General features: G+C 62.5%; 45 protein-coding genes, 1 tRNA gene and 1 rRNA gene (1 of these 47 cut by a window edge). 30 read left to right on the top strand and 17 right to left on the bottom strand.

The annotated features are described in order from the left end of the window. Window positions 1-305: 305 nt before the first annotated feature. From AArcSt11_RS14490 to AArcSt11_RS14480, 3 genes are all read right to left on the bottom strand, one after another. Window positions 306-377, bottom strand: a tRNA-Ala gene (locus AArcSt11_RS14490). A gap of 145 nt (window positions 378-522) precedes the next feature. After that, window positions 523-1993, bottom strand: a 16S ribosomal RNA gene (locus tag AArcSt11_RS14485). Window positions 1994-2845: 852 nt separating this feature from the next. Further along, window positions 2846-3154: a non-histone chromosomal MC1 family protein gene (locus tag AArcSt11_RS14480; RefSeq protein WP_250598126.1), complete on the bottom strand. Its 309-nt coding sequence runs from the start codon at window positions 3152-3154 to the stop codon at window positions 2846-2848. A 246-nt stretch (window positions 3155-3400) separates the two neighbouring features. Here AArcSt11_RS14480 and AArcSt11_RS14475 point away from each other — a divergent pair, with 246 nt between their 5' ends. Further along, on the top strand, window positions 3401-3598 hold the full coding sequence (locus AArcSt11_RS14475; protein WP_238478567.1) for a hypothetical protein: 198 nt from the start codon (window positions 3401-3403) through the stop codon (window positions 3596-3598). Between the two features lie 65 nt (window positions 3599-3663). Continuing rightward, window positions 3664-4719 carry a quinone-dependent dihydroorotate dehydrogenase gene (locus tag AArcSt11_RS14470; protein WP_250598124.1) on the top strand — a complete coding sequence of 352 codons (1056 nt, stop codon included), beginning with the start codon at window positions 3664-3666 and terminating at the stop codon, window positions 4717-4719. Between the two features lie 125 nt (window positions 4720-4844). Here the strand turns inward: AArcSt11_RS14470 and pheT are convergent, their stop codons facing one another. Next, the gene (pheT, locus tag AArcSt11_RS14465) at window positions 4845-6572 is read right to left on the bottom strand and encodes a phenylalanine--tRNA ligase subunit beta (RefSeq protein ID WP_250598122.1); all 1728 of its coding nucleotides are present in this window, start codon (window positions 6570-6572) and stop codon (window positions 4845-4847) included. Continuing rightward, window positions 6572-8083 (bottom strand): phenylalanine--tRNA ligase subunit alpha, encoded by a 1512-nt coding sequence (gene pheS / locus AArcSt11_RS14460; protein WP_250598120.1) that lies wholly within the window; start codon window positions 8081-8083, stop codon window positions 6572-6574. Before pheS ends, pheT begins: the two co-directional genes overlap by 1 nt. 346 nt (window positions 8084-8429) lie before the next feature. Between pheS and AArcSt11_RS14455 the strand changes: the two genes are divergently transcribed. After that, complete coding sequence (locus AArcSt11_RS14455; RefSeq protein WP_250598118.1) at window positions 8430-9515, top strand: Mrp/NBP35 family ATP-binding protein; 1086 nt, start codon at window positions 8430-8432, stop codon at window positions 9513-9515. Between the two features lie 53 nt (window positions 9516-9568). Here the strand turns inward: AArcSt11_RS14455 and AArcSt11_RS14450 are convergent, their stop codons facing one another. From AArcSt11_RS14450 to AArcSt11_RS14435, 4 genes are all read right to left on the bottom strand, one after another. Beyond that, entirely contained in the window at window positions 9569-10552 is a 984-nt protein-coding gene (locus tag AArcSt11_RS14450; protein ID WP_250598116.1) for a DUF8054 domain-containing protein, read from the bottom strand. A 70-nt stretch (window positions 10553-10622) separates the two neighbouring features. Further along, window positions 10623-12269, bottom strand: coding sequence for a tryptophan--tRNA ligase (locus tag AArcSt11_RS14445; protein ID WP_250598114.1), 1647 nt, complete (start codon window positions 12267-12269; stop codon window positions 10623-10625). 75 nt (window positions 12270-12344) lie between these two features. After that, window positions 12345-13394 (bottom strand): tRNA-intron lyase, encoded by a 1050-nt coding sequence (gene endA / locus AArcSt11_RS14440; protein WP_250598112.1) that lies wholly within the window; start codon window positions 13392-13394, stop codon window positions 12345-12347. A gap of 82 nt (window positions 13395-13476) precedes the next feature. Continuing rightward, entirely contained in the window at window positions 13477-14250 is a 774-nt protein-coding gene (locus AArcSt11_RS14435; protein ID WP_250598110.1) for a topoisomerase DNA-binding C4 zinc finger domain-containing protein, read from the bottom strand. A gap of 96 nt (window positions 14251-14346) precedes the next feature. Here AArcSt11_RS14435 and AArcSt11_RS14430 point away from each other — a divergent pair, with 96 nt between their 5' ends. Next, window positions 14347-15012 carry an HAD family hydrolase gene (locus AArcSt11_RS14430; protein ID WP_250598109.1) on the top strand — a complete coding sequence of 222 codons (666 nt, stop codon included), beginning with the start codon at window positions 14347-14349 and terminating at the stop codon, window positions 15010-15012. Here AArcSt11_RS14430 and AArcSt11_RS14425 read toward each other — a convergent pair. Further along, entirely contained in the window at window positions 15009-17372 is a 2364-nt protein-coding gene (locus tag AArcSt11_RS14425; protein ID WP_250598108.1) for a DEAD/DEAH box helicase, read from the bottom strand. The genes AArcSt11_RS14430 and AArcSt11_RS14425 overlap by 4 nt on opposite strands. A gap of 697 nt (window positions 17373-18069) precedes the next feature. Here AArcSt11_RS14425 and AArcSt11_RS14420 point away from each other — a divergent pair. From AArcSt11_RS14420 to yciH, 9 genes are all read left to right on the top strand, one after another. After that, window positions 18070-18633: a DoxX family protein gene (locus AArcSt11_RS14420; RefSeq protein ID WP_250598107.1), complete on the top strand. Its 564-nt coding sequence runs from the start codon at window positions 18070-18072 to the stop codon at window positions 18631-18633. 157 nt (window positions 18634-18790) lie between these two features. Beyond that, window positions 18791-19102, top strand: a complete 312-nt coding sequence (locus AArcSt11_RS14415) for an EMC6-like membrane protein (protein ID WP_250598106.1) — start codon at window positions 18791-18793, stop codon at window positions 19100-19102. 1 nt (window position 19103) lies between these two features. Beyond that, window positions 19104-20918, top strand: coding sequence for a ribosome biogenesis/translation initiation ATPase RLI (locus AArcSt11_RS14410; RefSeq protein WP_250598105.1), 1815 nt, complete (start codon window positions 19104-19106; stop codon window positions 20916-20918). Window positions 20919-21280: 362 nt separating this feature from the next. After that, window positions 21281-22471: a hypothetical protein gene (locus AArcSt11_RS14405; RefSeq protein ID WP_250598103.1), complete on the top strand. Its 1191-nt coding sequence runs from the start codon at window positions 21281-21283 to the stop codon at window positions 22469-22471. A 43-nt stretch (window positions 22472-22514) separates the two neighbouring features. Further along, entirely contained in the window at window positions 22515-22694 is a 180-nt protein-coding gene (locus AArcSt11_RS14400) for a hypothetical protein (RefSeq protein WP_250598100.1), read from the top strand. 111 nt (window positions 22695-22805) lie between these two features. Next, complete coding sequence (locus AArcSt11_RS14395; RefSeq protein ID WP_250598098.1) at window positions 22806-23789, top strand: AAA family ATPase; 984 nt, start codon at window positions 22806-22808, stop codon at window positions 23787-23789. 13 nt (window positions 23790-23802) lie between these two features. Continuing rightward, a complete protein-coding gene (locus AArcSt11_RS14390) occupies window positions 23803-24864 on the top strand; it encodes a DUF58 domain-containing protein (RefSeq protein WP_250598096.1) in 1062 nt (353 codons plus the stop codon). Continuing rightward, window positions 24861-27080 carry a transglutaminase TgpA family protein gene (locus AArcSt11_RS17120; protein ID WP_250598094.1) on the top strand — a complete coding sequence of 740 codons (2220 nt, stop codon included), beginning with the start codon at window positions 24861-24863 and terminating at the stop codon, window positions 27078-27080. The genes AArcSt11_RS14390 and AArcSt11_RS17120 overlap by 4 nt, the downstream gene beginning before the upstream one ends. An 80-nt stretch (window positions 27081-27160) precedes the next feature. Beyond that, complete coding sequence (yciH, locus tag AArcSt11_RS14380) at window positions 27161-27454, top strand: stress response translation initiation inhibitor YciH (RefSeq protein ID WP_238477765.1); 294 nt, start codon at window positions 27161-27163, stop codon at window positions 27452-27454. 67 nt (window positions 27455-27521) lie between these two features. Here yciH and AArcSt11_RS14375 read toward each other — a convergent pair whose 3' ends face one another. Together AArcSt11_RS14375 and AArcSt11_RS14370 are read right to left on the bottom strand one after the other, a co-directional pair. Beyond that, complete coding sequence (locus AArcSt11_RS14375; RefSeq protein WP_250598092.1) at window positions 27522-28439, bottom strand: acyltransferase; 918 nt, start codon at window positions 28437-28439, stop codon at window positions 27522-27524. A gap of 95 nt (window positions 28440-28534) precedes the next feature. After that, the gene (locus AArcSt11_RS14370; RefSeq protein ID WP_250598090.1) at window positions 28535-28777 is read right to left on the bottom strand and encodes a hypothetical protein; all 243 of its coding nucleotides are present in this window, start codon (window positions 28775-28777) and stop codon (window positions 28535-28537) included. Window positions 28778-28928: 151 nt separating this feature from the next. On the opposite strand from AArcSt11_RS14370, the gene AArcSt11_RS14365 reads away from it, so the two are divergent. Beyond that, window positions 28929-29984 (top strand): aldo/keto reductase, encoded by a 1056-nt coding sequence (locus AArcSt11_RS14365; protein ID WP_250598088.1) that lies wholly within the window; start codon window positions 28929-28931, stop codon window positions 29982-29984. Window positions 29985-30084: 100 nt separating this feature from the next. Here AArcSt11_RS14365 and AArcSt11_RS14360 read toward each other — a convergent pair whose 3' ends face one another. Beyond that, window positions 30085-30363 (bottom strand): DUF7091 family protein, encoded by a 279-nt coding sequence (locus AArcSt11_RS14360; RefSeq protein ID WP_250598086.1) that lies wholly within the window; start codon window positions 30361-30363, stop codon window positions 30085-30087. 226 nt (window positions 30364-30589) lie between these two features. Between AArcSt11_RS14360 and AArcSt11_RS14355 the strand changes: the two genes are divergently transcribed. From AArcSt11_RS14355 to cofG, 3 genes are all read left to right on the top strand, one after another. Then, window positions 30590-31525, top strand: a complete 936-nt coding sequence (locus tag AArcSt11_RS14355; protein WP_250598084.1) for a replication factor A — start codon at window positions 30590-30592, stop codon at window positions 31523-31525. Window position 31526: 1 nt separating this feature from the next. Beyond that, window positions 31527-32114 (top strand): RPA family protein, encoded by a 588-nt coding sequence (locus AArcSt11_RS14350; protein ID WP_250598082.1) that lies wholly within the window; start codon window positions 31527-31529, stop codon window positions 32112-32114. Between the two features lie 124 nt (window positions 32115-32238). Continuing rightward, window positions 32239-33372, top strand: a complete 1134-nt coding sequence (gene cofG, locus AArcSt11_RS14345) for a 7,8-didemethyl-8-hydroxy-5-deazariboflavin synthase subunit CofG (protein WP_250598080.1) — start codon at window positions 32239-32241, stop codon at window positions 33370-33372. Here the strand turns inward: cofG and cofH are convergent. Then, window positions 33369-34754: a 7,8-didemethyl-8-hydroxy-5-deazariboflavin synthase subunit CofH gene (cofH, locus tag AArcSt11_RS14340; RefSeq protein ID WP_250598078.1), complete on the bottom strand. Its 1386-nt coding sequence runs from the start codon at window positions 34752-34754 to the stop codon at window positions 33369-33371. The two genes, cofG and cofH, sit on opposite strands and share 4 nt — an antisense overlap. 179 nt (window positions 34755-34933) lie before the next feature. On the opposite strand from cofH, the gene AArcSt11_RS14335 reads away from it, so the two are divergent. The 6 genes from AArcSt11_RS14335 to AArcSt11_RS14310 all read left to right on the top strand — a co-directional run bounded on the left by AArcSt11_RS14335 (window position 34934) and on the right by AArcSt11_RS14310 (window position 40288). Beyond that, window positions 34934-35953, top strand: coding sequence for a phosphoribosylaminoimidazolesuccinocarboxamide synthase (locus AArcSt11_RS14335; protein WP_250598076.1), 1020 nt, complete (start codon window positions 34934-34936; stop codon window positions 35951-35953). Between the two features lie 49 nt (window positions 35954-36002). Then, window positions 36003-36191, top strand: a complete 189-nt coding sequence (locus AArcSt11_RS14330; protein ID WP_250598074.1) for a DUF7576 family protein — start codon at window positions 36003-36005, stop codon at window positions 36189-36191. 93 nt (window positions 36192-36284) lie between these two features. After that, window positions 36285-37241: a succinylglutamate desuccinylase/aspartoacylase family protein gene (locus AArcSt11_RS14325; protein ID WP_250598073.1), complete on the top strand. Its 957-nt coding sequence runs from the start codon at window positions 36285-36287 to the stop codon at window positions 37239-37241. Between the two features lie 94 nt (window positions 37242-37335). Next, on the top strand, window positions 37336-38529 hold the full coding sequence (locus AArcSt11_RS14320; RefSeq protein ID WP_250598072.1) for a pyridoxal-phosphate dependent enzyme: 1194 nt from the start codon (window positions 37336-37338) through the stop codon (window positions 38527-38529). 53 nt (window positions 38530-38582) lie between these two features. Beyond that, window positions 38583-39305: a phosphatase PAP2 family protein gene (locus AArcSt11_RS14315; RefSeq protein ID WP_250598071.1), complete on the top strand. Its 723-nt coding sequence runs from the start codon at window positions 38583-38585 to the stop codon at window positions 39303-39305. 149 nt (window positions 39306-39454) lie between these two features. Continuing rightward, window positions 39455-40288 (top strand): phosphatase PAP2 family protein, encoded by an 834-nt coding sequence (locus tag AArcSt11_RS14310; protein WP_250598070.1) that lies wholly within the window; start codon window positions 39455-39457, stop codon window positions 40286-40288. 12 nt (window positions 40289-40300) lie between these two features. Here AArcSt11_RS14310 and AArcSt11_RS14305 read toward each other — a convergent pair whose 3' ends face one another. Further along, the gene (locus tag AArcSt11_RS14305) at window positions 40301-41569 is read right to left on the bottom strand and encodes a tRNA(Ile)(2)-agmatinylcytidine synthase (RefSeq protein ID WP_250598069.1); all 1269 of its coding nucleotides are present in this window, start codon (window positions 41567-41569) and stop codon (window positions 40301-40303) included. Between the two features lie 92 nt (window positions 41570-41661). On the opposite strand from AArcSt11_RS14305, the gene AArcSt11_RS14300 reads away from it, so the two are divergent. Beyond that, entirely contained in the window at window positions 41662-41826 is a 165-nt protein-coding gene (locus AArcSt11_RS14300; RefSeq protein ID WP_250598068.1) for a hypothetical protein, read from the top strand. Window positions 41827-41856: 30 nt separating this feature from the next. Here the strand turns inward: AArcSt11_RS14300 and AArcSt11_RS14295 are convergent, their stop codons facing one another. Then, window positions 41857-43554: a protein kinase family protein gene (locus tag AArcSt11_RS14295; RefSeq protein WP_250598066.1), complete on the bottom strand. Its 1698-nt coding sequence runs from the start codon at window positions 43552-43554 to the stop codon at window positions 41857-41859. Between the two features lie 89 nt (window positions 43555-43643). Beyond that, window positions 43644-44243 (bottom strand): dTMP kinase, encoded by a 600-nt coding sequence (gene tmk, locus AArcSt11_RS14290; protein ID WP_250598064.1) that lies wholly within the window; start codon window positions 44241-44243, stop codon window positions 43644-43646. Window positions 44244-44332: 89 nt separating this feature from the next. Here tmk and AArcSt11_RS14285 point away from each other — a divergent pair, with 89 nt between their 5' ends. The 6 genes from AArcSt11_RS14285 to AArcSt11_RS14260 all read left to right on the top strand — a co-directional run. Further along, window positions 44333-44722 (top strand): hypothetical protein, encoded by a 390-nt coding sequence (locus AArcSt11_RS14285; protein WP_250598062.1) that lies wholly within the window; start codon window positions 44333-44335, stop codon window positions 44720-44722. A 58-nt stretch (window positions 44723-44780) separates the two neighbouring features. Then, a complete protein-coding gene (locus AArcSt11_RS14280) occupies window positions 44781-45668 on the top strand; it encodes a complex I NDUFA9 subunit family protein (protein ID WP_250598061.1) in 888 nt (295 codons plus the stop codon). A 217-nt stretch (window positions 45669-45885) separates the two neighbouring features. Further along, window positions 45886-47064 carry a tubulin/FtsZ family protein gene (locus tag AArcSt11_RS14275; RefSeq protein ID WP_250598130.1) on the top strand — a complete coding sequence of 393 codons (1179 nt, stop codon included), beginning with the start codon at window positions 45886-45888 and terminating at the stop codon, window positions 47062-47064. Continuing rightward, the gene (locus AArcSt11_RS14270; RefSeq protein WP_250598060.1) at window positions 47042-47845 is read left to right on the top strand and encodes a hypothetical protein; all 804 of its coding nucleotides are present in this window, start codon (window positions 47042-47044) and stop codon (window positions 47843-47845) included. The genes AArcSt11_RS14275 and AArcSt11_RS14270 overlap by 23 nt, the downstream gene beginning before the upstream one ends. Before the next feature lie 45 nt (window positions 47846-47890). Continuing rightward, window positions 47891-48541, top strand: coding sequence for a 2-phospho-L-lactate guanylyltransferase (gene cofC, locus AArcSt11_RS14265; RefSeq protein ID WP_250598059.1), 651 nt, complete (start codon window positions 47891-47893; stop codon window positions 48539-48541). A 21-nt stretch (window positions 48542-48562) separates the two neighbouring features. Beyond that, window positions 48563-49193, top strand: partial view of a DEAD/DEAH box helicase gene (locus tag AArcSt11_RS14260; protein ID WP_250598058.1) — the 5' portion only. It continues 1421 nt past the right edge of the window; only the first 631 of its 2052 coding nucleotides appear in the window; the start codon lies at window positions 48563-48565; the stop codon falls past the right edge of the window.

The following is a 49193-nucleotide window of genomic DNA, read 5'->3' as shown; positions in this document are numbered from 1 at the left end:
GCAGCTTGGCACGTCCGTCGTCGGCTCTCGAGCCGAGCTATTCACCAGTCAGCGTTGTAGCCACGCAAATAATTCGTGTGTCGTCTGTGTTGGACCACGTTAGAGCAGACTCGCTGTCTGCGGAACTGGTCCAGTGGACGTCTGGATCGCACGTACACATGGTTTCCTCACACCCGGGGTGGTCTAGCCGAGTGTTCAACCCTTCCCATCCGCGCTTGCACGGGATGGTGCATCAGTTTCGCTTCGTACCCAACCGAGTGCCCGTTCCCGTATAAGGGCAACGGTTCTCGATTCGGTACGAGCCATGGACCCACAGGGATTCGAACCCTGGGCATCCTCCTTGCAAAGGAGGCACTCTACCACTGAGCTATGGGCCCACTCCTTCGAGCTGTACTCGAAGGAGCGGTGTGTGCAGGTGTTAGCTTTGATAGTTCGTTAGCGCCCGGACGCTCGTGGTGGCGTCGCCGGCATGCGGACTATGAGTATGTAGGTGGGTCGGGGCGTCGCCCCGATCCCGGTCAGTGGAGGTGATCCAGCCGCAGATTCCCCTACGGCTACCTTGTTACGACTTAAGCCCCCTTGCGGAGCCCAGATTCGACCTGGGAACCAGGCCTCATCCGGACCCCACTCGGGTGCTTTGACGGGCGGTGTGTGCAAGGAGCAGGGACGTATTCACCGCCGCCTTCTGAGCGGCGATTACTACCGAATCCAGCTTCATGAGGGCGAGTTTCAGCCCTCAATCCGAACTACGATCGAGTTTCGGAGATTAGCGCCCCCTTTCGGGGTTGCATCCCACTGTCTCGACCATTGTAGCCCGCGTGTAGCCCAGCACATTCGGGGCATACTGACCTACCGTTGCCCGTTCCTTCCTCCGTGTTAGCCACGGCAGTCTCCCTAATGTACCCACCTGGCGCAAGCCAGTGCTGGCAATTAAGGATGCGGGTCTCGCTCGTTGCCTGACTTAACAGGACGCCTCACGGTACGAGCTGACGGCGGCCATGCACCTCCTCTCAACAGGTCTGATAAGCTCATCACACTGATCGTCACTCCTGTTGTCGATGCTGGTGAGATGTCCGGCGTTGAGTCCAATTAAACCGCAGGCTCCTCCGGTTGTAGTGCTCCCCCGCCAATTCCTTTAAGTTTCATCCTTGCGGACGTACTTCCCAGGCGGCCCGTTTATCGTCTTCACTGCGGCACAGCACAGGCTCGTAGCCTGTGCCACACCTAACGGGCATCGTTTACGGCCAAGACTACCCGGGTATCTAATCCGGTTCGTGACCTTGGCTTTCGTCCCTCACCGTCGGATCTGTCTTCTCGAGGCGCTTTCGCCACCGGTGGTCCGACCAGGATTATAGGATTTCACTCCTACCCCGGTCGTACCCCTCGAGCCATCCAGTCCCAAGCCAGGCAGGTTTCACCGGCCGCCTACATGTTGAGCATGTAGATTTCCCGATAAACTTACCTGGCAGGCTACGGACGCTTTAGGCCCAATAATCGCGGCCATCACTTGAGCTGCCGGTATTACCGCGGCGGCTGGCACCGGTCTTGCCCAGCTCTTGTTCCACCACCTCCCTACGGTGGTGAAAAGCGAGGACTATATGCCCTCGCACTGGGGATCCCCTTATCGCACTGTCGTGCAGTGTAAAGGTTTCGCGCCTGCTGCGCCCCGTAGGGCCCGGTATCTTGTCTCAGATACCGTCTCCGGGCTCTTGCTCTCACAACCCGTACCGATTACTGGCACGGTGGGCCGTTACCCCACCGTCTACCTAATCGGCCGCAGCCACAGCCTCTGGCGCCGGAGCGTTTGCGGTTCCGTGCAGTTCCAGCAGCGGAACGGTATCGAGTATTAGCCTCAGTTTCCCGAGAGTATGCTCGTCCAGAGGGTAGTTTGGCCACGTGTTACTGAGCTTTCCGCCACGAGTCTGAACTCGTGCGACTAGCATGGCTAAATCGGATCCCCATAGCAATGGCCTCCGGCAGGATCAACCGGAATGTGCCCCCTGGTGGGGGCGGTTAGGCGGGATGCCTTCCCAGAGGGAAGGCGTCACCATTCGTTCCCGAACTGGGAACGAGATCGCGTTTGTAACATTGCATGAGTCCGTAATCCGGCGACGACCAGGCACGAGCGCCCGGATGTCGCCGAACTACCAAAGCTAACATCAGATTCCATCGTGTACGGCGGACCGCAGGGGTGGAATCCTCATCTCTTCCGGACCAAATCGTACTCCGAGAAAGCCCTTAAGGCCTTCGAAGCGTCTTCGTCTGGTCCAAGCGACTGAGACCCGAGTTGAACGGGCCGTCGGTCGCGTCGTGTCGTTCGCATTCAATCCGAGTGCCCTTAACCACTTAAGGGCATCGGATTGTTGTTCCGTCGAACGAACCGACGGAACCGTTGTGCGCAGTGAATCGATACGTCGCTTTCACACTTAAGGGCGTCGTTTCGCCATGGCGTGTGAGTTGCGAGACGTACCTGTCTCCGAATCAGGGACGGCCGGAGCCACCGAGCGTTGCGATGGATCCGGACTGCGTCACGTCGATTGCATACTGTCGGAAGCCGGTGGTAAACTTAAGACCGTCGAACGAATCCGTCATCGAAAACGAGTACCATGGGAACATAGTGACTCACTCGAAAGTACAACAACGAAACGACGCGGAAGGAGCGCATAGACGACGCTAGCTCGTGAGAATATTGCGCGGCTGGAGGTCGGCCACTCATTCCGCGCATCGTGCGTGTGGTCGGGCCGAGAGATGGCCGCGCAGAAGATCAATCGGGACAGGAGCAAAAAGTCGTTACGAACCGTATTACTTCACCAGGCACCGGGCCAAAATGCTGCCTCTGAGGGGCTTACTCGTCGATGTGATCAATCCCTTCTTTCGAGACGTTCGCCTCAGTGATCTCCTCGGGCATCCAGTCGGGTTTGTCATCGGGAGCCTCCTCGTTCCACGCCCAGCCCTCATAGATGTGAACCTTGTCGGTCCCTTTCTCTCTGAGCCGGAGCTCGGTCGTGTCAGCATCCTCTTCTGAGGGGGCCGGATTGAGCCGTCGTGCTGCCTTCAGTGCAGCCTGTCGGGGAGTGTTTCCGGAAAACACGCTCGGCTCTTCGCCTTCTTCCTCGCGCAGTGCAAAGTTTCGTTTACCGTCTTCTCGTACCATGATTTGTCGCCTCCATGCGAACCGAACGCATGGTTCAATATAAATATATCCCCGACGGGAAGCCCGTTCAGTTTATCATATATAATACTAACTTTTTTAATCACGTATTCTGCCGTGAAAACGGACGACACAGACAAGACTGGGCCAATATGTAGGGCAAAAGGATACGTGCGCACGGATGCGTTCCTGCGGTCGTAGAAAACACTTAAGTATATCGTGTATCGAATCTCGTCATAGAACTCCCTGATGGTACGGAAAAAGAAGCTCAGTCCCAGCGGTGCGAAAGGTGAAGACGGCGAGTACCACAACGTCCACATTAACCTGCACGAAGACGAACTGGCGGTCGCCGGGATGGATATCGGCGACGAAGTGTTTGTTCGCGTGCGCGAGGACAAGATTATCATTCAAAAAGCCGACCAAGACGAAGTAGAACACGACTTCTGAATCGCCGTACCGACAGTATAGATCCTTCGGGAGATTTATAATCGAACGCTCGACGACAACATACGATGGACGTGTACAGTATTGCAAAGCCGCTTTTTTTTAGACTCCCAGCAGAGACAGCCCACAATATCGTCCACACGGGGCTGACGGTTACACAGGGTACGTCGGTCGAGCAGTGGGTAGAGCGCCGATACGCGGTCGACGACGCTCGGCTCTGCGTGGACCTGTGGGATCTCGAATTTCCCACACCGGTCGGTGTCGCTGCGGGGTTCGACAAGAACGCAGAGGCACCGTCGATGCTCAGTGCACTCGGCTTTGGCCACGTCGAAATCGGCGGCGTTACTGCCGAAAAACAGCCCGGAAATCCTCGACCTCGAATGTTCCGATTACCCGAGGATAAGGCGCTAATCAACCGAATGGGATTCAACAACGACGGTGCAGACGAGATCGGGGCACGGATGCAACGTCTCGATCTCCCGGACGTCCCTATCGGTGTGAACATCGGGAAGTCAAAGTCGACGCCCCTGGAGGAGGCTGCGGATGATTACGCGTACACGTACGAGCGCGTAGCCGAACACGGCGACTACTTTGTCGTGAACGTCTCCAGTCCGAACACGCCAGGCCTCAGAGAGTTGCAGAACCGCGAGCACCTGGAACGGATTCTCGGGCGGCTCACGGAACTGGGTGCGGATCCACTGCTGGTGAAGCTCTCACCGGATCTCCCGGAGGGATCGATCGAAGACGCTCTCGCAGTGGTCAACGACCTTGATCTCGACGGCGTTATCGCCATCAATACGACAACCGAGCGTGGCGACTCGCTACGGAACCCGAACGCCGCCGAAGAGGGTGGGCTCTCCGGAAAACCGATCGAAAACAGAGGAACGGAGACAGTGAAGTTCGTCTCGGAGCGGACCGATGTCCCGGTAATCGGTGTCGGTGGCATCTCTGACGCCGAAGGAGCCTACAAAAAGATCCGTGCTGGCGCAAGCGTCGTCCAGCTCTATACTGGACTGGTCTACGAAGGCCCTGGACTTGCACGCGAAATCAACGAGGGGCTGTTAGAACTGCTGGAGCGGGACGGGTTCGACTCGGTCGAGGAGGCCGTTGGCGTGGACCTGTAACCGGACGGGGAGAACAGCTTTTTGTACGAATACGAAGCCAGAGCCGTGCGTGTACTGACCGGCGCCGTAGCGTGGGGCGCAGAGCGCACCACGACTCGCTACGGATACGGAGTGGTGCCTGTTCGCTACTGCAGCGCGTCGAGCCGTAGCTCGAACGCCGAGACGGGAAGTTCGAGTTCGTGTTCGACCAGTACCTCGGGATGTATTTCACCGACGACACCCACAGCCGTCCCATCGATCACGATGTCCGCAGTCCGTCCATCGATGAAGCTCGGGTGCGTCGTCAGTGGCGTCTCCAGTTCGACGCCGAAGTTCCGGGCCAGCGTCTGAAGCCGTCCCTTCGCATCCTCGTAGGTCGCGTCGTGCCGGGCAAGAACGCCAGCAACAGCCCGGTGTTCCGCGACGTTCGTGTTCTCGGACCCGTCGACCTGCGCGGCGAGACCGATTTCGGCGAGATCCTGCGGGTAACTCCGGTGGGTGTTCCCTTCGAGCACCATCAGCAGGGAGGGCAGCACCCACGTCCGGAGCATGGTGTAGTCCTCGCTGTAGGGGTTCTTGATCGTGGTCGGCGTCGCCGCGCCGAGGGCGTCGTCTTCCGGGGAGATCCCCATCCGATCGAAGTTCTCGGCCTCGTTGATCATGTAGAAGTTGAGCATGTCCTCGAAACCGAGACCGACCAGCTGGGTTCGCACGGCGTCTTCGAGGCGCGAACGCTCGTGTCGACCACCCACGGTGCTCACCTCGGGATACCGCGGTTCGAGATCGTTGAATCCGTACGCCCGACCGATGTCGTCGACGAGATCCAGCGGGTGAAGCACATCGACCCGGTACGGTGGGATCGTCACGTCGTACACGAGATTGCCGTCGTCGTCTTCGGTAGTCTCGGCGTCGAGACCGGACCGCTCGAAGAGGTCGATCACTTCCTCGGGGTCGAAGTCCACTCCGAGCAGTGTCTCGATCCGATCGTGTGAGACCTCTTTTTCGGACACCTCAAAATCCGGCCTGTGGAGTTCGCGATTGGGATACTCCACGACGACGTCCTCGATCGTTGCGCCACGGGCGTCGAGGGCATAACAGATGATCGCACACATCCGGTCGATCGTCCACTGGTCGGTCCCGGTCAACTCGACGAACAGATCCCGGGAGTCAGTCGACACCTCGGTCCGTCGACCGTTGATCACGGGTGGGAACGAGAACAGCCCGATGTCGTCGTAGATAGCGGGATACCGCTCGTACTCGCTCACGAGGTCGGCGTACGTCTGGCCTGTCGGATGTTCTTCGAGTACATCTGCGGGCGTGAGCTCCCGGTCAGAATCAAGGGCCACGAACCGGTCACCCTCGGGGTCAACGCTCGTGTACCGGATGCTGTTGGTCGTTCGCTCCTCGCCCGCAGTGGGGTCGAGTGACGTGCCCTTCAGCATCGTGAGATCGTGAATACCGATCGCACCTTTCGCGCGCTTGCGACCCATCGTGGCGTGAAGCTTCTCCTGGAGCTGGATCAGCGAGTCCAGCGCGTCCTCGCTCAGGTTGACGCCCCGGATCACCGCACCAGTGACGTAGGGACGGCCCTCGGGTGCGTCCTCGACCTCGATGACCCAGTCGGCATCGTTCGTGTTCGGGACGTGGACGCCGCGGTCGTCGCCGTACTGGTACCGCAGCGAGCGGGCGATCCCCTCGACTGAAAGCCGGTCCAGCCGGTCGGGAGCGAACTCCAGTTCGAACTCGCCGTCCTCGGTCGAGCCCTCGTACTCGAGGCCAAGCGAGAACAGGTCGTCTTTGAGCTGTTCGTCGGATTTCTCCTCGTGGTCGGTCAACTCGCGCAGTTCGTCGGGGTCGACATCGACTGTTGGCATCAGTACATCACCTCGGTTTCTCGCAGCAGTTCGAGATCACACAGCGTGCCGTGGACGTCGCGGATGTCCTCGAAGCCGTAGATCAGCATGAGCAGGCGTTCCAGCGCGAGCCCCCAGGCCATTACGTCACACTCGACGCCCAGCGGTTCGAGCATCTCCTCGCGGAAGATGCCGCTGTTGCCGATCTCGATCAGTTCGCCCGTCTCGGGATGGGTGCCAAAGAGCTCGAAGCTCGGCTCTGTGTAGGGGTTGTAGTGCGGTTTGAACTCGATGTCGGTGATCCCGAACTGGGCGTAAAACTCCTCGAAGGTGCCCATCAGATCACGTACGGAGAGATCTTTGGCCATCACCCAGCCCTCGATCTGGAAGAACTCCAGGAGGTGGGTCGGATCGAGCGTGTCGTTCCGGTAGACCTTCTCGACGCTGAAATATCGCTGGGGCGGTTCAAGCTCGCCGACCTGCTCGCCGGAGAGATACCGGGTGGAGAGGCTGGTGGTATGGCCACGGAGCGCCAGCGCACGCGCGAAGTCCTCGTCCCACGGCGAGTGATAGCCGTCGCCGTGCTCGCCGACGCCCTCGCGATGGGCGCGTTCGACGCGCTCGACCAGATCCGGGGGGAGCTCGTCGATCTCCCGGGGCTCATCCATGGCAAAGCGGTCCCAGTGGGTCCTGGCGGGATGGTCCTGGGGCATGAACAGACAGTCGTTGATCCAGAAGTCCGCGTCGACGTGTGGGCCTTCCATCTCCTGGAAGCCCATGCCGACGAGGACGTCCTTGACGCGGTTTGCGGTCTGGCGGAGGATGTGTTCTTTCCCGCCGCCGTACTCGGGGGCGTCGGCCTCGACGTTGTACTCGGTGAACTCCACGGATTCCCACTCGCCGCTGGTGAGCAGCTCGGGAGTGAGCCGGTCGACGGTTTCGGCCGCCTCGACGCCCTCCATCAGCGCGGTGACGCCATCGTCAGTGAGTTGCACCGAGCGAACAGTCCGCTCGCTACGGTCGACGAGTCCACGGTGGTCGAGCTGGTCGAGCGTCTCGGCGTCGACCGAATCCGGATCATCGGTCTCAATAGAAGCGAGTGCAGCGGCTTCGGTATCGGCGTTCGGATCGGCAGCCGGATCGGCCGTGATCTCGCCGCTGTCGATCGCGCCGTAGCCTTTCCGGGCGTAGTTCGAGAGCGCGATGTCGACGGCGTTGCCCCCGAGGCCGGACGACCCGATCACCTGCCCCATCGAAACCGAGTCGGCGGCGGCGTCGAGATCGATCGCCGCTTCGTACAGCCGAACTTCGGGGAGACCGTCATCGAGATATTGCTGGCCCTCCTCGGTGAGTTCGACGCTCTCCTCGACGTCCTCCTCGATCGTGACGAGCCCATCGGCTTCGAGGTCGAACGCCGCGCCGGTGACGGTCTCGGGTTTTTCGCCTGTCGCCGACGCTAGCTGGTCGATCGTCTGTGCCTCGTCTGCACTTGCGGCCTCTATGACCGCGACCTGTGATGCTGGAAGTCTCATGGGTTCATATGTCTTAGACTGCGTGGTTGTCAGTTACCGGTTCCGATTTCTCGGTCAGTTTCATCGGGCGTCGGGCGCGAGGCCGTCGGCGCGAATCCACCGATCGATCACGTCGTGGAGAAAAAGCCGAACCCAGTACTGTCGGTCGATGGCTGCGTGGCGACGCTGGCCGGGCACGTGGGTTCGGATGCCATACCCGCATGTACTGCAATGGTAAAATAAAAAGCTTTGCGAGTCTGGAACATAGCTCCCCTGTCGATTGTTCCCACCAGATGAAAACCGACTGGTATCATATACCGCTACTGACCTAACTAGGAACGAAAGACGCGGATCGCACTGACCATCCATGACATCAGAACGTGAACTTCTCGACCGGCTCGGCACAGTAACCGACCCACAGCTAGACGACGATATCGTGTCCCTGGGGCTGATAAACGAAGTGACAGTCGACGACGGAACGGCGTACGTCTCGCTGGCGCTGAACACGCCGTACGCGCCGGGCGAAATGGAGCTTGGCGAGCGGATCCGCGATGCAATCGCGGAACTGGGTCTGGAACCCCAGCTCCAGGCCGACGTCGACGAGTCGGTCGGCTTCGATACTGAAGTGTATCCGGACATCAAGAACGTGATTGCGGTCGCAAGTGGCAAAGGCGGGGTCGGAAAGACCACCGTCGCGACGAATCTCGCTGCAGGGTTGAATGACCTCGGCGCCCGTGTCGGAATCCTGGACGCGGATATTCACGGTCCCAACGTGCCGCGGATCCTCAACGTCGAGGACGAGCCGTCACTGACGGACGACCAGCGTCTCATTCCGCCGAGTTCGGACGGGATCAGCGTCATCAGTATGCGCTTTCTCACGGAAAACGAGGACGACCCAGCAGTGCTCCGTGGCCCGATGGTGAACAACGTCCTCATGCAGTTTGTCGAGGACGTGGAGTGGGGGCGTCTGGATTATCTGATCGTCGATCTGCCGCCGGGGACTGGCGACGCCTCACTAAACCTGCTTCAGAGCGTCCCTGTTACCGGCGCAGTGATCGTCACGACGCCACAGCAGATGGCCGTCGACGATGCCCGCAAGGGGTTAGAGCTGTTCGCACAGCACGATACCGAGGTGCTCGGTGTCGTCGAAAACATGAGCGCGTTCCAGTGTCCGAACTGTGATGATACCCACGAGGTGTTCGGTCGCGATGGCGCGGACGGGATCGTCGAGGACTACGGTGTCGACCTGCTGGGGCGGCTACCCGTCCACCCGGATCTCGGTGCCGAAGGCACTGGACGGCCGGCGGTCACTGACACGGAAAGCGCCGTCGCCGAACCGCTGACCGAACTCGTCGAGACGGTTGCCGATCGAGTCGGCGAAGTCAACCGGGCAACAGTCGGCGATCACCGTGCCGAGCCGGACGACGCCGACTGGCTCGACGACGGAGCGTAATCGTCCTGAGTCACGTTCCCTGGTTGAGCGACCGGCGGCACAGTCGGAGATCGCTACTCCACTGCCCCCTCGATCGTTTTCGCGTCGACTTCCAGATACCGCTGCTCGCAATCGTTACAGGCCACCGCTACGACTTCCCACGAGCGACAACAGGACTCGACCGTCTCCTCGCCCATCTCGATCGACCCCTCACAGAGCGGGCAGGTCGGCAGGAACGATCTGAGCGCCTTCAAAATGGGGAGTCGCTGGTGTGGCGCAAGCGCGGCCCAGCGGTCGTGTTCTGCCAGCAGCAGCTCGTTCGCCGTCGCATCGGCGAGCAACGCGCCCGTCGAGAGCCAGCGCTGGCGGCCGACACCGGTTGCCTCGACGACGACGGACTCCTCGTTGTCGGTAACCTCGATCCGCTCGGCGTCGGCGTCAAAAAGCGGCGCGAGGAGCTCGGGATCGGTGACGTCCTCGCGATGGCGCTCGGTGGCGTCGAGCCACGCCCGCTCGAAGGCCTCGGTGAGACAGAGGTCGTCGACCGACTCGCAGGGCTCGACGACGCCGAGGTCGCCGAGGAGTTGCTCGGGAACGATATCGGGCTCGGGCGCGTCGGCGTCATCGGCGGGGTCAGTCGACGACGCCGTCTCGGGATTCGCTCCGGTCGCCGTCGCATCGGGAGTACCCGGCGTCGCCCCGTGCCCGGCCTCGACTGACGGGCTCTCGGCAGTGCCGTCGTCGCCCCTGTCGTCCATAGCAGCGGCGTCGGCTGCTGGGACGAACTCGTCGGTCGAGTCGGGTGCCTTGTCGAACAGCGCCAGCACCCGGTTGGGGAGATACCGTTTCGTCAGCGTGGGCGTTCCGGGTACCAGATACCCGCGGAGGTAGATCGCCGCCAGCGAGAGGACGAAGACGACGACGCCGGCCAGCGGAAACGCCACGCCGACCGCCACCGCCAGCAGAGCCGCAATACAGACGTTGACCACGGTACAGGGTGTACACCGATTCTCGCCGGTGTACTCGGGGTGTCTGAGGGTGTCGAGACGTGTAGACATAGCTACGGGTACTGCAAGCGGAGTGAAAAATTCCACGGCGGGCGAGCGAAAACGATTCGTCGATCGTGGGCTATCGGCGTGCCCGATCGCTATCGAGCTCGATATCCAGTTCGTCGAGTTTGTCGGCCCACTCGGCGCGTTTCTCCTGATGCTCTTCGAGGAACTCGGCCATCAGCTCTGCCGCCTGTTCCTTGCAGCCGCCACAGAGGCGTTCGCCGCCGACACACTCCTCGTAGACCTCCGTTGCGAACTCGTCGTCATCGTCAGCGAGCAGATAGGCGTACAGCTCGTAGACAGGACACTCGTCGGCTTTCCCACCGAGTTCGCGCTGCTTTTCGGCGGTCTCACGCCCGCCCGTGGTGGCCGATTTGACCTTGTCGTACCCCTCCTCGGGATCGTCCAGCAGCGAGATGTGGCTCGCTGGGATCGAGGATGACATCTTGCCGCCGGTGAGACCGGTCATAAAGCGGTGGTAGATCGACGACGGCGGCAGGAAGCCGTAGCCGCCGTGGTCGAGTTCGACCTGCCGGGCGAGCTCGTCGGCATCCTCACGGGAGACCTCGAACGTGTCGACGTGATTCTCGTAGACGCGTTTCTCGCCCTCGACCGCGTCGATCAGCGCCTCGAAGGCGTCCTCGGTGGCGTTCCGATCAAGCAGCCGGACGCGCGGGCGAACCGGCTCCTTGCCCGCAGCATCGAGTTTCTCGATGGCTGACTGGCGCTCGTCCTCGGGCGCTGGTTCGTGCTCGCGGAGCCAGTCGGCGACGTCCTCGCAGCGAACGGTATCTCGCTCGTCGTCGGTGCGGGCCGCCTCGCCGTCGAGCGCTGCGTACGCCTCGGCGATCAGTTCGCGTTCGTCCTCGGTTGCCTCGAAGCTCGCGTACGCCTCGGTAACGCCGAAGAATCGGGTTCGAGCGGCCAGGTCCCGTGCGAGACGCATATGCGGATCTTGATCGGGACCGACCGGGATCACCGTCGGCTTGGGCTCGTCGGCGACCTGCGGGTAGAGGATGTCGGCCATCTGCGTGACGACGCTTTGCATGTGCGAGACGTCAGTCTCGCCGTCGAAGCCGTAGATCGAGCCGAGTTCCGAGTAGTTCGCCTCGATCCCCAGCTCGAAGGCCAGATCCTGTACCTCTCGGTTTGCCGACTGCCGATAGAGCGTGCCTTTCTCGGGATCGAAGCCGAGCGCGAGCAGCGAGAGGATGTAGCTCTCGGCGTGCTCGTCGATCTCGTCCCAGGTGAGCCCGCGGGCGCTGTGGGCTTCCAGATCGGCGATCAGCCCGTAGGCGTCCCCGCCCTGCTGTTGATGCCAGATGATCTCGTCGAAGACGAGCTTGTGACCGATGTGGGGATCGCCCGTCGGCATAAAGCCCGAAAGGACGGCGAACGGCTCGTTCTCGCGCATCGCCGCGGCGACCGGCTCGTAATCACGGTGCCCGAAGATCACGCCACGGCGCATCAGGTAGTGGGGGTTGGGCACAGAGTCAAGCAGCTCCTCGAATTCGGCGATCCCGAACTTTTCGAACAGTTTGCGGTAGTCCGCGACCGACGAGGAACCCCACGGGTCCAGCGCGACCTCGTCGGCTCCGGCGGCGCTGTCGGCTCCCGCGCCGTCGGTCCGAAGCTCGGCCGACGAACGCCAGTTCTGCCCGTCCGGGGCGTCTCGTTCGGACGGCGATACATTGGCGTCACGGGAGTCTGTATTTCGGGTCATCCGTGCGACTACCGAAATGTGGTGCGGGCGGCCGCATAAACCGTTCGTTTCGGGAGACGCGCCAGCCCAAAAACCTCAGGGCGTGATTCGTTCGACGCCGAGCCAGTCGATATCCTCGCCCTCGGTCAGCGCAAACAGCATCTCCTTGCGGACGCCGTGGGCCAGTCGGATGTCGAGCGACAGATCTCGGGGAGCGAACTCGTGATCGGGCGGCAACACCCTGACGAGGCGTTCGGAGTGGCTCAGCTCCTCGACGGACTCGACGTCGGCGTAGGTCCGAAAGTCCGCGCCGAACTTGAAGCCGGTCTTGGGGACGACACCGCGTTCACGGAGCACGGAGTAGGTGTAGAGCCGCCGGTCGAACCGCTCGCCTTCGACGGCGCGGCCGCGCTCGACGACCGCCTCGTAGCCCCCGTCGATGTCGATCGCGCCCGCGGCGGCGAGCTGTGCGGCCTCGACGAGCGAAAGCTGAAGCCCGTGGATCTCCTCGGCGTTCCGTTCTGCGAGTGGCTGGCCGTAGAAACCGCTCTCGTGGAGTCGTTCGGGCGGCTCCCAGCAGATCGCCCGGTCCGCGAAGAGTACTGCCGGAACGCTCTCTGGCAGGTCGACCGTCGTCGACCCCTCGATCGCGGGACTGTCCGTCGCGAAGTAGGTGATCTCGCTTTCCTCGTCGACGATGGCGAGGGTGCACTCCCCCAGCGAGGACGCCGCGACACCCTGGCGCTCGCCGACGACCCGGATTCGGTACTCGGTGCGCCCGTCCTCGGGTCCCTTACCGCGAGGGTAGACGACGAAATCGATACTCCCGAGGTCGGCCGAACTCGGCGTCCAGCGATCTCGGGCAGGCGAGAGATAGAACCCGCGTGCGCGCAGGTCGGCATAGACCAGAAAGCGCAGGCCAAAGCGCTCGCGTCCCGGCTGGGTGAGAAACTCCCGGAAGCCGAGCCGTCGATCGTCGTCGAGGATCGCCTCCAGATCCCCGCGAAAGAGGAGATGGGCCGCCTCGACCGGGGCAAGGGCGATGTCGTTTCCGCCGGTGGGATAGCCGTATCCGCGGGCATCGTAGAACTGCTGGCGCGCGTTGCCCGAGAGGTGGACGACGCCGTCGCGGAGTGTGCCTTCCATTGGGAGACTCTCGCCCGCCTGCGGGCAAAGGTGCTACGGTCCGGAATGGGGCCGGTCGACCGGAGATGGGACAGCCACCCGGTCACGGCCCGGGCAGTTCGCTGGCCTCACACGTCGCATCGAGGCACCGCCGCCCAGTCGGCGTCTCGAACAGCGGGAGGTCACAGCCACAGGTGCCGACGATCGTCCCCGCGGGGATCGAAAAACCCGTCTCGCAGTCGGGATAGGAGTCACAGCCGGCGATCAGCCCGCCCCGGCGAAGGATCCGAAGATCGTCGCCACACTCCGGACAGTCCCACGCCCGGTCGAACTCCTCGCGGACCGCGGCGTCGAGGGACTCACACTCCCGATCCATGCAGATATCGAAGGGGAGACCGCGTTCGGCCCGAAGCCGGGGGAGGCCACACTCACAGTGTTCCGATCGGATCGACGCACCGGCGGGAAGCCCGTACCGGTTGCCACAGCCCAGACAGGACACTGCGCCGCTCGCACGGACGAGCGAGCGCCCGCAGTCGGGACAGGAGCCGACCGGCACGCCCGCTTCGGTCGCCGGATAGCTGGCGTAGCCGTCCTCACTGTGGCCGACGACCCGGAGCGTCTCCTCGCCAGAGCGGGCTGTCACCGAGAACCCACGGTCGCGGGCACAGGTCACCGAATCGGCGCGGGTGAGCCACGCCACGGGCTGGTAGCCATCGGCGTCGTGGACCAGCACGGTATTGTCGGGCTTGACGACCACGGTGACATGGCCGCGATGCTCCTCGCGGCCGTCGCTGTCGTAGATGGCGGTACACTCGCCCGCGAAGACGCGGATCGAGTGGTCGGTTTCCGGTAGAACTGGATCGGCCGTCTCGGACATGGACCGCTCTGGCCGCGGGTTCGTACTTGAACCTGTGGACCATCCCCCAGTACCGCGGCGGCGGGTATATCCGGCGGGACGGTGTACCAGTTGGATATGCAGGCAGTGCTGTGGGACATGGACGGCGTACTGGTCGACTCCGAGGAGTACTGGGTCGAACTCGAAGAGGAGCGGGTCCTGCCCGAAGCAGTCGGCGAGGGAGTTGTCGAGGACGAGGAGATCACGGGCATGAACTACCGGGAGATCTACGACTACCTCGAAGCCCACTACGGCGATCAGTTGCGGGTGGACCGCGAGACGTTCGAAGCCCACTACGAGGAGGCAGCCGAGGAGCTATACGGCGAGCGCGTCGGCCTGCTGGAGGGCTTCGAGGGGCTTGCCGAAGAGCTCCGGGAGCGCGGCGTGGCACTTGCGGTCGTCTCCTCATCGCCCCACGACTGGATCGACATCGTCCTCGATCGGTTCGGCATCCGGGAGTACTTCGACGCCGTCGTGAGCGGGAACGCCATCGACGGCCGCAGCAAGCCGGAGCCGCTGGTCTACGAGACGGGCGCTGCCGAACTCGACGTCGATCCGGCCGACTGTGTCGCCGTCGAGGACTCCGAGAACGGGGTCGAGGCGGCAAATCGTGCGGGGATGACGAGTATCGCGTATCGAACCGAAATCAACCCCGGTATGGATTTCTCCGACGCGGACATCGTCGCCGAGGGGCCAGGAGAGCTCCGGGAGACGGTGCTGGACGTCGTTGCGGGCGACCGCTAGGGTCGCTCTACGTCGACGCTTCGCGAGTCCCGCACGGGCAACAGCGGCAACTCGGGGAACGACACTTCGACGGCGTACTCCAGCGGCGACTCGTCGCCGCCGAAGACCCCGACCGGGACGGCAAGTTCGTCGCTCAGGTACGTTTCGTCAGCAGTCATCTCGATGTCGTTGACCGTGACGCGCACGCCGACCGCGGCGTTACCCGCCACAGTTCGGACCGTGACCTCGCACATCTCGTTTTGCCCGTGTGGGATCGAGTCGGGAAACGAGCCCCACTCGATCTCGATGGCTGGCAGTTCGCCCGCGGACTCGATGACGCGCTCGGCGACGCCCTCGGAGAGCCCGGCGGCGACGAGGCCGTCCACGCCCACGGCGATGACTTCCCCGGGTGTCGTGATCCCCTCGGCAGCGAGTTTGCTGGCCCGGCCCGACCCGATCCCGTCGACTGCAGTTAGACCCACAGCCCCCTCGCTGACCCCGTGGTCGAGGCGCGCCTCGACGCGCCGGACGAGGTTGGCGGTCTGGGGGTCAGCAAAGCGCCTGCAGAAGGCCCCGAGTGCGGACACCAGCCGGACGGAGTTCTGCCGGATTACCCACGCATCGCTGGTCAGGTCTGCGGGTGTCGAGCCGGTCATCGAGGAGTGCAGGATTGCAAGTACTTTTCGCTGGCCAGCATCCACGTCGTCAGTGTAGGTTTTGCCAGAGAGTACAGCCGAGATGGCGTCACGCTCGGACTGGCGGGCGTTGACGCTGTCGAACTCCTCGGCGGTCGCGACCGCTTCGAGGACGGTGTCGACATCCTGACGCTCTGCCGTCGCGAGGTCGTGAAACCGCTCGGCCGTATCGAGCCGCAGGTAGTACTTCGACGCGAGCCGTCCCAGCGGCGTTGGATCGACGCCCAGTTCGTCGGTCTCGACGAAGCCAGCCTCGACCAGTTCCGAGAGCGTCTCGCGGACGCGCTCGCGGAGGTTCTCGAACCCGTATTTCGAGGGGGCGCTCTGGGCGCGCTGGTAGTAGAACGTCGTTTCGAGCCAGTCCATCACGTCGTCGAGATCGCGGATCGTCCCCATGGCGATCTCGGCGTTGAGGTGGGCGTCGAGATCCTCCGCTAACTGGGATTCGATCTCCTTGCCGTCCCGCAGAAGTTTCCGGTACTTGTCGGCGTCGGCGCGATCACAGACGATCCAGCCGTAGCCCACGTCGTCGTAGCCGGGACGGCCCGCCCGTCCGAGCATCTGGAGCACATCCAGCGGGCTCATGTCGACTTCACCTTCCAGCGGGTCGTGATACTTCGTGTCACGAATCACCACACAGCGAGCGGGAAGGTTGACTCCCCACGCGAGCGTCGACGTCGAAAAGAGGAGCTGGATCTGTCCCTGTCGGAACCACTCCTCTACGAGGTCCTTGTCGTTTTTCGAGAGCCCCGCGTGGTGGAAGCCAACCCCATCGAGCGCGGACTTGCGCAGGGTGTCGTTTTCCAGTTGCTGGGTCTCGGTATGGTAGTCGTACTCGCCGCGTGCGCCCATCTCCAGGTCGCGTTCGGCGATCTCGTCGCGTGCCTTCTTTGCGGCCTGGACGGTGTCCTGGCGCGAGGAGACGAAGACGAGCGCCTGCCCGCCGTCGTCGATGTGGGGTTCGGCCAGATCCATCGCCCGGTAGAGCCGGCGGTACTTGTCGGCAAAGGAGTTCTCCCCGTGTGTGTACGTGCGCACGTCGGCGTGCAGGTCGACCGGCCGATACTCGTCGCCGAATTCGAAGGTGGTTTCGGCGGGAGCGTCGAGCCACGCCGCCACGTCGTCGATGTTCGGCATCGTCGCCGAGAGCGCGACGACGCGGGGTTCACAGAGCCGCCGGAGTCGCGAGATCGTCACTTCGAGGACGCTTCCGCGGCGATCGGAGTCGAGCAGATGGACCTCGTCGATGACGCAGACGTCGATGTCGGTAATGAAGTCGTAGCGGCGGCTGTCGTGTTTGCGGGTCGCCGAGTCGGTCTTTTCGGGCGTCATTACGAGGATGTCGGCCCGACGCGCACGCCGGGGATTCAGGTCCCGCTCGCCGGTGACGACGTACACGGAGTAGCCGAGTTCCTCGAAGCGCTCCCAGTCGGCCTCCTTCTCGTTGGTCAGCGCACGGAGGGGGGCGACAAAAAGCGCGGTTCCGCCGTTGGCAAGCGCCCGACAGATCGCCAGCTCGGCGAGTGCGGTCTTGCCGCTCGCGGTCGGCGCGCTGGCGACGACGTTCTCGTCGCTCCCGAGCAACCCGGGCAGGGCCTCCTGTTGCATCCGGTTGAACGACTCGAACGCGAACGCGTCCGCAAAGTCGGAGAGCTCGAAGTCGGCGAGGTCCTCGGCGAGTGCCATCAACAGATATCCTGGGACGGGCGGGCAAATGCGTTTCCTTCCAGCGCCGGGGGCACTGCACTCGACGGTTGGACAGACGTGAGATCGTCGCGCGAGAACTGGTGGTTCCCAGTTAGTGGGAACCACTTTTACCGTTCAAGAGGGTGGCCGGCCAACTGTTGACATCCTCCTCCGCGTAAACGCGGAGGAATCCTGAGCGTTGGAGATTTCAGGTCTCCAGTCCCACCGAACCCCAGTACGGTGAGAATCCGTGTGGGGTTCACGGACTGTGGCGGGTGGGACTGCTGGGAGTGCCAAGCCCCCGGTACTCCTATCCTCGGCGTTCATCGACCCTCGTGGTTGTTTTTGCCCGGCGAGGGTCGAGTCAGCGTCAACAGACTCGGAGTTACTTTCTCCATGCGTACAGCAGTCAACTCCGCGACCGATTCAGAGAAGAACCGGGCGGTCATCGACTGGTTCCGATTACTGTCTCATTGCTTGGGGCGGACAGGCCGCCATCGTAGGACTGGTGGGAATCACTCTGTTCCCAGCCTGATTCCTACCCATACGTAGGATTGCCTGTCAGTTTAAGCTATGGATTGTCAAATCTCAAAGTGGCTATTGCAGCGTAGATTGACTCAGAGTTGTCGGATTCATCCTGCGCCTAAACGCGCAGGTATTCTCCTTGATTATGTATAATTGCACGAGGTAGATTACGATGTCCACGAAATCACAAAACCGACTCGAAAGCCAGTACGCGGGAATTAACCTCGAAGGCCAGCCACACGCTCTGAGCGCGTGGTTCGTCGTCCTACTCCGGGTCATGATCGGCGGCATGATCCTCTTTGCAGGACTCGGCAAATACGCCATCTTCAGCGGCGAGGCCTTCGACGCCGGCGGCTACCTCGCCAACGTCGACGCAGTCAGCCCCGCCAGCGGCCTGTTCGCACTAATGGCCGAGAGTGGGCTGTTCATGGAATTCGTCAACGTAATCGTCCCACTGACGCAGGTCCTGATCGGCCTCGCACTCATCACCGGCGCGTTCGTTCGCCTCGCCGCCCTCGGCGGTGCCATGCAGATGGCGCTGTTCTACCTCGGCGGCTGGCCCGCAGAGTGGCTCGCCGTCTTCGACTCGACGCTCATCTACGCCGTCGTCTTCCTGGCGGTGGCCGCCTTCGGCGCAGGCCGAATCCTCGGCCTCGACAAACACATCGAACAGATAGAGATCGCCGGTGAACCACTCATCGAAAAGTACCCCGCCGCAAAGTACATCCTCGGCTAAACTGAGGACCCACGTTCGGATCCGTCAGGACAGTTGGATGCAATCGGTGTGGCTCCCGCGACTCCACTCTTTTGGCCCCACTGAGCAAAAGAGCAGTGCAGCCAGACGCCAGTGCTGGAACGAACGCCTTTTTACCGGTGATATCCGACTATGCAGTATGTCGACCGAAACTGCCAGCCCGAAGGCCCAGCACCTCCGGGCGGTAACGATCACGACGATCACCGCACTTGCGGGCGTCGCCGCAGCGTTCGGGTCGCTGTACGTTGGCGGTCCGGGAGCGGAGGCCGCGGGCGACGGTATGGCCCAGCTCGTCGTGGTCGTCGCGATTATCGCACAGATCCCCCTCTACGACCTGCTCGGGTACGACGACTTCGGGGGTGCGAAGGATTACCTCTTTGTTGCGTTCATGACCTTCGCCTTCTGGTTCGTCACGTGGGGCATTATGCTGACGACCGGCTTTTCGCTCTAACATGGCGGACGACAGCATTGCAGTCGTCGATCTCGAACGGTGTCAGCCGGACCGGTGTAACTACGAGTGCAAGAACTACTGCCCGCCGAACCGAACCGGCAAGGAGTGTATCACGCTGCGTGGCGAGGAGACCCGGGAGGGCCAGCCCGATCAGGTCCACATCTCCGAGGAGATCTGTCTGGGTGAAACCTGCGGTATCTGCGTCGAAAAGTGCCCGTTCGACGCCATCGAAATCATCAATCTCCCCCAGGAGCTCGACGACGATCCAGCCCATCGCTACGGGGAAAACGCATTCTCACTGTACGGGCTGCCGATCCCCGAAGAGGGCAAGGTTACCGGTATCCTCGGCCCGAACGGCATCGGGAAGACCACAGCCGTCCGCATCCTCGCGGGCGAGATGGTACCCAATCAGGGTAACCACGAGTCGCCACCGGACTGGGACGACGTTCTGGAACGGTATCGCGGGACGGAGTTACAGGACTACATCGCCGCAGTCCGCGACGGCGACGTCAAGGTCTCCCGAAAGCCCCAGTACGTCGATGAGATCCCCGGCCAGTTCGATGGGAACACGCGGGAACTGCTCGAACACACGGACGAGCGGGGCGAACTCGACTACCTGATCGATCGTATGGAGATCGGCCCCGTAATGGATCAGGACATCGACAGCATCTCCGGCGGGGAGCTCCAGCGGGTCGCCATCGCAGCGTGTCTCGCACGCGAGGCTGACTTCTATTTCCTCGACGAGATCACGCCGTACCTCGACATCGGCCAGCGGATGACCGTCGCCCGGCTGATCCGCGAACTCGCTGACGAGGAAAATAAATCGATGCTGGTCGTCGAGCACGACCTGGCAATTCTCGACCTGCTTGCCGATTCCCTCCATATAGCCTACGGGAGTCCGGGCGCGTACGGTGTCGTTACGCCACCAAAGTCGGTCCGCAACGGTATCAACGAGTATCTCGCGGGCTACCTCGACAACGAGAACATGCGGATCCGGCCGAGCCCGATCGAGTTCGAGGAACACGCCCCCCGGCCCGTTAACCGCGCACAGACGCTCGCGGAGTATCCCGACGTTACAAAGAGCTACGGTGAGGGCGAGTTCAGCCTCGACGTTGAGGGGGGGACGATCCGGAAAAACGAGGTGCTCGGGATCGTCGGCCCGAACGGGATCGGTAAATCGACGTTCGCGAAGATGCTCGCCGGATCCCTGGAGCCCGACGAGGGCGACCTCGACGTCGCGCTCGACATCTCGTACAAGCCCCAGTACATCGACATCGACCAGCCGATGCGCGTCGACGCCTTCCTCTCGTCGATCACCGATCAGTTTGGTTCCTCGTACTGGGACACCGAGATCGCCCAGCCGCTCCAGCTGGAACGGATCATGGAGCAGAACCTCACCGACCTCTCCGGCGGTGAGCGCCAGCGGGTCGCCATCGCGGCCTGTCTGTCGGACTCGGCCGACCTCTACCTGCTCGACGAACCGTCGGCCCACCTCGACGTCGAACAGCGCGTGCAGGCCGCGAGCGCGATCCGGCGGTACGCCGAACAGCAGAGTGCAACCGTGATGGTCATCGACCACGACATCTATATGATGGATCTGCTGGCGGACCGGCTGATGGTGTTCGACGGCGAGCCCGCCGAGCACGGTCGTGCGGGCCAGCCCCAGGCGATGCGGTCGGGGATGAACGAGTTCCTCTCGAACCTGGATATCACGTTCCGCCGCGACGAGCGCGTTGGCCGACCGCGGATCAACAAGCCCGAAAGCCAACTGGACCGCGAACAGAAACGCGAAGGCGAGTACTACTACTCTCTCTGACAAGAACACCGACGATCGGTGTTCTAAGCGGAGCTTACCGGGGTATACGGGATCTCTGAATGCCAGTGTGTCTCCCATCCCAGTCATCAGCGTGGTTCTGTTTGACGCGGTATTACTCCTCAGGTAGCAGTCAATTATCGGACTGCCGGGGTACGGTAAAGATGGAATACTACGAATAAGCGCTTGCTTCGCGCGTCAGCACTCACCACCAGTTCGGACAGGTAGGTTCACTGATCGGGTCGGTTCTCCGTAACTCGGAGGCAGGTATCCGTAACCAATCAGTGGTAAGAACCGTTGGAGTTCGATACAACGCTTGTCAATCCGCGAAAAGCGTTTTTATTATACTCCGATCTTACCCGGACATGGCAGAGGATACTGATACGGACGTACCGTCAATCGAAACCTACAGTCGTCGCTCGTACCTGTCCGGAATCGGCAGTGGTGGTCTCTTGCTCGGTACGTCCGCCCTACTGTTCGGCACAGGGAGTTCGGACGACACGGAGGAGGCAGTTGCACTCGAAGAAACGGGTGGGTTCCAGGCCGATGAACCGGAAGCGGTGCAGGATTCGGACGTAATCGATCTCGGTGAAGAGGGATTGTCGGAGGGTGACGATGTCGGAGCCTGGCTCTCGGACTATATCGAAGACGGTCTAGAGATCATCGTCCCGGCTGGTAGATACGACTACTCGACAAGCGCGTTCACCCGCGGTCTGGGTGATGGCTATGCGGACGTTACAGTCCGGGGAGAAGGCGAGTTTGGCGATGTCGTCTTCGATCACGGCGATGGCTACAATTTCTCCGAGGTGCTCTCCGCAAACGGCGGCGATCTCCTGCTCGATAACATCGTCTGGCGCGGCGTCGCGGGTGGTAACGGGAACATAACCCTCCAGGCGTCCGAGGGCGACGAGGTGAGGCTTCGACGTGTTGCGCGCCCCGACGGAAGCAACGACTACGGAGAAGGAGTGTTCGTCCGACCCGAACACGCAGGTGTCGCCGTACTCGAACACTGCTGGTTCGAGTCGTTCCCCGACAACGGTCTGTACGCTAGTGCGCCGGGCGGGTCCAACGGGAACGACGGCGAAGTCACGGTGATCGGTGGGCTATACAAAAATAACAACATCGCGAACATCCGCATTAGCGGCACGAACTCCACGGTCGAGAGTGCGACCGTCGTGCTAACTACCCAACACGATGACAAGTGGGGGAGCGACCAAAGCGTCAACATGCGTGGCATCTGGGTTCGGGAAGGAACGGAGAGTACGGGCAGAAACATCACGATCCGGGACTGTGACGTCTACAACGAGCTTCCGCACGCTCCGATCGAGATCAACCCACGTGACGGTGGGGGTAGCGGCATCATCACCGACACTCGCGTGTACAACGAAAGCGACGGAGTTCCGGCAATCGGGCATCTCGACGGGGAGTGGGAGACCGATGGAGTCGCCATCACTGGCAACGGAGACACCACTAACGAGATCGATACTGGCAGTTGTAACGGCCCCGAGTGCGAACAGGCATCGCCTATCGCAGTCGAACCAATCGGTGATCGGTGATACCATGGACGGAGCGACGCGACGTGACTGGGAGCGACTTCGTATGGATCCCGACATCGAAACCGATCTGGGCTACGAGCCAGCGGAACTCGATGTCGTGACAGTCGACCGACTGAATCGCGATCAGCGGCTCTTTCTCCCCACTGACGAGGATGCACTGCACGAGGATGCGTTTATCGTCGCCGACGCCGACGCGGTCTGTGATCTCGTAGATCACATCTAGACTGGCTCTAGTCGGTGTATTCCGTCACAAAGACTTTTACTCAGGGAACCGAACAGGACATAGCTCTCCCCGCGCCTGCTGGTCGTGGTTGCGGGAACGCACTCTGAAACAATGACGGATGCTAACTCTCCCGACGTATTCGAGCCCTCACAGCAGTCTACCGATGTGCAAACAATCCCGATAGAGGACATCCAGCCGCTCGCGTCATCGGTCGTCGACAACGTGAAGCGAGTGATCGTCGGTCAGGACGACGTGATCGAACACGTGGTCGTCACGATGCTCGCTCGGGGTCACGTGCTGCTCGAAGACGTCCCCGGCGTCGGCAAGACGATGCTCGCCCGGTCGATCGCCCGGTCCGTCGACTGTCGGTTCAAACGCGTCCAGTTCACGCCCGATCTCCTCCCCTCCGATATTACCGGTGTGAACGTATTCAACAAGCAGCGACGGGAGTTCGAGTTCCAGCCGGGGCCGGTGTTCGCAAACGTCGTTCTGGGCGACGAGATCAACCGCGCTCCGCCAAAGACCCAGAGCGCCTTGCTCGAAGCCATGGAAGAACAGCAAGTGACGGTGGACGGCGAGACACGCCCGTTGCCGCGGCCATACACCGTGATCGCGACACAGAACGCGGTCGAACCCGATCGGACCTACGATCTGCCGCTCGCGGAGATCGACCGCTTTACGAAGAAGCTTCAGCTGGGGTATCCGGAGCCCGAGGACGAGGCCGAGATGCTTGACCGGGTCGTCGGGACGCATCCGATCGAATCGCTCGCCCCGGTCACCGACACGGCGACGCTCGTTGGCGCACGACAGGCAGTCGCAGAGGTAACGATCGAGGCACCCATTCGTGAGTACGCGACGCGACTTGCGACGTACACGCGCGAGCACGCGGAACTCGGGGCCAGCCCCCGCGCGACGGTATCGCTCCTCCGTGCAGCACAGGCACGGGCGGCGTTCTCCGGACGGGAGTATGTCCTCCCCGACGACATCAAGACGGAAGCGCCGGTCGTGTTCTCACACCGGATCCGAACCGGCGACGGGAGCAGATCGGGTACGGATGTCGTCGAGAATGCACTCACATCGGTACCGATCGAATGAGGGGGCGTTGTCGATGAAGCCGACACGTCGCGGCGTCGTCGTAATCGCGCTGATCGTCGGGGGGGTCTATATGGCCGCAGAGTTCGGCCCTCGGGCGCTCAATGCCGTCGTCGGGCCGGCGCTCGTCGCGCTCGTCGTCGCCGCCGTACAGGTCGGGATCGCGGATCCTCCCCGGGTCGATCGCCGACTCCCGGAACCCGGGGCCGTCGGAACGGAACGATCCGTAGAACTGGCCATCGAGACCGACTCACCGACCAGTGCAACAGTGTACGACAGCGTAGGTAAGGGACTACTCGCTACCGGCAACCGTGCCACGACGACGATCGGTAATGGCCCACTTACCTACGACCTCCGTCTGGACGAGCGCGGCGATCACGAGATCGGGCCGCTTGCTGTCGAAATTACGGATGTTCTGGGGCTTTTCACCCGGCAGTTCGAGTTCGAGGAGATCGACCGACTGCTCGTGTATCCGCCAACCTATCAGCTCGATCCTGCAGGCTCCGGTCTGACAGTCTTCTCGGCGGTCGATCAGTCCTACGGTAACGACGAGTTCGAGCATCTCCGGGAGTACCAGCGTGGTGACACGCTTCGGGATGTCGACTGGAAGGCGAGTGCAAAACGCCCGGACGAGGGGCTCGTCGTCGGGGAATTCGACGATAGCAGTCGGCAGGAGACAGTCCGAATAGCGGTTGATACCGACGCCGGTGACCCTGACAACCTCGCGGCAGCCGCCGCAAGCATTGCGTGTTACCTCCTCGACACCGGTTTCGAGGTCGGTCTCGGGACTCCCACGGCGACGGTCGCTCCCGAAAGCGGCGGAGAGCACCGGCGATCGATACTGGCGGCGCTCGCTCGGCTTTCCAGCGGGAGACTGGCCGACGAAACACAGGAGCGTGCTGACCTGATCGTCTCGGCCGAGGGAGAGGATGTTACAGTTCGAGCGGACCGCACAACGGTTGCGTTCGACGATCTCGTTACGGGAGGCAGGACTGACCCAGCCGGGGAGGGTTTCCGGGCCTCTGAAGCTGGTCGGGGCGAATTCGGCAGGACCGCCACCGGGGTGGGAGCGACGTGAGTACGAACACCGCGCGACTCGGGACTCTGCTTCCGGAAGACGTGGCGCTCACCTCCGCATACCGGTATCTCGCACTCGGCTCGATTCTGGTGTTGACGGTGTCCTACACAACGGTGTTACGGGATATCGCCATCGTTGTCGGAGAGTCATCGCAGGTCGTCACGGCAGTGATGCTGACGCTAGTGGTCGCGACGATCCTTGCAAAACTCGTTGCAGAGCGCACTGCGTTGTTGCTCGCCGGGAGTCTACTGATCATCGGCTACGGCTGGTATCTCGCGATGTCGCCCGGGACGACTGCGACAGTAATCGGCTCGTGGGATGTCCTGTTGAACGACGCGCTGTCCCTGCTTACTGGCCTGTCGCTAATCCAGATTACGGACGCAGAAGTGTGGGCGACCGGCACCGCACCGGCACCGGTCTTCCTGTCGTGGTATCTGGCAGTCCGTGGCCGCTATATCGGGAGTACCGTCGTTGGTGGGGGTGCACTGTTGATGCTCGTGCTCACCGGGGACGCCCCGGCAATGACGACGCTAATCGGCGTCCTCGCCGCGACGTGTGCAGTCGGGTTCGGCGAACTCGATCGCAGGGACGGCTCGCTTCGACAGCTCGACGTTCTCATCGTTCTGGTTGCCGTGATGCTCCTGTTCACCGTTTCAGTCACCGTCGTTCCGAGTGGTAGCGGAGCGCCCCTCGGGCTCGACAGTCCCGGCTCTCTGGGCGGACTGGAAGACGGCGAGGACGCGGACACGGTCGAGGGAAGCCTGATGAACTCCCCGGACGAACTGCAGATCCAGGGAAGCGTCGATCTCACCCCCGAAGTTCGCTACACGGTGCAGAGCAACGAGCCAGCACACTGGCGCGTCGGGACATACGATACGTTTACCGGCGACGGCTGGGTTCGCTCCGGCGACACCAGTAGTTACGATGGTCCAATTGAGGGACCGCCCGGTTCGACCGAAACGGTCGTCCAGAGCTACCGGGTCGAAACGCAGACGAACGCGATGCCTGCGGCCAATCAGCCAACGGAAGTCCGCGGCGGGATCACCTCCCAGACCCAGGTGACCGAACACGGCAGCGTTCTGACCGAGCGATCACTTCTCGAGGGCGACGGCTACGGAATTCGTAGTGAACGCCCCGATGCGGAGCCCGACGAACTCCGAACCGCCGGGACGGACTATCCCGAACAGGTCGAGGATCGCTATCTGCAGCTCCCTGAAGACCAACCGGAGCGAGTGGGTCAACTGACAGACGACGTGACGGCCGACGCCGACAACCCCTATGACAGCGCAGTAGCGATCGAGCAGTACCTCGAAGCCGAAAAGGAGTACTCCCTCGATGTCGAGAAGCCCGACGGCAACATCGCCGACGGCTTCCTCTTCGAGATGGATGAGGGGTACTGCACCTACTATGCAACATCGATGACAGCGATGCTTCGCTCGCAGGGGATCCCCGCCCGGATGGCGACGGGCTACTCCACCGGCCAGTCCGTCGGGGACGACGAGTACGTCGTCCGCGGGCTGAACTCCCACGCCTGGGTCGAGGTGTACTTCCCCGATCAGGGGTGGGTAACCTTCGATCCGACCCCGTCGGGACCGCGTGACGACACCCGTGCTGACCGGATCGAAGAAGAGCGTGCGCTCGGGAACCCCGACGTCGACACCGACGACAGTGAGGACGAACCCGTCGAAGACGAATCGGAAAGCGACGAGGACGAAAGCGAAGAGGAGACCGACGAGTCCGAAGCGGACGAACAGGAGCACGACGAAGAGTCACCGGATGTCGACGAGTACGACGACCCCGACGAAGGATTCACGATCCCGTTACCATCCCGGGAGACGATCGCGATGAGTCTCGTACTGTTCTTCGGGCTGGCCGCCGGTGCCCACCGCGCTGGCTACGTGGACCGCGCGCACCGAACCGCTCAACTGCACTGGCAGAGTGCGGGCGAGAACCCGGAGAGGGATATCGAGCGTGCGTTCTTCCGCCTCGAACTGTTGCTCGGCGACGAGCACCGGGACCGAGAGCCGACCGAAACGTATCGCGAGTATCTCGCTACCGTGGAGGACGTCGACGAGCGGATCGAGCGGGTCGCACGGATCCACGAGCGAGCGCGATACGGCGGAGAGATCTCCGCAGAGGATGCCGACGATGCGGTTCGGCTCGTCGACGAGCTGGTCGCCGAACGGAGTCGAGTTCGGGGACTGCTTCGTCGTTGATCACGAGAACGGAGACGGCGGGTTCTGTGCCGCCCGGTCCCGACAACGTTTAATACGATAGTGGCATACATCGAACTGTAATGTCGGAAGTCTGCTCGACGTGCGGGCTGCCCGAAGAGCTTTGCGTCTGCGAAGACGTGGCCAAGGAATCCCAACAGATAGAGATCCGCATTGACGAGCGCAGATACGGCAAAGAGGTAACGATCATCGATGGATTCGATCCCAGCGACGTGGATCTGGATAGCCTGTCTTCGGACCTGAAATCCAAGTTCGCGTGTGGTGGGACCGTCGAGGAAGGGCTCATTGAACTCCAGGGCAATCACTCCGGACGTGTCGAGGACTTCCTCAGAGACCGTGGGTTTAACGTTGCCTGATTGATCGCCCCCGGCCATTCGGCCGGGCCGCAGACTTCTCTCACAGACCAGCCGATGACCCAATGGTTTACCGATCGAGTCGTCGGTCCGGCTCCAGATCACGCTGAAACTCGTCGAACTGTTCCAGGTCGTCCGGCAGCTCGTACTCCAGCTCGCGGTCGGCCTGTCTGTTCACGTTGACATCGTCGCCATCGACCGGTATCGCCTCGTCCTCGAAGCCGGGTTTAATTTTGACGCTCTTGGCGGGCATTCCGACCGCAATATGATGGTCCGGGATGTCGGTCTGGACGACACCGCGCGCGCCGACGATAGCGTTCTTGCCAACACGACAGCCCGCCCGGACCATCGCGTCGTAGGTGACGCGCGCATCGTCGTCGACGATCGTATGGTAGTTCCGTACCTCGGTCTGGTCGACGATGTCGTGATCGTGGCTGTAGAGGTGGACGCCGTCGGAGATCGAGACGCGATCCCCGATCGTCAGTTTACCGCGGTCGTCCAGATGCACGTCATCATGAATCACGACGTTGTCGCCGATCTCGATGTTGTGGCCGTAGGTCACCGAGATCCCCTTGAAAAATCGGCAGTCCTCGCCACAGTCGGCAAAGAGGTGATCCGCGAGCATCCGGCGAAATCGCAGGGCAAACTCGACGTTGTCGGCCATCGGTGTCGCATCGAACTGCCGCCAGAGCCACTGGAGATGTTTCGAGCGCTGGAACTGCGCTTCGTCCTTTTCGGCGTAGTACTCACTTTCCAGTGTCGAGTTACATGGGTCGTACCCCTGCAGGCGGACGCGCTCGGCGGGCGAAACGTCGCCGCCGTTTTGCCACCGCTCGTAGGCCTCCCGATCCCCATGTAAATCGACGAGGGTGTCCTCGACGACGGCACAGGTGTCCTCCTCGGACGCGAGGCGGCCGTCTACCTCGGTAATAAAGGCGTCGAGCCCCGATTCCGCGTCCGCGGGGAGGTCGACGTGGCGCTTGGTCATAGGATGGGTTTGCCGCCCGAGGTAAAATGGGTTTTCGTCCGGGCCGCGTTCGCCGGTGTTTGAGGACCTGCTTGCTTCAGGTTCGCGGATACGGCCTATTCCGCGAACAGCTCGTCCATCGACGCATCGATCGGAACGTCATCAGTCTGTTCCGAGCAAACGGGCTCGGTGTCGACATTGGCGACGAACCCCTCGAACTCGTTCGGTGATGGCCCATCACCACTCTTGTCGGGTGTATCGTCGAGCTGGGCGACAGTCTCCGGGTCGACTGCATCGAGCTCTTCCACCTTCTTCGACCGCCCACCACCGTTAATTTCATCCGATATCGGTCGTTCCATACACACCAGTGTAGTTTGCAAGATAATAAATATACTGGTGTCTGCCATTAATCTCCGAAGAAATATCTGTTCAAATAACTTCGCCAGTAGACGATATTGTCGAACCCCGGCATCCGTACGCGCTAAGTATCCCCACATATAACGAGTGTGTATGAACTATAGAACGCTCGGCGAGAGCGACGTCGACGTGAGCGAAGTTGGCTTTGGCGCGTGGGTCGTCGGGACCGACTGGTGGGGCGACCGCGACGAACAGCAGGCAATTGATATGGTCCGTCACGCCGTCGACCGCGGGATCACATTCTTCGATACGGGAGACGTCTACGGCCACGGCGCAAGCGAGGAGATTATCGGGCAGGCGCTGGGCGAGCGTCGCGAGGAGGTGACGATCGGCACGAAAGTCGGCTACGACTTCTACAACAACCCGCAGGCGGGCCACGGCGAGCTCCCCAAAGACGTCACACCCGAGTGGATCGAGACAGCGCTCGACCGCTCGCTGGACCGGCTCGACACCGACTACGTCGACGTACTGCAGTTGCACAACGCGAACGTCGACGAGGTCGACCGCGACGTCCTCGAAACGCTCGACGAGCTACAGGAGTCGGGCCGCGTCGACGCCGTCGGCTGGGCGCTTGGCCCCTCGATCGGCTGGCTCGCGGAGGGTGAGGCAGCGATCGAACACGAGTTCGACGCGCTCCAGACCGTGTTCAATCTCTTCGAGCAGGGGCCGGGGATGCACTTCGTCGACGAGATCGAGCGCCAGAAGGCCGAGACGTCGATCATGGCCCGCGTCCCACACTCCTCGGGCTTGCTCAACGAACAGGTGACGCCCGACACCGAACTCGAAGACGGCGACCACCGATCACACCGCCCGACCGCGTGGTACGAGACCGGCTGGGAGAAAGTAGAGCAGCTCCGATTCCTCGAACGCGACGACGAGCGGACGATGGCCCAGGCCGCCATCCAGTGGCTGCTCTATCACGACTCCGTTGCGACCGTGACGCCAACCTTCCGCACCACGGACGACATCGACGCGTGGGCGGCCGCAAGCGACGCACCCGCGCTCTCCGACGAGGAGTACGAACGGGTTCAGGAGCTCTACGCCGGGAACTTTGGGATCGATCGGGACGACGGCATGGACGCCTATCGGTCCTCCGTCGGCGGCGAGGACATCGAGTCGGCGGGCGTTCAACCCGCGTCGGGCGACTGATCACGGGGAACGTTGACAACCCCTGCGCTTCACTTCGAAATCGCACGAAAGGACGCCCTCTCTGACCACAGATTACACTTTCACCGCGCGTCGCGAGGAGTTACCACGTCTCGACAATGCCGTCCTGAACGTCTTCCGCACAGCCCCGACAGTCGGGATGGTCGGCGTCGAAACAGGCTGGTCGTCCCTCCCCGTCGAGGCGGACGGCGCGGCGCTCGGCGTGACGGCGACAGACCAGTCGGACGCGCCCTTCCTCGTCGCGCGGCAGCTGTGCCGTGGTCTGCCCCTCACGGTAGGCCTGTCTGGCTTCGGCGACCTGTCGGCCCGCGTTCTGGAGCGTAGAGCGGATGAACCGCTCGACGCGCTTGCGGTCAGCCACAGGGGCCACCGTCCGGTGTCATAGGCCGGCATTGGTCGTCGGGACACTAAGACCCATCGGGGTATCACCCGGTAGCCCCACGCTCGTTCGGTATTCGACCACGACAGACACGCCACCGCCACGTACCGAGATTTCACTTCCAATATGGGGGCCGGAAGTTTATATACGATCCCGGCCTACTCTCGAATGTCTCCCATCGGAAAACAAAGCGGAGACGAGAGAAACCATGACGGACCTTCGCACACACGCGGAAGACATACACGAACAGTTTTCGGACCACCTGGACGTAGACGTCGACGACGTCGAGTCGCGACTCTCGAATCTCGTCGACGAGTACAAAGTGCCGGTCGACGAGGCACGCCGCAGCGTCACCAACCACTACCTCGACGAGGCAGGATTGGAGCGCGACGCGCTCGGTGGCGCTGGTGGCGGGAGCGACCTGGTGGAACTGGCCGAAATCGACGAGGCCGAACAGTGGGTCACGGTCGAGGCGAAAGTCGTCGATCTCTGGGAGCCACGCAGCGACGCGGTCGGACAGGTCGGCTTGCTCGGCGACGAGAGCGGGACGATCAAGTTCACAAAGTGGGCCAAATCGGAGCTCGACGAGCTCGAATCCGGACAGGTCTACCGACTCGGCAACGTCGTCACCGACGAGTACCAGGGCCAGTACTCGGTGAAGCTAAATCGTACGACCACGATCGAGGAGCTCGAAGAGGAGATCGAGGTCGGCGACGACGCCGAGACGGTCGAGGGGGCGCTGGTCGACATCCAGAGCGGTAGCGGCCTGATCAAACGCTGTCCCGAGGAGGACTGCACGCGCGTCCTCCAGAACGGGCGCTGTTCCGAACACGGAGAGGTCGAGGGCGAGTTCGACCTGCGTATCAAAGGCGTAATCGACGACGGCCACGACGCCCACGAGGTCATCTTCGACAAGGAGGCGACCGAGGCGGTGGCCGACATCACGCTGGAGGAGGCAAAGGACATGGCGATGGACGCGCTGGACACGACGGTCGTCGCCGACGAGATTTCCGGCAAGCTGCTGGGCAAGTACTACCGCGTAGAGGGACCGGTCTTCGGCCGGTACGTCCTGGCCGACGTGGTCGAGGAGCTCGGAGCACCGGATGATACCGAAGAGATGCTGATCAAAGCGAGGTCGATCTAATATGAGCGACGCACCTACCCGCGAGGTCGCACGGCGCGTCTTCGCCAGCGAGTTCAACGACGCAGGCTTCACGTTCAAAGAATCCGACGACGAGCGCGCGCCGGTCTACGCGCTCCTTCCGACGGGAGAACACGCGAACCGCGTGTTCTTCGTCGGCACGCTGACCGAGAAGGAAGACGTCGGCGAGGACAACGAGTACTGGCGGGGCCGGATCGTCGATCCGACCGGGACGTTCTTCGTCTACGCCGGACAGTACCAGCCTGACGCCGCCTCGATGCTCCGTGATCTCGAACCGCCGGAGTACGTCGCGGTGGTCGGCAAGCCGAGAACGTACGAGACTGACGACGGCGAGGTCAACGTCTCGGTTCGTCCCGAATCGATCACTGTGGTCGACGACGGTATCCGCGACCGCTGGGTCGTCGAGGCGGCCGACCGGACGCTCGACCGGATCGATACGTTCGATCCCGAGACCGACGAGTACGCCGCGATGGCCGACGAGGAGTACGAGCTCCCGCTCGAAAACTACCGCCGCGACGTCGTGACAGCACTGGAAGATCTGGAAGAACAGGCCGCGCCAAACGCGGACTGATTGGCCGCGCGGACCAACTTCCCGCGCGGACCGACTTGCCACGCGAACGGACTCGCCGACCGATTTTTCGGGAGCGATCCCGGAGTGAGACGTTTATACCGATAGCCCCGCTACTCCCGGTGACGTGATTCCCGGGATCGACGAGTACGACGTGGACGTGAGCGTCGAGGAGGCAGCGATCGAGTCACTGCTCGACGTCGAACCGGCCGACGTCTCGCCAGCCGAGGAACTCTCCTTCGCGAGGAACGTCTTCGTCCCGCTGACGACGGCGTGTCGGTACACCTGCACCTACTGCACGTACTTCGATCCACCGGGCGAGGCGACGCTGCTCTCGCCCGAAGAAGTCCAGGAAATCCTGCAGACAGGGGTCGACGCCGGGTGTACGGAGGCACTGTTTACCTTCGGCGACGACCCGGACGACCGCTACACGGCGATCCACGACCAGCTCGACGAGTGGGGCCACGACTCGATTCACGAGTACCTGCGCGAGGTCTGTGAGATCGCACTGGACGAAGGAATTCTCCCACACAGCAACCCGGGGGATCAGACCTACGACCAGATGCAGACCGTTGCGGAAGTCAACGCGAGCATGGGCGTGATGCTGGAGACGACTGCGGACGTCGACGTTCACGCTGGCTCGCGCCAGAAGACGCCGGGCCAGCGGCTCAACACCATCGCTAACGCGGGCAAGCTCTCGGTCCCCTTCACGACAGGGATTCTGGTGGGCATCGGCGAGGACTGGCGCGACCGGGCGGAGAGCCTCCTCGCCATCCGCGAGATGCACGAACGCTATGGCCATATTCAGGAGGTGATCGTCCAGCCGGTGAGCGAAAACGAGCGCTGGCAGGGGGGATCGCCGGACCGGGCGACGATGCGGCGCGTCGTGGCGATGGCACGCTCTGCCCTCCCCGAGGAGGTGTCGGTACAGGTCCCGCCGAACCTCACCGATGCCCGTGGACTCGTCGACTGCGGGATCGACGATCTGGGTGGCGTCTCGCCGATCACTGACGATCATATTAATCCCGACTACGCGTGGCCAGCGCTGGACGAACTGGAAGCAGTAGCAGAGCATGCGGGGGTCCCCCTGCGCGAGCGCCTGCCGGTGTACGAGCGATTCCTGCCCACCGAATTGCGCTCCCCCGGATTCGAAGGTCGTGTCGCCACGGGCGACGACTGGCTCTCCGGGCGGATTGTGGATGCACTCGCCGAGCAATCAACGGCGGGCGAGCGATATCGCGCCATCCTCGCGGACGACTAGTCGTCAGCGGCAGGCGGTGTATTGTTCGCCCGATCGAGCAGCGGCGTCCCGTCGGCTCGCGGGCCAAGCAGCGGGCCGAGCGGCGCATCTCCGGCGTCGAGTTTTCGGCGCTTCCGGTAATCCGTCGAGCGCTCGACTGGGACGCGACCGATCGACTCGATCAGCTCGGCATACTGGTCGAACGTGCGGATCTCGCCGTAGTCCCCGCCCGCGCGCTTGGTGATCTCCTCGGAGAGGATCGTCCCCATGAAGTCATCGGCCCCGCAGGTGAGCATCTTCAGCCCCTGTTCGTCGCCGTACTTGACCCACGATGACTGGAGATGCTCGACGTTGTCGAGGAAGAGTCGGGAGACGGCGATCATCAGTTCGTCCTCGTCGTCGCTTGCGCCGCCGTCGACCAGCCCCTGACGGTAGAGTGGGGTCTCCGGATGGATGAACGACAGCGGGACGAACTCGGTGATCGCGCCGGTTCGGTCCTGCAGTTCGCGGACGCGCTGGAGGTGAATTGCGCGATGGGCTTCGTTCTCGACGTGGCCGTACATGATCGTCGCGGTGATGTCGAGACCGACGTTCGCGGCGGCCTCCATCGCGGTCAGCCACTCCTCGGTGCCGATCTTGCCAGGACAGATCGCCTCGCGGACCTCGGGGACGAGGATCTCCGCGGCGGTGCCGGGAACGCTATCGAGGCCCGCATCCCGGAGTCGGCGGTACACCTCCTCGTAGCTCCAGTCGGTGCCGCGGCGCGCGTGATACGCCTCCTCGGGCGTCATCGAGTGGACGTGAACGCCGTCGACGCTCATCGCGTCGATCTGTTCGACGTATGTGCCGGGATCGACGTCGTAGGCCTCGGGTGGCGTGTACTGGATATCGGGATCGTCGAGCGATTCGAGTAGTTCGCGGTGCTCGTCGTCCAGCGCGAACGCGGGATGGAGTCCCGAGACTGAACAGACCTCATAGATCCCCATATCGAGCGCGTCGTCGACGATTTCGCGGGACTGTGCTGGAGTCTTGGTGAAGCCCCCGTTTGCGCCATCGTGGTCGCTCTCGAAGCGCTGGGCGGCGTCCTTGAAGTTACAGAACAGACAGCCCACGTCACAGGCCGTCGTGACGTTGTTGTTGAGGTTCGCGACGAAGGTAACCTCCTCGCCGACCACCTCGGAGCGGCGTCGATCCGCGGCTTCGAGCACCTGCTCTTTGCGGCGGGAATTGATCCCTTCGGTCTCGCTGCCGGTCGTGAGTAACTCGATCGCGTCATCAACCGTGAGTCGTGTCCCATCCCGTGCCTTCGCCAGTGCGTTCTCGAAGGACTGGTCGCTGCTCGGGGTGTGCTCGAACGAGAGGTCGGGATCGTCGTCGACGCCGGTCTCGAAGCCGTCGGCCATCACCAGAGTTTGGGTCTCCCCTCGTTAAAACCTGTGCGGGTTCGTCGCGGTACGTGCCGAACTGCTGGCGCCGCCCGGACGTTGTCGGCGTGTAACATTGTATACAATGTGATATTGTTACAGTCGGCTGCCCGTCCGGTTCCGGCAGCTACATAATCCGCGAATCCGCCCATTTCTGTATGACCAGCGTCAAGGAGTTCCGCGTCGACGTCGAGGCGACCCCCGACGAGCTCGGTCGCGGTGCGTTCGTCTTTACGGACGCGTACTCGGTGTTCGACTGGGGACAGATGCCCGACGAGATTCCGGACAAGGGGGCCAGCCTCTGTGCGATGGGCGCGTACAACTTCGAGGGCCTCGAAGCCGAGGGCGTGCCGACTCACTATCGCGGTGTCGTCGAGGACGGCGATACCGTCCCGCTCGATGATGTCGACGCGCCGCCGACCGAGATGGCGATCGACCTCACGCAGGTTCCGGAGCTGCCACACGACGGGCGGGCGTACGACTACGATTCCTACCACGACGCCGCGGGCGAGAACTACCTCGTCCCGCTCGAAATCGTCTTCCGCAATCGTGTGCCGATCGGCTCCAGCTTGCGCCGCCGGACGGACCCGTCCGATCACGGCCTCGCCCTCGACGAATGGCCCGACGAGGCTGTCGATCTGGACGAGCCCATCGTCGAGTTCTCGACGAAGTACGAGGAGTCCGACCGGTATCTGGATCGGGACAAAGCGGACCTGATCGCCGGCGTCGCGGACATCGAGGAACTCGAATTGGTCGCCCGCGATGTCAACCGCGTCGTCACCGAGCGCGCCGACTCGGTGGGGATGACCCACGAGGACGGCAAGATCGAGTGTCTCTACTATGACGGTGAGATCCGTGTCGCCGATGTGGTTGGAACCTTCGACGAGAATCGCTTCAGCTACGAGGACCAGCAGCTCTCGAAGGAGGTCATCCGGCAGTACCACAAGCGAACCCAGCCCGAGTGGGTCGACGCGGTCGACGCCGCGAAAGCCGAGGCAAAAGAGACCGACGTGGCCGACTGGCGACCGCTCTGTGACGTCCAGCCCCAGTCGCTCGACGAGGAGGTCATCGAGACTGCGCGTGCCATCTACACGGCCGGGACGAACGCCTATGTCGGTCAGGGCCTCTTCGACGCGCCGGCGCTCGACGACGCCGTCGACGCGGCCCGAGAGCTGTAGCGCACAAAAATAGAACGTTTAAAACCTGTCGTCTACTTCAATGGCAACAATGGTAGATCCGACTTCAGATCTCGAAGAGGACGTCAGCGAGGACGACGCCCCCCGATGTGTCGTCTGTGACGAACCGATCGTCGAGGATCCCGCCCATCGCGTCCGGACGTGGGTCGAGGACGGGACAGTCGAGCACCGACACTTCTGTTCGGAGGCGTGCGAGGCCGAGTGGGAGTCAGAAAACTGAACGCCGCTTTTGCTCTCGGATCTCGCTTCGATACTGCTACTCTCCTCACGGATACCGAATTGACTAAGAGTATTCCGTTCTGCAGTACACGTAATGACAACGCTGGGGACGGCCAGCGCAGCACCCGGTGAGATAGACACCGGGCGACTGCACGTCGGCGAGACCCGTGATGGTAGCAAGATTGGACTTCCGGTCGCGGTCATAAACGGCGCAGCGGACGGCAAGCGACTCTACGTACAGGCGGTCAGCGACGGCGACGAGCTAAACGGTCTCGGCGTCCTCCGACGGTTCGTCCCGCAGGTCGAGCCAGCCGAACTCGCTGGCGAGATCCTGATTGTCGGAATCGTCAACTACCACGCGTTCCAGGTCGCCGAGCATCGAAATCCGATCGACGACACGAAGATGAACCGGGTCTACCCCGGCAACGATAACGGCACGTCAAGCGAGCGGATCGCCAGCACGACGTTCGACGCCGCAGTCGGATCGGATCTCGTCATCGACCTCCATCAGGGGTCGACGAGTCGGATGATCAACGAAACGCGGGTTCGGTGCGGGAAGCGACATCGAAAACACACGGCATGTCTCGAACTGGCCAAAACCTTTGGTTGTGGCTACATCCTCGATCAGAAGGGGCCGGACGGCCAGCTGGCCAGAGCCGCCCCCGACGAGGGGATCCCGACCATCGACCCGGAGCTGGGCGGCGCTGTCGGTCTCGACGAACGAAGCGTCGAGATCGGTGTCGAGGGGCTGTTCAACGTCCTCCGCGAGTATGACTTCCTGAGCGGAATGGCCGATATCGATCCACAGGTCCGAGCCTCGGGCTTCGACCAGTACGGCTCGCCGTCGGGTGGACTGGTCGATTTTGCCGTCGATCTCGGCGATCGAGTCTCGGCGGGCGATCGACTCTTCACGATCACGGATGTCTTCGGAACGGTAAAATCCGAGGTAACCGCGGACAACGACGGGGTCTTCTGGCGGACTCGCCGCCTTCCACAGGTCGCAACAGGCGAATACATCTGCTCGGTCGGCACAGATATCGACACGTACTGAACGTGGTTCTGCCGGCGAAACGCTCTTTGCACTGATGTGTGTGAGTACCGCACAGACAGCGGATCCGCGGCCGCCGGTCCGCACTCCCCTACACATGAGTACTGATCTCCATTGCCGATCCTGTGACAGAACCTACGACGCAAGCGCCGAGGAGCCGTGGCGGTGTCTCTGTGGCGCACCGCTGGATTATGCCGAACGCTCGCTTCCCGGTCGAAACACCCCACCAGTCGCCCGGTCGATCGACCGCAATCTCGGTCTATGGGCGTTTCAGGAGTTTCTTCCCGAACCACCGCTGGTTACGTTAAACGAGGGCTTTACGCCGCTGGTCGACGCCGACGGCTGGAACGCCCAGTTCAAACTGGAGTATCTGTTCCCCTCGGGCAGCTACAAGGATCGCGGTGCAACGCTGACTCTGTCCCGCGCTGCCGCGCTCGACGTCGACAAGGTGATCGAGGATTCCTCGGGCAACGCCGGTGCTGCGATCGCCACCTACGCCGCCCGTGCCGACATTGAGGCCGATATCTACGTCCCCGCGGACGTGAAACAGTCGAAACTCGTCGCGATCCAGCGAGCGGGTGCGCGCCCGATTCGGGTCGAGGGATCGCGCGAAGACGTCACCGACGCCTGTCTTGACGCAGTTGAGGGTGCCGACGGGGAGCGATCCGAGGGGCCACAGCAGACGGGGACCGGCTGGTATGCCAGCCACGCCTGGAACCCGGCCTTTTACGCCGGGACGGCGACGATGGCGTACGAAATCGCCGCCCAGCGGGAGTGGTCGGTACCGGACGCACTCGTCGTCCCGCTCGGACACGGGACCGTGTTACTGGGCGCGTACCGGGGCTTTACCGCACTGCGTGAGGCTGGCTACACCGACAGGATCCCCCGGTTGCTCGGGGCACAGGCGGTCGGCTACGACCCGATCGCCAGCGAGCTGCACGACGATAATGACGTTGACGAAGACGCCCCGGAAAGTGCCCTCACCGAAGCGCTTGGGAACTCCGACAGGCCGCCGGAGACGAACGACCTCGCGGATGGGATTCAGATCCGATCCCCAGCGCGCGAAGAGCAACTCTTCGAAGCGATCGAGCGGACGAACGGCGATGCAATCGCGCTGGACAGCGACGATGTCGAGAGCGAACTCGATCGGCTCCACCGCAACGGTTTCTACGTCGAGCCCACGAGTGCAGTCGCAACCGCCGCCCTGCATGCGTACCGGGAGCGCGGCGTCCTCTCGCCGGATGCGGACGTCGTCGTGCCGCTGACCGGAAGCGGGATGAAAACGTTATGACCTGTCTCCAGCGCTAGACAGTCGTTTTTGCCGTCGGCTATCGTACTCATGTTATGTCACGGGGGGTCGGTGAGGTCGAACTGCTCGGCGAACTGCTGCCCGACCTTGCCGCGATTCCGATCGCTGTCCTGACGCAACTGGGCTCGTTGCTGTTCGTTGCCGTCCTGCTCGCGGTAGTGTACTGGCACTCGGACCGTCCCGGCGCGATTCGGCTGAGTGCTGCGTTGCTGGTCGCGACGGGCGTCTGGATGGTGCTCAAAGATATCGTCGGGGCACCCCGACCTCACCAGCCCATGCTCGATCCGGAGACGCTGTCGCCACTGCTCGCTCTCGTGTTCGAGTACGCAGTCGTCGACAGCGGATACGGGTTTCCCAGTGGCCACGCGGTCACTGCGACTGTCACGTACGTCACGCTGGCGGGAATCGTCTCGTCCGGCACGGCGAACCAGCGGTATGCGCTGGCAGCGGTTCTCGTTGCCGTGATTGGGCTCTCGCGAATTGCTCTCGGGGTTCATTATCTCGTCGACGTGCTTGCGGGCGTTGCTATCGGACTTGCCGTCGTTGGTGGGATGCGGATACTGACCGAACGAACGGACGGGACCGGACTCGATGCCGCGTTCGGGTTCGGTGCGGGACTCGCACTGGCCAACCTGGCTATCGGCGAGCCAGGAACTGGGTCACAGGTCTTTGCAGGCCTCGCGCTCGCAGCGTTCGCCGGATGGCAACTGCACGAACTCCGGTTGACTATCGGCTCGAACCCTGATTTTCAGGGCTGACAACTCGTGTCTCAGAGTGTGTCACAGCCCCACACAGTCACCGTCCGTGCTCGAATTCGTGCTATCGAGCCAGTCTGTCCACCCAGATATGTATTGTTCCATTTACGACGAAACGTATATTAACAGTAATCATGTGAGTGTTCTAATGTATGCAGCGAGACGTCGGTGCAGTCGACCTGTTCCAGTCGTTTGTCCCTGATTCCCTCGCCATGGTGATCGCCCTCCTCACGCAGCTCGGTGCCCTCTGGTTCGTCGGATTCGTTCTGGCGGGCGTCTATCTGTTTCACGATCGAGAGGATGCGGTAGTGATCGGCGGGCTCTTGCTCGCCAGCACTTCGACGTGGCGTGCGATCAAGGAAGTGTATCCGATCCCACGACCCGACAGGCCGATGGTTGCCGTCGAGTCGCTCCCGACCCTCCTCCAGCCCGCGTTCCAGTATGCGGTCGTCAATACCGGGCCGGGATTCCCGAGTGGGCACGCGATGACCGGCACGGTCGTCTACTTCCTGCTCGCGGAGTACCTCCCCGTCAGCACGCGGCGGCGACGCTATACCGTTGCGATTGGGATCGTCGCACTCGTCGGCGCAACACGGATCACGCTCGGCGTCCACTACCTCGTGGACGTGATCGCCGGCGCAGCGCTCGCACAACTTCTGATCGTGGCTGCCGGACGTCTCCTCGCCCGATATCCCGACCGGCGGGCGCTGATCGCTATCGTGATCGGCGTCTGTCTCGCGGTCGTCAACCTGTGTGCGAACCTGCTGGTCAACCCGGTGAACCCCAAAGACGTGATCGTGGTGACTGCCGCCCTGACCGTTCTTGGCTGGTGGATCGTCGTGGTGCGTAATCGCTGGACACTGCCCGCCATCAGGTCCCGCCGGGTGTCACCCACGGCCCTCAAAGCGACGTTCGGGAGTGTGATCGCCGCGCAGGTCGTACTCGGTCTGCTGGCGTTCAACGTGCCCGCGATCGTGCTCGGATAGCAGGGCCGCCCGTCACCGTTCAGGATGTGTCGGCGCGTCGAACCCGCCTCGCACGAGCGGCTTCGCAATGTGTCGGCGCGCGCACGGCGGCACCTCGTACCAGCCCGGTTCGAGATCGCGTTCGATCCGGCGCTCGACTTTCCCATCCGAGCTGGTCTTGCAGTCCCGACAGCGATACCCCTGTCCCGCACCCGCGCTCTCCATTCGACGCTCGCAGTCGGGACAGGTTGGCGTCACGAGCTCCGTCTCGTCAAGCGTGCGTACCGCGAACTTCTCCAGTTTGAGCGTTCCGTCGCTCACCTCGCCACAGACCGTCACTCGATCGCCGACCCGGAGCGTCCGGACGCGGTCGCGGAACCGTTTCGTCGGCTCGAAGGCCGCACACTGTCGGCTGGCGTCCCCATCCTCAACCGTCAGGAAGACGTGACCGCCCTCACGGGTTTCGGGCGGGTCGACGACCGTCCCGTCGACGCGGTAGGCGTGTCCGTCCTCGATGTCACCAGGTTCGCCGTCGATCAGGTGGCTGTCGGTGCCCTGATTGGTGTGAAAGAGCCGCGCTGACTCGACAGGCTCACTCTCGATTCGCTGGGCGAGTGTCCGAACTACGTCCGCGTTGTCGCCGCGGATCCCGTGGAGGATCGGCCCCGGCGTGTGCGGGACACAGACCGCCTGTCCCTCGACACGGTCGACGGTATCCCACGCCTCGGGGTAGTAGTCGTCTGCAGCAGCGAAGACGGTATCGAGGTCGATATCCCGTGGCGTTCCGCGGCGTTCGTCTTCGCGGTAGGAAATATATTCGTAGGTCCAGTCGTCGTGTGCTCGCCACGCCCCGATCGCCGCGAGCGCGCCGATTCGTCCCCGTCCGCCATCCCAGCCGGCGCTCCGGTAGCCGTGGGCGTCGATCAGCGCCCTGGCGTCGGCGAGATCGTGGTGTCGAGACGTTGCGTCCCCTGCGAAGGCAGCGACATCGTCGGGGACCGCCTCCGGGGAGCCGCTGGCGACGACGACGCCCGGGCTCGTGCGAGGATCATCAGTCACTGCCGAGTCCGCGACGAACTCGCGGGCGATCCCGAACGCCCGATCGGGTGTGAGATCCGTATGAATCGCGAGTGCGGCGTTCCCACGGGTCTTGTGCTCGACCGCGGGATTGAGGCGAATCAGCAGGACGCGGGTGACCGCGCTGCCCGCCGCACTGATTTCGTCGGCGATCCGACTCGCGGCATACGTCGTACACATTCCCTGCTCGCGCGAGTCGGTGTCGTCGAGCCCGATGACCGTCATTTGCTCCCGTTCAGTGCGCGGTCACAACGAATCTTGCGACTCCGGGATCCGGCGGCGAGGCGTTTATTCGGCTGTACATTGTTCGTACGGCTATGGGCCCCGCGACCCACAGGTGTGTCTGCGGCGCGACAGTGCAGTACAGGCAGGACCTCAGGAAAGAGGACGGTGACGTTTACCCAACCTGGAAGTGCAAGGACTGCGGGACGCCGGTGCCGGGACAGATCGCCGAGCGGATCAAAAACCAGCATCCCTCGTGATGCCCACGTAGATGCCAGGGCAGTGAGTGATTACTCGGTAACCTCTGCATCGTCGGTCGCCCCAGCAGCGGCTGCAGTCGATCCCGACACTTCGCCGCCCGGGCCGTAAATCCCGCTTCCATCGTCGTTAGCGATGATGTGTGCGGTATGCTCCCCGGGGAGACCGCCCCGATCCTCGATTTCGACGGGGAACTCCTCGTTATCGAGACCGCTTACGTCGTCCGACCCAGCGACGATCTCCTCACCGCCGTCCGGGTAGCTGATCAGGACAAAGTAGTCTTCGGGGGCAGTGACTTCGATCGTCACATCGCCGCCGTCTAGAGCCTGGTCCGGGAACGTGACGGCGGGCTCCAGGGTCGCTTGCTCATCCCCGTTTGCGGCCTCTTGGCCGTTTTCGTCGCCGTTCGCGGCTTCCTCACCGTTTTCGTCCTCGTCGCCACCGCCGAGGATCGAGGTTCCCAGTACTAACAGTCCGCCAACACCGAGTGCCCCGATGCCCACCCCTGCAACGAGACTCCGCCGGGAGATGGCTGCGTCATCGCCCCCGGATTGCGAGTCCGGGTCAGTGACTGTTTCGTCCGTAGCCTTACTGTCACTTTCGTCCGTAGCCTTACTGTTGCCTCCTACATCGACCCCGTCGCCTGTATCCCCGGTAGATCCATCGACATCCTCGTCATCCGGAGATCCGTCGTCGTGTTCACCCCCTGCAGCACCATCGTCGGACTCTGTGGAGACAGTATCGGGGGTCGGCTCGGTGTCCTGCTCGTCCTTGTTAGAGGCCGCATCCACGGTGCTATCAGCAGCGACTTCGTCGGTCTGGTCGGAATCGCCAACCTGTTCGTCGTCGGAGTCGGCTGGGGTGTTGCTCCCGGACGCCGACGGCTGTTTGTCGCCGTCAGCATCGGCCGGTTCGGCTTCGCTCGCTGCAGTCAAGCCATCGCTGATACCGCGCTGCAGTGCTGGCAGTGACTCGTAGCGGTCCTCGGGGTCGGTCGCAAGAGCAGTGGCGAGGGCATCGTCGAGTTCGGGTGGCAGGGACGGATCGATCTCCGAGGGCGGCGTGATCGACCCAGCCCGGATCGCCGCCGCGAGATTGTCGTCCGGATCGATCGGTGGCTGTCCGGTCAGGGCGTAATACACGACGCCACCGAGCCCATACACGTCGGCGCTGGACGATTTCTCGTCCGGTTCGTCGAGCAGCTCCGGCGGAGTGTACGGCGTGATCGGCGTCTCCCCGGCAGCGACTCGACAGGCTCGCTCCAGCCCCCAGTTGTCGACGACCGCGTCAATCGCGCCCTCGTCGTTGCGCGTCACCCAGATCTGCTCGGGATCAAGCGCCAGATGGAACGAGCCGTAGAACAGTCCAGCGTGCTGGAGAACATCCGCGACATCTTCGAGAACCGTTCCGATCTCCTCGTGAGTGAGATCCGCGGTGACTGGCTCCCCGTCGAGGTGCTCGACGGCGATCCACGGCCGTGGTCGCGTCCCTGTGGCATGGACCGTAACACAGTTGTCGTGACTTCCGTGTTTCTCCCACTGACCGGCGACCTGCGTGAACGCCGTCCGTACCGCGCGATCGGTGATCTCCGGGGCGATAGTGAGCAGCCGCCAGCGCTCGCCGTCCTCGAGAACGGCGTCGTACAGGTGGATATACTTCGACTCGGCCCTGTGGTCGACCGACCGAGCGTCCGGCACCGCTTCGAGCAGTCCGTCCTCTGTCCCCGCCATTATTGTCTAATATAGATGTAATTTAACATCACATATATATTTCGACGCGAGCAGAAGGAACGTCGAGACACGAGGACGGAACAAAGGGGTCACGCACCGCCTGGTTCGGGGTCGACGACCTGGTCGAGGGCGTCGACGACCTGTTTCAGCACTGCACTCTGTGAGTCCGAGGCATCGATCCGGACGAACCGACCGGGATCGTCCTCGATTAGTCGTTCGTAGTTCTCCCGGACTCGCGAGAGGTAGGCGTGCTGTTCGAACTTGTTGGTCTTGCCGCTTCGCCTGGCAGCGGTCTCGGGATCGATGTCGAAGTAGATCGTCAGGTCTGGTCGGACCGTAAACGGCTCGTGGACATCCCGGACGTACTGCATCGGCTCGTCGAGGACATCCGCCAGTGTCGCGCCCTGATAGGCGTACCGCGAGTCGGAGTAGCGATCGGAGATCACGAGGTCGCCACGATCCAGAGCAGGCTGGACGGTCTCCGCGAGATGAGCCGCATGGTCGGCCGTGTAGAGGAACAGCTCGGCGAGCGGATCGGCGTCGTCGTCCCCGATTGAGCGGTTCACCGCCTCGCCGTACCACGTCTCCGTCGGCTCGCGGGTGAATACGGCATCCGGGAACTCCTCGTGTAGCGCTTCCCAGACGGTCGTCTTTCCGCTCCCGTCGATCCCTTCGAGCGTCACCAGCATACCACCGGGTTCGCCCTGACTGATCAATTGTCTGTCGGAGTCCGCCTGTAGGGACCCCATTTTTCTTAGCTGCTGTTGTTAGCTGGAGTATGGCCCGAAGACTCCTGATCCTTGCTGGTCTCATCGAACTGCTCGTCCCCGGCCGGGTTATCAACGCCGCCGAGCGGATCGCCCTCGAAAACCCGGACGACTGCGAACTGCGCGCGTGGACGATCCCGATGGCTCGACTCGAAGCCCTGGTCTGGCTACTGCTCGCACGCCGCGGTGATCCCCACGGTCGGGTCCGCAAACTGTTCGCATTCGTGTGTGGACCGGCCGTACTCTTTCCTCGACGATACGTCGATGTCGGCGCGCGACTGGCCTACGCCGACCCCGATCGGTGCGAGTGGAAGCCGTGGGTCGTTCCCGCGACACGCGTGATGGGAATGTGTGTCGTGCTGGCATTCCTCGCACGTGGGGACGGAGACAGCAGAGAGTAAGAACCGGACCCCTCAGTTTCGCGGTACATTTATCGGCGATCAACCCCACTCTCGTAGCATGAATGTCCTTGTCGCGGGCGGAACCGGATTTATCGGTCGAAACCTATGTACGGAACTCGTCGACCGTGGGCACGACGTCACGGCGCTCTCACGCGATCCCGATCCGAGTGAGTTGCCCGAAGGCGTCGAGACAGCTGTCGGCGATCTCTCGGCCTATGACTCGATCGAGGGCGCGTTCGAGGGCCAGGATGTCGTGGTCAATCTCGTTGCGCTCTCCCCGCTGTTCAAGCCGCCGAAAGGAGTCACGCACATGACGGTCCACTACGGTGGGACCGAAAACGTGCTACAGGCGATGGACGAACACGGTGTCGACCGACTGGTCCACATGAGTGCACTGGGTGCGGACCCTGACGGACTCACCGAATACATCCGTGCGAAGGGGCTCGCCGAGGAGGCAGTTCGGGAGGCGGATGTCGATTCGGTGATCTTCCAGCCCTCCGTCGTGTTCGGCGACGGCGGGGAGTTCGTTCCGTTCGCACGCAAACTCACGCCCGGACCGCTGTTCAAAGTCCTTCCCGGCGGCGGCAAGACCCGGTTCCAGCCGATTCACGTTGACGACCTGGTGCCGATGCTCGCCGATGCAGTCGAAGATGACGCCCATACGGGAGAAATCTACGAGATCGGGGGCCCGGATGTGCTGACCCTCGCGGAGGTGACCCGTCTTGCGTACGAGGCAGAAGGGAAGTCAGCCAAAATCGTTCCACTACCGATGACGCTTGCAAAAATCGGGCTGACTTTCGCGGGTCCGGTCCCGTTCATACCGATGGGGCCAGATCAGGCGCGCTCACTCCGACTGGATAACACTACGACGGACAACGGTGTCACCGCTTTCGGGGCCGATCCCGACTCCCTCACAACGCTTCAGCAGTATTTAGGACTGTCCTAACGCCAGCACTTGTTTTTTACTCCGACAGAATAACAGATCTTAAACACCCGCTACGGTCCCGTAGAATGTTTCTTCCAGTCCATCAACAATTACCGATAGGATCTCCCCCCGTCTTGCGGTTTTTTGCTATTGAATAGACGGCCCTTACTCACACCATCACAAGGCTTATATTCCTATTACCTCTGTTCTCATGCCAACGGAGACCCGGATACGAATTATGAAACTGGCGATGATCGGTTTTGGACAGGCAGGCGGGAAGATCGTCGATAAATTCCTCGAATACGACGATCGGACCGGCAGCGGGATCGTTCGATCCGCAGTGGCGGTAAACACCGCCAAGGCGGATCTGATGGGGCTAGATCGGATTCCCCAGGAGAACCGCGTACTGATCGGCCAGTCTCGCGTAAAGGGCCACGGCGTCGGCGCGGACAACGAACTCGGGGCCGAGATCGCGGAGGAGGATATCGACGAGGTGCAGGGTGCAATCGACGCAATCCCCGTCCACGAGGTCGACGCGTTCCTGATCGTCGCCGGGATGGGTGGCGGTACGGGAAGCGGCGGTGCGCCCGTACTTGCAAAGCATCTCAAGCGAATCTACACCGAGCCCGTTTACGGACTGGGTGTGCTGCCGGGTAGCGACGAAGGCGGAATTTACACGCTCAACGCCGCACGATCGTTCCAGACATTCGTTCGCGAAGTGGACAACCTGATGGTCTTTGACAACGACTCGTGGCGTCAGTCCGGCGAGTCAGTCGAGAGCGGCTACGCCGAGATCAACGACGAGATCGTCAAACGCTTCGGGATTCTCTTCGGAGCTGGCGAGATCAATCAGGGCGATGAAGTCGCCGAAAGCGTCGTCGACTCCAGCGAGATCATCAACACGCTTTCGGGCGGCGGTGTCTCGACGATCGGCTATGCGCGCGAGGAAGTCGAAAAGGGTGACGATGACAGCGGTCTTCTTTCACGCTTTACCGGCGGCGACGAACCGCAGGTCGACACCGCACACACGACCAACCGGATCACGAGCCTCGTCCGCAAAGCTGCACTTGGGCGGCTTACGCTCCCCTGTGAGATCGACGGCACCGAACGCGCGTTACTCGTATTGAGTGGCCCACCGCAGCATCTCAACCGGAAAGGGATAGAGCGCGGGCGCAAGTGGCTCGAGGAGCAGACCGGTAGCATGGAAGTGCGCGGTGGCGACTACCCCGTACCCGAATCGAACTTCGTCGCCAGTGTTATCCTGCTCGCGGGCGTCTCGAACGTCCCCCGGATCAAGGAGCTCCAGCAGGTCGCCATCGAGGCACAGGACAACATCGAGGACATCCGATCGGAAAGCGAAGAGAACTTAGAAAGCCTTGTCGAAGATGACGAAGATGAACTTGAACCGTTATTCTAAGCTTACTACCCTGCTCGTCGTCGGCTGTCTCCTGCTTGCCACGGTCGGTCTCGCAGGAGCCGTCACTGTCACCAGTGAGGACGTCCCCGACGAGGCGGAGGTCGAGTCGGATATGAGCGCGACTGTCGAGATCGATGACCTCTACGACGACTACGACGAGTGGGCGATCGACGGCGAGACCGAGTTGAACAACGTCACCTGGACGGTCACGTACTACGACGGTGACACCCAGATCGACGAACACCAGATCGATGGACAGGAGATCCGACAGGACGGTATCGACCGGAGCCTCGACGAAGAGCCACGCCAGGTCGAAGTGAGCCTGACCGGTGAGGTTCCCGAAGTCGAACAGTACAGCTACGAGCCACGCCAGGAGTTCACCGCGATGAACATCACGCAGGTCCGTAGCGACGACGGCGCAACCGAAGATATCGGCTCGTGGTCGACCCATCACTACACGGCCAACAGCTCCGACGCGCGAACGGCGATCGACGACGCGAGCGCTGCAGTTGAGGAGGCTCGCGACAGCGGTGCTGATGTCGACCGTGCCGAGAGTGACCTCCAGAACGCCATCGACTTCTACAACGATGGGAACTTCGAGAGCGCGATCAGCAACGCCGAGCAGGCACAGTCCGAAGCCGAGGACGCACAATCGAGTGCCGAACAGCGCGACTTGCTCCTCTACGGTGGAGTCGGTCTCGTCGGGCTGCTGGTCGTCGCCGGACTCGGATTCCTGCTCTACAGGCGCCAGCAGGGCGACGACTACGACAAACTCGGCTAGTCCGAATTCGCAACGTCCTTTTTCACTCGACGTCGATCCATAGCCATGCGTGTACTCGTCCCGTTCGACGCGAGCGAGCCCAAAACGCGCCTTTCGGACGTGCTCGACCGGCGAGAACGGGCCGAGTTCGCGTACGCGATGCTCGAGGACGTGCTGTCGGCGGTTCGGGAAAGCGGTGAAGAGCCGGAGCTACTGGCGACGGCACCGCTGGCGGACGAGCGGGATGTCACTGTCCCGGTCACCGTCGACGACCGCCCACTCTCGCCCGCGATCAACGACGTGCTTGCAGGCGCTGACGAACCGGTCGCCGTCGTGATGGCCGATCTCGCGCTAGCGCGTCCAGCCGATCTCCACCGGCTGTTCGACGCCGATGGAGAGGTCGTTGCAGTCCCGGGGCGGGGCGGCGGGACGAATGCCCTTGTGGTCCGTCATCCCGAGTTCCGGGTCGACTACCACGGCGTTTCCTTTCGTGACCACCGCAAGGTCGCTGCCCGGATCGGTGCTGCGTTCTCCGTGTTCGACTCGCACCGTCTCGCCACGGACATCGACGAGCGAAGCGACTTGGTCGAACTACTCCTGCACGGTGCGGGGCATGCCGCCGACTGGCTCGACGCAGCCGGATTCCGCCTCGCGGAGACCGGGGGACGGGTCACCGTCCAGCGCACCGACGACTCGGATTCCGAACGTCTCAAATAGGCGGGATGGGTACTGTGGCGTGTGTCACGGCAGGTCCCGCAGGTCGACACGCTGTTCCTCCACGAGTCGAACGACGACTACTTCGTCACCGTTCGACGCGACGGCGAGCGACTGTTTCGCGCCCGACTCGACCTCAAGGAGACCTCCGCGGGTCCCCGCCCCGGCCGCTTTCGTATCAAGGACGGCTCCAGCGAGGAGCCACGCAGTCCCGACGAGTTCGTCGATATCGCACGTCGGGCGAACCGCATCCGTATTTCAGAACAGACCGCACCGGAGCATCGTGACCGGTTACGCGAGGCGCTCGACGGCTACCAGCTCTCGGCCAAGGTCGTCCGGACGTGTCGGCTCTGTGCCTCTGACGGACGGTACTCGCCGCTGACGAGCGAGACGGCGATCAAGAAAGACGACGAGTTCGTCTGTCCGGACTGCGCCAAAGTCGAACTCGAACGTGAACTCTCCTATCAGGGCGAGGTTACGAGTGCCGCACAGGAGCGACTCGAAGAGCTACTGCTTGACGTACAGGATCTCGAACGGATCACGAACCTGCTCAAGGGCCATCTCGATCCGGATCTGACCAAGTTCGACGAGATCAGCGCGACGACCGACGAGATCGATCGGGTTCGTGTTGACTCGCTGAATCTCCATCCCGGTG

Origin of the sequence: Natranaeroarchaeum aerophilus (assembly GCF_023638055.1) — an archaeon.
Taxonomy (GTDB): domain Archaea; phylum Halobacteriota; class Halobacteria; order Halobacteriales; family Natronoarchaeaceae; genus Natranaeroarchaeum; species Natranaeroarchaeum aerophilum.
This window is presented reverse-complemented; position numbering and strand designations above follow the sequence as displayed.

Coding starts and splice junctions, on each gene's coding strand:
- AArcSt11_RS14480 (WP_250598126.1), bottom strand. CDS start 3,154: ATGGTACGAGAAGACGGTAAACGAAACTTTGCACTGCGCGAGGAAGAA.
- AArcSt11_RS14475 (WP_238478567.1), top strand. CDS start 3,401: ATGGTACGGAAAAAGAAGCTCAGTCCCAGCGGTGCGAAAGGTGAAGAC.
- AArcSt11_RS14470 (WP_250598124.1), top strand. CDS start 3,664: ATGGACGTGTACAGTATTGCAAAGCCGCTTTTTTTTAGACTCCCAGCA.
- pheT (WP_250598122.1), bottom strand. CDS start 6,572: ATGCCAACAGTCGATGTCGACCCCGACGAACTGCGCGAGTTGACCGAC.
- pheS (WP_250598120.1), bottom strand. CDS start 8,083: ATGAGACTTCCAGCATCACAGGTCGCGGTCATAGAGGCCGCAAGTGCA.
- AArcSt11_RS14455 (WP_250598118.1), top strand. CDS start 8,430: ATGACATCAGAACGTGAACTTCTCGACCGGCTCGGCACAGTAACCGAC.
- AArcSt11_RS14450 (WP_250598116.1), bottom strand. CDS start 10,552: ATGTCTACACGTCTCGACACCCTCAGACACCCCGAGTACACCGGCGAG.
- AArcSt11_RS14445 (WP_250598114.1), bottom strand. CDS start 12,269: ATGACCCGAAATACAGACTCCCGTGACGCCAATGTATCGCCGTCCGAA.
- endA (WP_250598112.1), bottom strand. CDS start 13,394: ATGGAAGGCACACTCCGCGACGGCGTCGTCCACCTCTCGGGCAACGCG.
- AArcSt11_RS14435 (WP_250598110.1), bottom strand. CDS start 14,250: ATGTCCGAGACGGCCGATCCAGTTCTACCGGAAACCGACCACTCGATC.
- AArcSt11_RS14430 (WP_250598109.1), top strand. CDS start 14,347: ATGCAGGCAGTGCTGTGGGACATGGACGGCGTACTGGTCGACTCCGAG.
- AArcSt11_RS14425 (WP_250598108.1), bottom strand. CDS start 17,372: ATGGCACTCGCCGAGGACCTCGCCGACTTCGAGCTCTCCGACTTTGCG.
- AArcSt11_RS14420 (WP_250598107.1), top strand. CDS start 18,070: ATGTCCACGAAATCACAAAACCGACTCGAAAGCCAGTACGCGGGAATT.
- AArcSt11_RS14415 (WP_250598106.1), top strand. CDS start 18,791: ATGTCGACCGAAACTGCCAGCCCGAAGGCCCAGCACCTCCGGGCGGTA.
- AArcSt11_RS14410 (WP_250598105.1), top strand. CDS start 19,104: ATGGCGGACGACAGCATTGCAGTCGTCGATCTCGAACGGTGTCAGCCG.
- AArcSt11_RS14405 (WP_250598103.1), top strand. CDS start 21,281: ATGGCAGAGGATACTGATACGGACGTACCGTCAATCGAAACCTACAGT.
- AArcSt11_RS14400 (WP_250598100.1), top strand. CDS start 22,515: ATGGATCCCGACATCGAAACCGATCTGGGCTACGAGCCAGCGGAACTC.
- AArcSt11_RS14395 (WP_250598098.1), top strand. CDS start 22,806: ATGACGGATGCTAACTCTCCCGACGTATTCGAGCCCTCACAGCAGTCT.
- AArcSt11_RS14390 (WP_250598096.1), top strand. CDS start 23,803: ATGAAGCCGACACGTCGCGGCGTCGTCGTAATCGCGCTGATCGTCGGG.
- yciH (WP_238477765.1), top strand. CDS start 27,161: ATGTCGGAAGTCTGCTCGACGTGCGGGCTGCCCGAAGAGCTTTGCGTC.
- AArcSt11_RS14375 (WP_250598092.1), bottom strand. CDS start 28,439: ATGACCAAGCGCCACGTCGACCTCCCCGCGGACGCGGAATCGGGGCTC.
- AArcSt11_RS14370 (WP_250598090.1), bottom strand. CDS start 28,777: ATGGAACGACCGATATCGGATGAAATTAACGGTGGTGGGCGGTCGAAG.
- AArcSt11_RS14365 (WP_250598088.1), top strand. CDS start 28,929: ATGAACTATAGAACGCTCGGCGAGAGCGACGTCGACGTGAGCGAAGTT.
- AArcSt11_RS14355 (WP_250598084.1), top strand. CDS start 30,590: ATGACGGACCTTCGCACACACGCGGAAGACATACACGAACAGTTTTCG.
- AArcSt11_RS14350 (WP_250598082.1), top strand. CDS start 31,527: ATGAGCGACGCACCTACCCGCGAGGTCGCACGGCGCGTCTTCGCCAGC.
- cofH (WP_250598078.1), bottom strand. CDS start 34,754: ATGGCCGACGGCTTCGAGACCGGCGTCGACGACGATCCCGACCTCTCG.
- AArcSt11_RS14335 (WP_250598076.1), top strand. CDS start 34,934: ATGACCAGCGTCAAGGAGTTCCGCGTCGACGTCGAGGCGACCCCCGAC.
- AArcSt11_RS14330 (WP_250598074.1), top strand. CDS start 36,003: ATGGTAGATCCGACTTCAGATCTCGAAGAGGACGTCAGCGAGGACGAC.
- AArcSt11_RS14325 (WP_250598073.1), top strand. CDS start 36,285: ATGACAACGCTGGGGACGGCCAGCGCAGCACCCGGTGAGATAGACACC.
- AArcSt11_RS14320 (WP_250598072.1), top strand. CDS start 37,336: ATGAGTACTGATCTCCATTGCCGATCCTGTGACAGAACCTACGACGCA.
- AArcSt11_RS14315 (WP_250598071.1), top strand. CDS start 38,583: ATGTCACGGGGGGTCGGTGAGGTCGAACTGCTCGGCGAACTGCTGCCC.
- AArcSt11_RS14310 (WP_250598070.1), top strand. CDS start 39,455: ATGCAGCGAGACGTCGGTGCAGTCGACCTGTTCCAGTCGTTTGTCCCT.
- AArcSt11_RS14305 (WP_250598069.1), bottom strand. CDS start 41,569: ATGACGGTCATCGGGCTCGACGACACCGACTCGCGCGAGCAGGGAATG.
- AArcSt11_RS14300 (WP_250598068.1), top strand. CDS start 41,662: ATGGGCCCCGCGACCCACAGGTGTGTCTGCGGCGCGACAGTGCAGTAC.
- AArcSt11_RS14295 (WP_250598066.1), bottom strand. CDS start 43,554: ATGGCGGGGACAGAGGACGGACTGCTCGAAGCGGTGCCGGACGCTCGG.
- tmk (WP_250598064.1), bottom strand. CDS start 44,243: ATGCTGGTGACGCTCGAAGGGATCGACGGGAGCGGAAAGACGACCGTC.
- AArcSt11_RS14285 (WP_250598062.1), top strand. CDS start 44,333: ATGGCCCGAAGACTCCTGATCCTTGCTGGTCTCATCGAACTGCTCGTC.
- AArcSt11_RS14280 (WP_250598061.1), top strand. CDS start 44,781: ATGAATGTCCTTGTCGCGGGCGGAACCGGATTTATCGGTCGAAACCTA.
- AArcSt11_RS14275 (WP_250598130.1), top strand. CDS start 45,886: ATGAAACTGGCGATGATCGGTTTTGGACAGGCAGGCGGGAAGATCGTC.
- AArcSt11_RS14270 (WP_250598060.1), top strand. CDS start 47,042: ATGAACTTGAACCGTTATTCTAAGCTTACTACCCTGCTCGTCGTCGGC.
- cofC (WP_250598059.1), top strand. CDS start 47,891: ATGCGTGTACTCGTCCCGTTCGACGCGAGCGAGCCCAAAACGCGCCTT.